The organism is Stenotrophomonas sp. STEN018 (assembly GCF_056760235.1).
Genome location: NZ_JBRREK010000001.1, coordinates 166974 through 217903 on the forward strand (window position 1 = coordinate 166974; position 50930 = coordinate 217903).

Below are 50930 nucleotides of genomic sequence, written 5' to 3' on the forward strand. Positions count from 1 at the left end.
AACTTTCAAGGCTCATGGATGATGCGCCAGTCAAAAAACGCAGGATGTAAAACCAGATGAACACCCAATAGAAAGCCCGCCATTGAGCGGGCTTTTTGTTGCCTGCAATCCAGTGCTTGTCCTGTCCCATTGTGCGGAGCAGGAGACGCTTTAAAGACCAAAAGCCGCTTATGAGAATTAAAGTCTCTATCTACTCCGTGCCAAAATAATTGCAATTACTGCGTTGACATATCTCCGACTTTTGTTTGGATGGAATAAGGCAATCACGCCTATTCAAAAAAGGAGAAGATATGAAAAAATCGGTTTTGCCAGACAGCACACAGATAAGTGTAGCAATTTTGAGTTCATCATCATTATTTTTTTGGTCAAGTGTTGCAGCGGTTCTTATTGGCCTGTTCAAGTGGAGTGTTGGTTCGTTCGCAACAGCCCTTGTCGTTGGCCTAATTTTATCATTTGGTTGGTTCGTTTTTTTTATCCTTGCCAGTTGTTTTGAGAATGCTTTTGCGATAGCAAAAAACAAGTGGTTTGTATGATCTATCAGTACAAACCACTTGTTGTGACAATGAGAACATTCGAATTTCTGGAGTATATTGCTGCAAACAATCTCTGGATGATCCGTGATGAAACGGGGTATACACCACTGCACACCGCTGTTGATATGGGACGCACCCAACTTGCTTCACTTATCATCGAAAGCAATCCCGAAACCATCAACGCCATCACATACAAAGGGGAAACGCCACTGCACATCGCCTGCATGTGCCACGATGTCGAATGCACCGATTTGTTACTTGATGCAGGGGCCAATCCACAAGCATTGTCCGTTTACAGTGAAACACCTTACCAAGCGGCAATCGCACAACACGTCAGAGAATTTCTTGATGCCATTCGAACGAAACCTGAGAGTTGGCCGTAATTAAAAAGCCCTGTTCACAGCAGGGCTTATTTGTTTGCAAAAGATATATTGACTTATGCTCAATATCTGTTTTATTGGAGGAAACAAATAATAAGGAGAACGTATATGAAATATTTGATTGCATTGTTGCTTTTGGCTCCCATTTCAGTGCTTGCACTGGACAGTAAAGACACCATTCGTGTGAACGTATCTGTTACCCATTCCTGCAAATTCATCAATGGAACGGCCACATGCACGCCCGGTTCGAAACAACCCGAACAAAAAGTGGTGGAGCGGACCACAGTTGACGACGAGGGAGTCGTTCGACCCATCACCGTTCAAGAATTCATCTATTGAGGGGAGGGTGTATGACGACACTTGCCCTCATCCAAGCCGTTAAGGCTCTCAGTCCACAAGGCATACACACGGCGTACCCCAACGCCAGTTCCAATGCGGTGCTGGTGCTTCCCACCAAAGTGGATGCGTACACCCTCAAAACAGCCTTGACCCAAGACAACGTGTTGGAGTGCTTCCAGACGCCCATCTCACACACGTACAGGACGGCGGTTGCGGTGTACCGTCCCGCATTGGCTACTGTCCTGTTTGCTCACTTCCAGCACCTTGCCCAGATGAGCAGGAAAGCACCGGAGGATCTCCAGAAGAGGCAACTGGACCTGCACAACACTATCCTTGCCCTCGCCAAACACAAGGCTCCCTTGATGGCCGTGGATGGCAACAACAGGACGTTGCTTCACCACGTGGCACAGCACTATGACTCACCTGAACTTGTCGATGCATTGTTGGCTAGTGGTGTTGACCCACAGAAGCAATCGTTCTTTGTCGAACACACTGCATTGGACGAAGCCATTGCACATGGCCACCACCGCATTGCAGAGCGATTGAAGCGGGTTTCCGGGGTGATGGTGCGGCTGCACCACGCAGACCAGAGCGGTTGTCCGTTGCTTCGCAATACAGAGCAGGATGGGCAATGAAATGGATTGATCTACGGCAACAAAGAAGCAATTTCTGAGGAATGGGCATAGGAAACACCCAGCAGAATGCGAACAATCTAGCTAATTTATGAACAACTGAAAAAAATTGAAATAAGATCAAGAAAAAGCTAGGAATTGCAAAAGAGGTGCGATAGAGTCACTTCACGCAAGCACAATTGCTTGTGACAACCAACAAACATAAGGGGTGTTCAAATGGCAACTTTGAAGGAACTGCAGGACAAGCAGAAGAAGGCTCAGGACGAACTGAAGGCTCTTGAAGACCAGATTTCCAAGGAAATGGAGAAGTCCGCAGAGAAGACCTTTGAACAAGTCGTTGCGTTGATCACCGAGTACAAGGCTCACTTCGCACTTCGCCACAAGCGCGCTATCGGCAAGTTGATCGGCATGGAAAAAGAGGTTGAAGCCAACGCTGATGGCACTCCGAAGGAAGCCACCAAGAAGACCCCTTCTGCGAAGAAGGACTACATCCTCAACGACGGCAAGAAGACCCCGTTCCAGTGGGGTGGCAAGGGCCCCAAGCCCGAAGTCGTTACCGCCTTTGAAGCAAGCGAGGCAGGCCAGAAGTTGATTGCGGCAAAAAAACCCACCTACACCCTTGTGGAAGCCCCCAAGGCTGAAACGAAGGCCGACGAGAAGGGTAAGGAACCCGCGAAGGCGTAATCCTTCAAGCACCCCAAGAAACCCGCCCAAGTGGCGGGTTTTTTTGTGCATTGACATATCTCCGGCTTCTGTTTGCATGGATGTAGGCCACAAACAGGAGAACCGATGAACGATGAAATGAAGGACTTGCACAAAGCCATAGAACAGCAGGAATGGGACAACCTCAGGGAGTTACTAAACAGTGGTGTGGATGTCGATACACCGTACAGTCTGAGCCGTTTCGCTGGCTCCACAACGATCCTCAACACGCTCATTGAGCGGCACCACAACGACCTTGCCCTGATGCTTCTGAAGGACCACGGAGCCAGCACAGAGAGCGTTGACGATATGATCAATTGCCCGCCATTGTTTGTTGCCGTCTCGACAGGCAACACAGAGATGGCCCACGCATTGCTAGACCTTGGGGCCAACGTCAACTGTTCATCCACCCTGAGCAACTACGGCATGGAACGAACGTCTGTACTGGGCGTGGCCGTTGAACAGGATTGCTTTGAGATAGCCCAACGGTTGATCGAAATGGGGGCCGACATCAACGACCCAAACCAGAAGCCCATCCTGCATCAAGCGAACAGCGTCAAGATGTGCGAATTGGTCCTATCCAATGGCGCTGCAATCAATGCGGTGAACTTGTCGGCATACAACGACCTGATGGAAACCGCGCTTCACCAGAGCGCGAGGAAGTGCAGGGATGACCTGTCCAAATGCCTCATCGATCACGGAGCAGATACGAAGCGCAAAACGTCTTATGGCAAGTCAGCGGAAGACCTGTCCGAGTTCGTGCGGTCCTATTCCGAGAAGCGAAAACTGGAGCAGGCATTGGGGGACGTGATGCAGGATGCGCCAGTTAAAAAACGCAGGATGTAAGCCAAATGGACAAACAATAGAAAGCCCGCCAGAAATGAGCGGGCTTTTTAGTGTCTGCAATCCAGTGCTTTCCCTGTCCCATTGTGCGGAGCATTGGCGCTTAAATCTCCAAAAGCCGCTTTTGAGCATTGAAGCCTATATCTACTCCGTACCAGCCAGCACCAAGCCATATTGACATATCTCCAAGTTTTGATTGACTGGTTTTAAGAACACACAATCAAGGAGAACAGAATGTCATTGCGCAACGATGTAAATATGAACAAAGATATGCTTTATGATGCGGTAAGTCACAGGGATGTTGAAACGATTGCTAACCTTATTACATTAAAATTTCCCAAGGAATTATACAGTTGGGCTTTAATAAATGCCGCACAATATGGATACAAAGAATGCGTTGAGTTGCTTATCCCTGTCAGTGATCCAAAAATAGAAGACAGTTGGGCTTTGATTAAGGCTGCGCAAAATGGGCACAAAGACATTGTAGAAATGCTTATCCCTTTCAGTGATCCGAAAGCATATGAAAGTAGGGCATTGCAAAGTGCTGCCGAAAACGGACGTGCTGAGATTGTCGAAATCCTCATCCCTTTCAGTGACCCAAAAGCAAGTTGTAATGCAGCCTTGATTTATGCAGCACAGCAGGGACACAAAGAGTGCGTCGAACTTCTGATCCCTGTAAGTGATCTAAAAGACAATAGCACTCAAGCATTGATCATGGCTGCATATAATGGACATAAAGAGTGTGTGGAACTTCTGATCCCTGTCAGTAATGTAAATCATATATTAAACAAATTGGGAGGGGTGGAAAGTATGGAATTGATACGAGATGTGTTGCAAGAAATGGAAGCAAAACATTGCAATGAACATCTCACTGCTGAACTTTTAGATGTCATCGAACAAGCCCCTGCCAAGAAACGCAGGATGTAAAACCAGATGAACACCCAATAGAAAGCCCGCCATTGAGCGGGCTTTTTGTTGCCTGCAATCCAGTGCTTGCCCTATCCCGTTGTGCGGAGCAGGAGACGCTTTAAAGACCAAAAGCCGCTTATGAGAATTAAAGTCTCTATCTACTCCGTACCTATCCACCCAAGGATTTACCCATTGACATATCTCGCTCTTTTGCTTCACTGAAATCACCACAACTGAAAGGAGAGCAAGATGCGTGAAAAAATAGAGAACGTCTTTGATCAATTGATACAGGAACGCGACTTCCTAAGACCCTTCGGGAACATTGGGCGATTGGCCGCAGCGTTAAGCGTGATGTTCTGGCTCGCAGCATTCATCACCAAGACTTACTTCCAATAAGGAGCCAGCCATGAAAATCACACAAGCGGAAATCTTCAATGTGCAACGGTACGACCTTAAACATATCTCAGGGTTTGAATTCGATGTTCGGTTCACTTGCATCAAAGAGAGCGGTGGTGCCGTTCAACACCTGAACCATGTTGTCGAGCAGGACGACTATCTGTTCATCCAGCAACACGAGGAACTGAGCGAGGAACAGATGTATCAAGCATTGGTCCTTGTCATTCCCGATGACTTCAAAAGGCACAGATGGGACATCGTAAAGAACGCAGAACTGATGGATTGGGCAAGAGACAACTATCAATCCATTCTGATACGGGACAACACGCTCATGGCCGGTCGGGAATACTTCGCACCCGAAGATCAACACCAGATGCCACCAGCAGACTCCTACATCATCGATGTGAACAACTTCAAACCCACTGTGATGAACTATCTTCCCATCACAAAGTTGTCAGAACTCATGTCGGTGCTGGACCAACCCAAACAACTGGGAGCAATGATTGAAGCCTATGTTCAAGCCATGCAAAACAGCAAGAACATCGAGACTGACAATGATGCATCAAACCTATTCTCTGATATCTAGCAGATAGCCCAATGATCACCCAATAGAAAGCCCGCCAATGAGCGGGCTTTTTCGTCCTTGACATATCTCAACTATTTGAAAGACTCAAATATGTTCAGAAATAAGGAGAAGCGCATGGGTTTGATGAACAAGGTACTGGCTCAGTTAAAGATGTTGATCAAGAATAGAACTGGGATAGATTTTGGAGTCGAAGAAACGAAAATCGTTGAATGGGACGACTTTGTAAATGCCCATCAATTATTTGAAGAAGCAGTTCGAACAGGTGATGCTGATGCAGTTAAAAAACTCTTTCCGTTCGTTGGAGATTATAAAGGTCATTACGTTAAAGATGCTGCACAGAATGGTCATAAAGACATCGTTGAGTTGCTTATTCCATACTGTATTTATGAGGATGATTGCAACTTGGCGTTACAGTATGCAGCAGACAATGGCTACATAAACATCGTTGAATTGCTGTTGCCTCATAGCAATCCAAAAGCAAATGAGAGCGTCGCATTGCAGTGGGCTGCGCAAAATGGGCACAGAGAGATTGTTGAATTGCTGTTGCCTCATAGCAATCCAAAAGCACATGACAGTCAGGCTTTGATAAAGGCTGCGCAAAATGGGCACAAAGAAATTGTTGAACTCCTGATCCCTCACTGCGATCCAAAAGCAAGAAAAAGTCAGGCATTGTTCTTTTCAGGAATTTACGGACATACCGATGTCTTTGAACTATTGCTTCCACACTGTGATTTAGAGATGGCCAGAAGTTGTGACTATCTTAATGATGTATGTATGGAATTGCTTATAGAATATGAAGCAAAAGAGTGCAAAGAACGCCTTAACGCTGAACTCTCCGACATCATCGAACAAGCCCCTACAAAGAAGCGCAGGATGTAGAAAACCATGAACAATCGATAGAAAGCCCGCCAATCAGCGGGCTTTTTTGTGTCTGCAATTCAGTGTAATCCTGATCCCTGTGAGCATTTCAGGGCTTTCCCTGTCCCGATGTGCGGAGCAGGAGACGCTTTAAAGACCAAAAGCCGCTTTTGAGAATTAACAGCCTCTTTCTACTCCGTACCTATCAACCCAAGGTTTAACCCATTGACATATCTCGCTCTTTTGCTTGGATGAAAGGAGGCAATTACGCCATTCAAAAGGAGATATCAATGACACATTCAACACCAGCCGATGACTTGCTGCTTCAAACAGTTATCCATCAAGACGCAGCAAACATGCTCATTCACGCAATTGAAGAGGGATTAAGCCCGAACTACCCGTTGAACTACTACACATCACCCCTAGTGATGGCCTGCATGCGAGAAGCCTACTTCTGCACCCAAGCACTTATCAATGCACGCGCTGATATCTTCGTTACCGATGATTTCGGTAAAAACATCCTTCACAACATCTCCTGCTTCAACGACAGAAAGATGCTCGAGTTCGTTGAATACTTTGTGGAGCAGGGTGTCAGTCTCAACGCTCAAAACCATGTAGGTGCTTCACCTTTGCACAGCGCAGCGGTGTCAGATGACCTCAATAAAGCCATTCTTTTGTTGGATATGGGCGCTGATCCAAATGCAGAAAACGCAGAGATGACAACGCCAATCTTTGAGACAACCAATCACCAGATTGTGCAGTTGATGATTGCACATGGTGCAGACCCCAATCACAAGAACGCCTATGGGGAAAACCCATTGCATCACTGTCCATCCTATCAATGCGTTAAAGCACTGGTGGAAAGCGGGGCTGATGTCAATGCGCTCAACAAAGAAGGGGTTTCTCCATTGCTTACCATGATCGATTTGGGAAGCCAAGACAGTTCTGATGCAGCCATATATCTCATCAAACATGGTGCAGAGATGAACACCAATTTGATTGATCCCAACATTGCAAACGCAAACGATTACTTCGATACCATCATGTCGTGCTACGAACGCTCACAATCTGAGAAACAACAACAACATTTGATGAATGAAATCAACAAAGATTATGAGAAAGCACACGTTAGAGCAAGAAAACTGTGAATTACCAATCAATTTTGAACATTGGTTGAAATAAAACATATATTGAGTATTGCTAAATAAATGATTTCTGTTTAACTGAATGAAAGACAACAAAAGGAGAGCGTTATGAATATCGATCAATCAATACAAAAGTTAAGAGCAAATGGGTACTACGAGTTGAACGAACACATCACATTGTGGACAAGTGTGGGTGTATTGAACGAAATGGATTTCTACTTTGAGCGTGGACGATTGGATATTTTGATGGAGCGTTGGGACTTTTGCGAAGATTTGAGCAGCCCTTTCTACTACACAACCAAAGAGCAATCCCTTACTCCCGTATCACGTGATGATGTCGAATGGATGCTTAGACAAATGAATGAGTTGCAAAAGGCTGCATAACAATGAAGACAAACAATAGAAAAGCCCCACACAGTTGGGGTTTTTTTGTGGCTGGATGAAACGTCAAAAGCAACTAATGGATATTAAAACAATTCATCAAATGCACAAATCAAAAACAAAAACTGCGAAGTAACCCGCAAATTTAAACATTGGTTGAAATAAAACATATATTGAGTATTGCTAAATAAATGTTTTCTGTTTTAATAATTACATAGACAAAGAAAAGGAGATATCAATGAACGCACTTATTAAATTCACACTTGTTTTATTGTTGGCAATCGTTGGAATAAGCACGGCTGTTTTTGCATTCACTGAACTGACAACACGTATCTATTCGCTTGAAGTGCTGGGAGACAGCGCTGACGCACGTTTTACCAAAGACCTGTACAAATAAGGAGAAAACTATGCACATCCAACCAGCCCGCTACGAACTCAAAGACAAACGTGCGGTCAAGCGATTGAAGAAACTGGCATCTATCAAGCGCAAACGGCAATACAAGTAAGACCCGAAACAAACCCTCTCAAACAACTAAGGAACGACTATGACAAACACAACAACACAAAAACTTTTCAATGCCATCATCGACTGCAACCCCTCAGAAGTTCAGTCTCTTTTGAACACGCACGCCCCATTTGAACGAACAGTCCTTGTGAACAACCGTCTTAGCCATCTGGATTTGACACCAATCTTTGTGGCTTGCGGATTGTGGCGGAAGGCTAAGACAGAGAAGAACAGTGATCTTGCTTCGAAGTACAACACCATTGTTGAAGCGTTGGTTGATGCAGGTTGTTCACTCACTACACCTGTTCAACGCAAACTCAACCGCATAACAAAATCGTTGGACAGCGCAACAGGTGTCACTTTGGCTCAGGAGTTCGGTAGAAATCTTCCACAGTGCATTGTGATCGAAATGGAACTGTCAACACGTGTTCGTCAATCAGGGAAGGATGCAGAAGCATTGATTGCTGGCATCATTGGAGAAACAGAAGAAGACTTCTATGCATAAGCGAACGGATGATATGAAAGAGCCCGCCAATGAGCGGGCTTTTTTATGTGGCTGGATGAAAGTCAAAAGAAACTATTGAAAGTTTAATAACATCATCCAAAACATAAATCAATAATAAAAACTGCGAAGTAATCCGCAAATTTGAACATTGGTTGAAATAAAACATATATTGAGTATTGCTAAATAAATGTTTTCTGTTTAAATAAACATATAGACAAACAAAAGGAGAGTTGATATGAGCATGCAAGATAAATTGGCAATATTCGAAGTCAGATCAACGCTGGTGATCAATGGTATTTCGATCATCACCGCACTCATAACAGGCTTTGCAATTCTAGCCAGCATCACCAACTGATCACAATTACAAATTAAAAAGGAACGACTATGAAAAACATCTTAAAAAAACGAAAATTCACATTGATTGGCCGCAGCCCATCCGAGTACCACATTTGGCGTGGCTTGTTCTATGCATCGGTCGGTGCATTTGTCTACGCGCTCTTCTATGTCTCATTTGTTGAAGTCAACGATCACAGTGTTTACGCATTGAGCGAGAAGGAAGAAATCTGCTGGCAGATCAAAGACAACGGTGGTCTTGTTGATGGCAAGTGCTACGACATGAAGTGAGGTGTCTATGAAAACTCTTGAACACCTTTTGACATCAATCACTATTGCCACACTCACCAATAATAGGTTCCTGCGAAACAAGGTTGTCCAGTTCGCTACGCTCTCCATTGCCGTTTCAGGGGCAACACACGCATCCATTGCGATGACCAACTCTCAGTTCACAGGCTTGTTGACCTTCACGGCGTTGTCTTGCCTGTCAATGATCTTCGCTGTATCAGCGCATGTGTTTGTCCAGAACTCCATTTGGTTTGATGAGCGGATCAACTGGGAACAATGATCAATGGAAAACACAGACTAGAAGGCCACCAATGCGGTGGCCTTTTTTGTTAGGGGAGGGATGAAATCTTCTGGAGCAAATCCAAGTAGCGGTTCAAGAAGGACTCTCTGTCCAATCCAGCCGTTCCACCAAGCAACTGATGTTCCATTGTTCGCAGTTCGTCACGCCAGCGTTGGGCTTGAACCGTCCGCCTGTAGCGTTCCCTGTTTTGGATGGTTCGTGGGTTCGTGGATAGACCTTGTTTGACAGGTTCTACCTGACCTTTTCTGTTCTTCCGTTGATGGTTGTGCGTGATGGTGTTGTACGTCAGACGCCAATCAGCCCTGTACTCATCCGTTCGCTCTTCCACAATGCTGTGTGAGTTCTTCACTTCCACAACCAATCCGTTCTCTTCAATCATCCCCCACACGACATCCAACAACTTTTCTTTGGGGAACTGGTAGAGCGTGAATGAAGGATTGCTTGTCTGGATTTCACTTCCATACGCGAAGAATTTGAGCAGCGCCTTGACCTCGCCCATGCGTTTCTCAGAGCCACAGTGACGGGACATGCCGATGAGTACACCCAACTCATTGTGTTGAACGTAGACCTTGAACCGTTCGAATTTGACGCGTTCCAGAATGGCTTTCTCAACGCGCTTGACTCTTCCGTTGGTCGGAACAGCAGTCAGATGGTGGGATGACACCAAGAAGGCCCGAAGCCGTTTCTCAAGCAATGCTTCTGTGTGAGTTGCAGAAACCGTTGAGGAATTGTTGACGATGGCGCTAAACCCGTCGCAGTTCACGTAAGCAGCACGGCACTTCCAACACACGGGGATGTTGTTTTCTTTATCACGTCTTCCACCAAGTTCCTCAGGAACAAGTTGGATAACAGCCCACGTTCGTGATTTATCAAAATCGATTGGTGTACGGCAATACGCACAACCACCACCATACAAATTGAAGACAGCAGCACGTTCGTACTTTGGAATTCTTCTCTCCCGTTTCGCATCGTACTTATTCATGACTGACAAAAACGCTTGTATCACTGTACTCATAAGACCTCCTTTTTTTTTCAGTGAAACAAAAAAGGAAGGTAAGTCAATGGCAATACTCTATTTCAGTTCTAAATACTCAAATATAAGAAACAGTGTGGTTTGGGGTTGGCTCTCTCTACTCTGTTCGTTGGTGCTGTGTGGCTGTACTCATCAAACATATATTGAGCGGTTCCGTTTTTGAAAACTCACCGTCGATCACTTTGGGCCAGTCAAAAAATGGACAGTCAAAGCGAAGGCTCGCTCATTGGATGGAAGGCAATTGGAGAACAGGACAAGAAGGACGGCGAAAGAATTTGTATCAGTTTCCGTGAAGTAGGAACAGCAAGGGCAGGGCACTGGAAGCAAAAAGGAAGCAATAGGAACAGCGGAATGTGGAGCAATGGAGCAAAAGCAGGTGAAGCAGGATCAAGAACGGAAAACAAAAACAGGAGCAAAGCCGAAAATCAGAGCAAGAGAAAGAGCGGTGAAGCGGTGAGGCGAAATCAAAACCGAAAAATCAGGAGCAACACCACAGGCCAAGGCAAAGCAGGAGCAATAAAGCAAGAGCCATGAAGCCGTTGAAGCGTTTGAAGATCAAAAGCAGAGTCAGAAGCAAAAGAAGAGCAGGAGCAAGGGCAGAGGCAGAGCAAAAGAAAAATCAAAAGAAAAAACAAAAACAGAGGCAAAGGAAAAATCAAAAGCCGAGGGGATGAAGGTTTGGGGCTCGGGTGTTTTGACGAGTAAAAGATATGCACATGTCGCACCTATGGTTTTTGTGCACGTATATACGTTTTACCTGAAAAATGCCCAAGAGCCTTGCGTGGCAATGCTTTTGACGTATTACGCTTTTGAATACGGGGTTGCTATTGAATTGGGTCAAAACCCGCACCAAATATAGGATTTTGACGTATTGACATATCTCATTGTTTTGTTTGAATGGAATTAGGCAGATAAGGAGGTGAAAATGGCAAAAACAAAAATAAGTGCAAATCTTGATTCAACTGTTTATGACAAGGTGCGAGCATTGGCGGATGAAAAAAGTATTTCCTATACCGATGTTTTGACGGCGGCGCTCACTTACTACTTTACGTTTGATGATGCAACGCATTCAATCAATAACATTGAGAAGATTGTTGGAAATTCTTTTGATGAGATTAGGAAGCAACTGGTTGATATGAGAATGCAACTTGTCTCAATGCAAAAGTGGACAGAAGAGGAAACAAAGCGACAAATTGCAAACGCGGTTGAAGATATCAAGTCAGACTCACTTGTCTTAAAGCAAGAAATCTACGAAAGCGTTAAAGCAGAAGTTGGTACGGCAGTTCAAAGACACATCAAAATTGCAACGCGCAACTTTGAATTGACACAAGCGAAGTTGGACAGCCTTGCAGGTGGTGGCATCACGCATCATGAAGTCGAAAAAAATACAAGTCCCCGAAGAGATGGCGGTGGAATTGGTGGTAACAGCAACTTGTCCATCTCGCCCAACAAATAATCCATAACAAAAGAAAGGAGTATCACATATGAAAAAAACGATTTTGAGTTTAGTAATCAGCGCAATGTTGTTATCCGTCTCGACGGTAGCCGTGGCGCAATCAGTAGAGAACGAAGAGAGAACCGCAAAATCTGGCCGCATTGGCTGTGTTGCCGGTGCTGTGCTGGGCGGTGTGCTGGGAAACAAGTTGTTCAAGGACAACAAGACAGTGGGCACAGCAGCAGGAGCAGGAATTGGATGCGCAGGCGGAAACTTCTTGGGCAAGAAGTGGAGCAAAGCACGTCAGTTGAAAGAGTTCCAAGAGGCTCAAGAGCAAGCCAAGGCCGCAGGATTGGCGGCAGAGGTCACTTCAAAGGTATCAACGGATGAAGACGGCAAGGCCACGCAAGAACTGGACGCGATGGTCATTGGATACAACCCAAATGACATGGCTCCTATCACTGCAAAAACATCTGCCGTATTCGACAAGATCGCGGAGATTTCGAAGCGGTCGAAAGTTCAGTTGACCTTTGCGTTCCACGGAACAACACACTGTGAAGTTCCAATGGCCGAGTTGGCCCGACGCAATGCATTGAGTGGTTCGGGTGTCGAACACCGTGTTGATATGCGTTGCGGTGCTGGTGAAGGAAAGATTGTTATCTCACCCATTCCAGAAGTGAAATAACCATGAGTCAATCGAAACAGGGGGCTTGGGTAAAGCCCCCATTGTTTCTCAAACTAAGGAGAAGATATGAGCCATTACGATAACGAAGATGAAATTGATGAGCGCGCATTGGAACTGCGCCGCGCTTTAAACGGCAACAAAAGAATGTCAGACGATGCACAGTTGGATGAAGCCGTTGCTAAGACTGTTGAAAAATCTAAAGAGATTGCAGACAAATCTAAGGCAATGGGTAAGTCAGCGTTTGGAAAACTGTCAGGGCTCTTTGCAAAGAGCAAGACGAAAGAGGGTGTTGTTCCAGTAAAGATCGCTTCACCAAAGATCATTGATGCACAACCTGAGTCTGCACCAGAGGTTGCTATTGCTGTTGACAATCAAACAGCAGACGAACAAGTTCAAACGATTGAACAGTCTGTTGAGCAATCAGAAGCAAACGATATCGAAGCAAAAGCGCCTGAAGTTGACTCTCCAATCGCGTCTGTAATGAAGCAAATGAAAAGCGAAGAGGATTTCATCGCTGAAATTCAGGAGAGAGTGAACGAACAAGCGTCAGTGCCCGGTGTTCCAAAGTCGTTCTATGAGTCTGTGAGTCTTGACGCAGATTGGGATGAGCCAGAGCCCAAGAGCACTGCTGCTGTTCAAACGCCATCACCAACTGCGCCCATTACGCACTCTGAGCCGTCGCCAGTCATCCAAGACATGCCAGAAGCCGAACCAGTGGAAGCAGAAGAGGAAGAGCCCATCACAGAAGGAATGGATGAATCAGAACCCGTAGCAGAAGCAAAACCTGTGCGACGTACTGGCTTGATCGTGTGTGGTGTTGTGACCGTACTTGCGTTGGTGGGTGGTGGCGTTGCATGGCACCTGTATGGATCTACAGACAGCGTTGAGCAACCCGTGATCGATGCGCCCATGCAAGAGCCTGTGACCGTTCAAACGCCATCTGTTGCGTCTTCACCGAAGGTCACGCAAGCCGTGCCAGTTGCTCCAGTGAAGCAAGAGCCTGTGAAGGGTGAAGCGATACCTGAGCCTGTGAAAGCAACACCAAAGCCAGAGCCAAAGCACGAAGTGGAAATGGTTCCAACTCCAAAAGCCGCTTCTACACCATCACCAGCAACACAGCCAAAGCAGAAAAAACCAAGCCAACAAGCACAACGGAAACCCAAAGATGAGACGAACAGTTGGCAAGACAAAGCAACGAGCGATTTGGATAAGTGGGCTGAAAAACTCTGAATAAGGAACCCGTCCTTAGTGGCGGGTTTTTTTGTCAATAATTTTAATATAGGACGTTGACATATCTCAGGCTTTTGTTTCACTTGAATAAGGCAATCACGCCTTACATATATATAAGGAGAAATAATGGAAATTCTATCTCGCTTCTTTTATCAGTATAGAAAGGATCGAACAGTCACGGTCGCAACGCGTGTTTTCAACTTCTATGGAAAGTTGCTGATCAAAACACCTTTTGAAACTGAGTTCCCCGATACGAACGCTCACATCGTTGAACAGTATTACCACGTTGAAGGCGACCGGAACACAACAAAGGAACTCACAGTCAATCAAAACAAAACAATGTTGTCGGGCGTCAAGGCAAGCATATTGCGTCGTGAAGAAAGCAAGGCGGTATCACGTGCAGTTTTCTTTTGTGCTTCTGTTATTTGCATTGCGTTGGTTGTTGCAACAGGGATCGTTATCAAGATTGGGTCATCCAATTTGATGGCCTCTTCCCCTGCTGTTCACCAGCCAGTTGCGGGAAAGGCGTCTACCACAAATCAAAAACAACAAGAACTGGCGGAATTATCAACACTGGCTCAGATGATGTCATATGAAGAGTATCAGCAGCGCAAACAACAAATCGAAGACAAATACAAATAAGGAGAGAGTATGAGATTAAATATATTTACACCCCACGATTTTGTTTCAAAGTTAATTGGGAGTTTGACGGGTAAAAAGGTAGAGACACTTCAAGCGCAGTACGTGAACGAAACAAAAGAACAGTTCATGCGTTTAACCGACTTGACAGACAAAACAATTCCATCGCGCAAATTGGCTAACGTCAGCAAGAAGATGGGCGACTGGGAAACGTTAGGAAAAATGGGAGCGCAGCAAGACGACGATGGGAACTGGTACGTTCCTGACAACGTTGAACTCACAGACGCGTTCAAGCCTTGGTTTCCAATGATCCCCAAGGATTTGGACGATGAAATGGTGATGTGCCGTTCAACGGCTGATGGATTGCCTTGGGAAAAGTTCGTCACTGCCGACGATGTGATATCTGCCGGTGACTCCACAGCAACACCAATCGTGATTGGTATGTTTCCAGTGTTCGCAGCGTTGACGCTGTTCGGAATGGCCCTGATTGCTTTTATGGGCGTTGTCGGTGCAGTGGTTGGAACCGTGTTGGTGTTGGCTTCGTGGGCAGGTGTTGCCATTCACGCATTGGCTATGTGGCGCGGTGAAGACTGGCAAGAGTCGTTTAAGATGATTGTCAAAGGATATCTAGTTCCTTTAGTCATCTCGCTCTATGTCAGTGCTATTTCCTTCGCAACAGCGGGAATGAAGGGCAGTGCATCTCAAGTTGCCAACTTCCTCCCAAGCACTGTTCCCGCGTTCGCACGTGAGTTTGTGATGTCGCTGGCTCAGGCCACAGCCTCAACAGTCATGTTCATGGTGTTTGCGGTTGCTGTGCTGTTCTTGTGGAACATCATGAAAGTGAATCCCAAACAATACGGCGGGTTCTTTGAAGCGTTCCGTCAGGACGTGATCGGAGCCTTTACAGTTGCAGGTGTTTTGTTTTTGGCGCTGATGGTTCCATTGGCCTTGGCTCCTGCGGTTGTGTTCGCATTCGTATGCCTGAGCCCTGTTTGGTACACAGAAATGAACTTCCGCTACCGCGCTCTTGTGCTTCATCAACAAGACCGGATCATTGGTGGCATCAACGACTACAGCGAGTTCAAGAAGCGTAAAGAGTTCCGCAGCCGCATGTTGGCTAATGCGATGAACGACAACACACCACGAATTCCCATTTGTATTCCACAGGGGTACATGGCGAACAAGCAATTGCGTAACTCCCCTGATGCTGGCAACACGATGTATCAAAGCATCATGGACCTGTTGAAACACACAGTTGTATTCGGGAAAACAGGTGTGGGTAAAACAAACTCCTACGCTAAGAACATCGCGTTTCAGTTAGCAAAACTCTCTGCACAAGGTCACAAGATCGGCATGTTGGCACTGTGCGGAAAAGGGGCTTTGCCGTCTGACATCGAAAAATTCTTGGATTTCAATATCAAGCCCGGCTTGCCTGTTGGTTTGTTGGAAGGCTTGTCTCCCCAAGATGTAGCGTCTGCATTGAACAGCCAACGCGCTGAAGAAGAAGTTGACTATTGGGTCATTACGTCTTCAATGGCTACGATTGTTATCTGCAACTTGGCATGGGCTTTGAACCGTCAAGCGGTGGAGATTTCTGAGCAATTCAAGAAAGACATCGAAACAGAGTTTGATTTCTTAATGACAACGAAGTTGAAATTGCGTTTGATTGAAACAAAACTGATCCCTGAGCCAAACGGTAATGAGGCATCTATCCGTGCCAACATGGCTTTGGAAGAGCAAATGGCACAATTGCGTAAAGAGATTGCGTTGTCTGAAAAGCGTGTCGCCTTTGCAACGGATTACTTAAAAGGCGGTAAGAAATGGGCGTGGACATTTGACAACTTAGAAATTGTCAAAGATGCGTTCATTAACGACATGAAGAAAGTGACTACAGCAGAAGAGGGCGACACCTACGTTCCCGTGCGCATGATGAAAGAAATCATCAACTTCTTGGGTGTGGACATCAAAGGGTATCCAGACAGCAAGTTCCCAACCTATTCTGAGTTGAAGCGTCACAACTCCGAAATCAACAAAGCGTTGGTGTATTGGAACAAGACATGGTGCCCACAAGCAGAAGACACACGGAACAGTGTTGCGGGCAACATCAATGCTCTGTTCAATCCATTGTCGCAAGCAACGAATTTGGTTGATGCGAACGGTGATACATGGTCCTCATTGGAAACAGGTGTGGATGTGTCGAAAGTGTTGGAAGGTCAGCGTATTGGATTGGCGTTGAAAGAAGAAATCTACGGAGATTGCGCAAAAGTCATTGCGTTGCTGTTGAAACAACGCGTTTACACAAATGCTAAAAAGCGCGCTATCTATGGTTCAAATTGGGCGGATCACATCCCCAATTCTGTGAATACGTTCTGTTTTATGGACGAAGCACACATTTTGCTTGGCAATGAAGAACGCAAGTTTGCATCTGTATCGCGTTCATCGGGCTTTGGGTTCTTCTTTATGGCGCAGGATTACAACTCATTCCGTTCCGCGTTCCACAACAATGAAGCAGAAACCAACAACTTCTTGGACTTGCCACAAAGCCTTGTTTGCTTCGAATGCTCATCTGCTGATACATACAAGTGGATTGAGAACCGTGTTGGTAAAGCCTACTTGTTGCGTCAAGACCCATCACAGTTTGGACTTGACTATCAGAAGGGCTTTCAGATGTACGCAACAAGTGTCTTGAACATGGACGATCATCCAACAGCATCGTTCAACAATCACTTGAAGCAATTGGGAATGACAAAGGTTGTCGCAAGATCGATGTTCAACAACAGCGATGAACCACGTGATCGCAAATGGGGCAAGATGGATGGTACTAATGTCAACTCGGCATTTGCTCCAATCCACACTGCAATCTTAGCCGGTTCACAAGGTGCAATGAAAGAAGACTTTATTGTCTCTGCAACAGAGTTGAACGAGGAATTGCGTGATGCGGGTTACACACGTGCATTCGTCCTACTCCACCGCGCAGGAGCCGCACGCATCGACTTTGCAGAACCTTTGGGAATGGACTCTAAAAAAGAGAAAGCAGCACTTGCAGAAATTGAGCGAATCACAATGAACAAACTGGTAAAAGATGCAGAGCGGTCTGCTGCAAAAATGGAGCAACAGTTAGAGCGTCAATTGGTGGAACTTCAACAAATTCAACAACAATAAGGAGTAACTATGAATAAAAACGATATGACAAATGAATTGGAAGTAGTATTGAACAACATCGACAGTGTTCACAACAGCGACGTAAAGAAAGCAGAGGAACGCTTTCGAGAGGCAAACATTGAACGATTGGATTTCATCAGTTCTACACTTGCTCCCCAGAGCAAGTTGGGACGGAAGGTCTACGACAAGAAATTAGAAGCGTTCGATCAGAAGTGTGCAGCGGCTTGGGAAGAATACGAGCAAGTGATAGGATACTTGAAAAACCCCGCAGACATTCAAGGACACATTGACTATCAAGACAAAGCACTTGGAGAGAAGATGGCGAGTGATGACCACTACGCAGACGCATTAAAGGCTAGTGGTAAGTTCTTCTCTGAAAAATTGGCAAATCACAACAAATATGTGATTGGTCAAGAAGATAGTAATAGTTTTGACATGCATGAAGCATTGATGAATTTCAGGCGCAACCGTGGCGGATACTTTGATGAAGAGAAGATGTCAATTGATCTAACAAAGGCTCTTCAAGAAGAGGGAAGCGTCAAGAAGACTATGCAAGCGCCACTGCATTACTCTCAAGAAAAAGGAAGCAACATTTGGGCTGCTGAAACATTGTCAGACGTGGAAGGCGAATTCAAACGTCTCGACAAAATCCAGAAGTCATTGCTCCAGCAAAACGGACGCTGGCCTACAAACGATCAAGTGATTGCAGAAGAAGCCCGTTTGGAACAGCAGAAGTCAAGAAAGCACGAAATCACACATATCCAGTCAAACGTTAAACAACAGAAGCAATAAAAAATGAAAGCAAGAAAGCAAGGGCCAGTTAAATACTGGCCCTTTTTTATGGCCTTTAAATCTCAAAAAGCGGCTTTTGATCTTTAACCACCTCAATGCTCCGCACTCAATACTTTAGACGTTGACATATCTCCGACTTTTGTTTGACTGAATAGAGTCCACAAAAAAGGAGAAAACATGGATACTGTTAAATCATTTGCTGCATCTTTATTACTGTGTGTTGCTGTGAGCAGTCACGCGCAATTATCACCCCAAGACCTTGTGCAAGCCAGCAACAGAACGTTGTCAATGGACGTTGCATTGAACGCAACACGTGCTGTTCGTTGCGCCAACAAGACAAAACACATCGATACCTTGCTTATTGCCGACATGAACATGTCCAGCAGCAAAGCACGTTTTTGGGTGTTCAACGTGAAAGGGAAAAAGCCTGCATTGATCACCCGTGATTACATTGCACACGGGAAGGGAAGTGACAGAAACAGAACTGGTTTTGCATCCAGTTTTTCGAACGTAGAGAACAGTGAAGCCACATCACTGGGCCTGTACCAAGTGGCCGAGAAATACAATTTCAAGGGCCAAGAGGATGTCTTCGCACACCGCTTGAACGGCCTGATGCCCGGTTGGAACGACAACGCCCGTCAGCGCGGTGTGGTTCTGCATGCACTGGCTGGGGCACGCTATGGAAGCCGTTCTTTGGGATGTCCTGCCGTTGATCCTGCGGTGTATGACCGTCTGGAAGGCATTGGGTTGAGCAGGGCAATGCTCTGGATCGACGGGAAGGACTCCGATTTGAGCCGTGCTGTTGCTTCCTGTCAGATGACCAAACCGGCGTTCAAGTTGGAAGTCATCAAAGAGGAAATCACACCCTTTGCTGCGGAACTTCCACCTGTCCCAATGCATTTTGCGCACGCATTGAGTTGCACAAACTTTGGAGCGCTTTCACGCAACCCATCGTGCAACAGTCGCATTTCCTAAGGGGCTGTTGAATGGCAAATTACGTTTACAACGCTTTCGGTAAGGTTCCCCGCTCAGTAGCCCCATCCGTTCTTGTGAGGCGTTGGGACAGCGCTTTGCTGTTGTTTGTCGCTGTGTTCGCAGTGGTGTTTGTCGGAACCCTCGCACTCACACGCGAAATTATCCCCACCCGTCATTCGTTCGCTCATGAAATGTCAGTCTGCTTTGAGGCTGGCATTCATTGGTTGACGCTTGGAACGGCCCTCAAAAGTCAGTACATCTACATGTCCGAACTGATTGAAGAGTCCACTTCCTACGCGTGGCGCTATCTGTTCGTTTGGTGCAGCACGTTGGCTGTTTCGGGTGTTGCTCTGTATGCGGGCCTAATTCCACGATCTAACGAATGGGTCATTAACGGCTCACCGTATCTTCGCAAAGGAAACGACGCCAAAAAATACGCCCAGCACATGACACAGACAATGTTCCCCAAAGGCGTAGAGAGTGAGTGGGGCTTGTGGTTCAACGACCAACTAAAACTGAGTATTGAAGCCCTGAACCAACACGTTTTGATCTACGGCGGAACAGGCGTAGGCAAGAGTATTTTGACCCGTGAACTCACCCGTCAAATCGCATTCGCTCGCAACAAAAAGATGTTCATCTACGACGTGAAAGGAGACTACACATCGTATGAAGACTTTTCTGCAGGGGAATTTGAACCGCCAGCACAAAGCCGGAAGGAGCATTGGAAGCGCAAGGTCAACAGGTGGTGGCTCATCAACTGGTCGAAAGCCAGCATCAAGAAGGTGGTCTATCCACGACCCATTATCGTCTCACCCTACGACCACAGGTCATATGTGTGGGATGTAGCCAAAGACGTATCAACGGACATCCAGATTGAAATATTTGCTTCATGCTTCATTCCCGAGGAAAGCGGTGGGAACAATGCATTCTTCACGAACTCCGGCAAGATGGTGTTCGTCGGTGCGGTGCGCTCACTAATTGCGGAGAAAGGAGACACGTGGTGTTGGGTGGACCTGTCTGAACGTTTAGCAATGACCGCTGAAGAACTCGCTCCCATCATCGAAGTGGACTACAAGAAAGCGTTCCCTCTCATCAAAGAGACAGAGAGCCAGACCACCGGCAACATCATGTCCACGGTGATGGCTTACACCAAAAACATCGACTATCTGGCGAAGATGTGGCCGAGGGTGAGCAAGCGCCGCTTCAGCGTGCGTGAGTGGTGCCAAGACACCTACAAAGGCCGGAAGCATGTCATCGTGCAGGGTGGTGGAGAACCCAGCCTGACCAACGCATACATCGGCGCAATGATGAACATTGCCATCTCCGATTTGGTCAGCCCTAAGACGCCAGACAACTTCAATCGGGGTGTGTATTTCATATTGGATGAGTTGAGTTCGTGCGGAAAGTTGCCGTTGGTTGACCTCACCGAGCGTGGCCGTTCGAAGGGTGTAGCCCTGATTGCGTGCTTGCAAAACACGACCCAGTTGGCAAAGGTCTATGGTCCAGAAACAGCCAAGATCATTCCGTCATTGATGGGAACGCAGGTGGTGTGTCAGTTGCAGATGGGCGAGACACGCGACGAAGTAGCCAAGATGTTCGGAACGAAGTTTGTGGCCTCACTGGCGCACGATCCCAACGCCAACGTGCACACAGACGGCAAGCAAATTATCCATTCCCATGAACTGACCACAGAGTTGGGTGTACGCAAAGGCAGGAAGTACGGCCCCATGAAATTTGGCATTAACGCCATTGTTCAACGGGCAGGTTTCCACCCTGTGTTGTTGAACTTCCCCGGCAAGCCAATGCCTGTGAAACGTGAGACGCAGATACAACCACGTTGGATGGAAGAACCAGCCGTTGCCAGACGTGACCCTCTTGTTCCAAAGCCAGAGCCAAAAGAAGAAGAGGAAACAGGTTCAGGTGCAGGTATCAAGCAAATGAAGGTTTCACTATCGAAAGAAGACATTGCTAGGGAATTTGATCTTTAACGCAAACGCAGGATATGAGCATTGCCTAAGAAGCCCGCCAATGAGCGGGCTTTTTCATTGCCTTGACATATCTCGCTCTTCTGTTTGTATGGAGACACCACAAATGATGGAGATATAAATGGGATTAAACAACGATTTTAAAAAAAACACAGTGTTGCTTCAAGATGCAGCAAGTGAAGGAGATGCTGAAGAGGTGAAGCGGCTTATCCATATCAGTTATCCAAAAGCATATAACTCTAGTGCATTGCTATATGCAGCATTAAATGGACACCAAGATATCGTGGAAATGCTCATTCCTCACAGTAATCTAGAAGCAGATGGCCGCGAAGCATTGCTGTTTGCGGTATCTGAAGGACACAAGGAGATTGTTGAATTGCTCATCTCTGTATGCGATCCGAAGGCATGTGATAGTTTGGCATTACAAAAAGCGGCAGAATATGGATACAAAGATATCGTTGAAATTCTGATCCCCGTTTCTGATCCTATGGCCGATGACAGTTGGGCATTAAAAGAAGCCGTTAGTAATGGTCATAAAGAGATTATTGAATTGCTCTTACCTGTCAGTGATGTTGAAGCAGCACTTCTCCAGATGAATGATGAACAAGTTCAATATATTGTTCAAATTCAAAAAGAAATGGAAGCGAAACAGTGCAAAAAACGCCTCACTGCTGAACTTTCAGATGTCATCGAACAAGCCCCTGCCAAGAAACGCAGGATGTAAAACACCATGAGTAATAACTTAAAGCCCGCTCATTGGCGGGCTTTTTCATTGCCTTGACATATCTCGCTCTTCTGTTTGCATGGTGACACCACCACAAACGAAGGAGATAGATATGGCGTTACAGCACGACTTTATAGACCACACAGAAGCATTGATTGGGGCTGCGAGGGCAGGAGATGTTGAGGCAGTGAAGAAGTACATGCCTATCAGTCATCCAACTCACTATCAAAGTATGGCCTTGCGACTGGCGGCAGAAAGAGGGCACACAGAATGTGTGGAACTCTTGATCCCTGTCAGTGATCCCAAAGCGGATAACAGTTTTGCATTGCGCGAAGCATTGGCAAACAACCACACGGACTGCGCCAAGTTGCTCATTCCTGTCAGCGACACGTATGCAATAGCGTCGTGGGCACTGCGAAAAGCAGCGGACAAAGGAAACGTTGAATGCGTTGAGTTGCTTGTTCCGGTGTCTGATGTCGAGACAGCAAAGCGAGTATTGAGGATGGACAAGTGCAACGAACAAGCAGTGGCGTTGATTGAGCGTGTCGTTGTCGAACAGGAACGAAAGACTCTTACAGAAGCCATTGGTCTGGATGCATCCATAGAACAAGCGACAGTCAAAAAACGCAGGATGTAAACCACAATGAGCAACACCTATGAAGCCCGCTGATTGGCGGGCTTTATCATGCCTGCAATCCAGTGCTTACAAATCCCTGTTGTGCGGAGCATTGGCGCTTAAATCTCCAAAAGCCGCTTTTGAGCATTAAAGCCTCTATCTACTCCGTACTTTTCCAGCATCAACATACGTTGACTTATCTCCGAGTTTTGTTTCACTGGATGAAACAAGCAAAAGGAGATGTATGAACACAATTCAACCAATTACCGACAAAGGAAGTAAGAACGGTCAAGACGTAACCGCTTATCTCTTGACGTGTCCCTCAGTCAAATATCTTGTCGATGGAACAGAGCAAGAACAATCAACCATGTGGTATGGAGGTGGGCTTTCCCATGATCTTGGGGTTCGTGGCAAAGACGTGGTGCAGGAAGACATGCAGAAGTTCTTTGCAGGCTTTGATTTGAAGGGCAACAAGATGCGGATGAACGCGGGCAACCCATCCCGAACCGTAACCCTCAAAGACATCAACGGCAATCCACGTCTGGACGACGATGGAAACGCGATGACAGATGTAACCCATGCACGCGGTGGCTTCGACATCACACACTCGGTTCCCAAGAGCGTTTCGTTGCTTTGGACCATTTCAGACGACGCCACCCGCCGCAAGATTGAGCAGGCCATCCGTGAGAGCGTTGAGTTGTCGATGAAACGCTACGAATACATGGTGGAAGTACGGACAGGTAAAGGCGGATTGGATGTCAAGCAGGACAACAAAATTCTGTACTCAGCACATATGCAATTCGGAAACCGCAACCTTGAGCCGCATTTGCACGTTCACGTGTTGACCTACAACTTTGCGGTGAACAAAGAGGATGGGAAGTCACGTGGTATGGACTCTTGTGAGTTGTTCCGCTGGAAGAAGACCAACGGAATGATGTTTGACGCAGACATTGCCTGCAAACTCAAAGAACTCGGCTTCAAAATCCATCAGACGGAAAAGACCAATCCGATGGGAGAGAAGACAGGGGAACGATACTGGGAAGTTGCAGGATTGCACGACCGCAAGTTGATTGAAGCCGTCTCATCGCGCCACATGGAAATTGCCCAAGCCAAGGGCTACGGGATGGACGACAAGCAAGCGTGGGCCAGCACTCGCAAGCACAAGGACGAACCCGAATTTCTGGAACTGGTGGACTACTTCGAAAAACTCACAGCAGGCTTGAAAGAACAGTTCCACATTCCAAGCATCGAAGAGTTGAAGCAACAGAAGGACGTGGCCTTTGATGCCACCGACAACCAAGAACTTTTGGAGCGGTTACACCGCACCAATGCCGTGTTGTCTGAGCCTGAAATCCTGCAACAAATCATGCATGAGAAGCGGGGGCACATATCCCCCGCAGAAGCCAAAAACGTCTTCAATAAGATCACGTTGAGCAACAACGTGGTTGCCATCGATCCTTTGCAGTTGCACGAAGACGACCGGGGAGCCTCATTGTCACGTGTGCATAAGGAAACACGCTACGCAGCGAAGTTCATGCTTGAGATGGAGATGAACATCGTGGGGATGGTGAAGAAGCGCGAGCAGGAAGAACGTTGGAAGTTCAACGAGGATCAAGCCAACGAAGTCATTGCAAAAATGGAAGCCAAGAAGGGCTTCAAGATCACCACCGAGCAACGCGAAGCATTGATGAACCTGACGTGCCGAACGGGTGGCATTGCGGTGATGAAAGGCTTGGCAGGAACAGGCAAGACCACTGTTGCCGAGTTCTATAAAGCCATCTTTGAGAAGAATGGAAGCACACTCTATGGCTGTGCTGTGTCCAACGAAGCGGCAGCAAAATTGCAGAGTGAAAGCGGCATGGAGTGCCGTTCAGTTGCCAAGTTGCTATCGATGCTTCGGGACAAGAAGCAACCGCTCAAGTTGAAATCCACTGACGTGATCATTGTGGACGAAGCGGGAATGATGGACGTTCCTCAGGTTCGCGCACTAAGCCACTACTGCAATCAGGCAGGGGCCAAGATGATCATCCAAGGCGACAAGCAGCAGATTGCTCCCGTAGGGCCGGGGCAGGGGATGGCGCTTATTCAAGACGTTATGGATGCCTCCCAACTCACAGAAATCAGACGCCAGAAAATCAGCGAAGACCGCGACATTGCCAAGTCGTTTTACGAGTTCGACAGCGAAGGCAAAGTCATCGATTACAAGGGCGTTCGTAGCCGCAGTGAGACAAAGAACCTCAGTGCAATCCTGTGGGCGAAGATGGTCAAACGGAACGCCATCATTGCCACGAAGGACCGAGAAGACACGATCAACAGCATTGTCAAAAACTACCTTGATGCTCCCGTTGATGAGTCGAAAAAATTCATTTTGGCGCACACCAACTCCGACATCATCGACATCAACACGAAGTTGCGTAAGCACTACAAAGAGTCAGGCGTCATCACTAATTGTGTATCGATGCGGGCAATGTCCAGCACCGACACTTTTACGCTAGAACTGGGTGTTGGTGATCGCATTCGCTTCAGTGCAAACGACAGCGATTTGGGAGTGAACAACGGTACAAAGGCCACTGTCACAGCCATCAAGAACGGACGCAAAGAAGGCTTTGATATCACCTGCATGGTTCAGCAGATCGACGGCACAGAGCGGGAAATGACCTTCAACAGTGAGCGGTACTGTGCCATCAACCACAACTACGCCAACACGATCCACGCAGCCCAAGGGCAGGGGGCGTCCCACATCTTCCACATGGCCAACGTGGGGATGTCTGACAACTCATCAATGCTTGTGGCGTACACACGATTGACTGATGGGAAGTACACGATGTTTGGGGACTACCTCACATTGGACTCAGTGAAGGAGCGTATGAAGTTCGACCGCACGAAATCCAACGTGCTTTCGTCTGGATTGCGCAACAACAACGATATTCAGCAGAAGTTTGAGCAGGCACGCTTGCGCGATAAGAACAACACCATCAAGACCAACCAATCAAGCATTCAAGAATTGGACATTGAACATTGGGTTCCTAAAGCGGGTGAGCCTTACATGCCCGATGCTCAGAAGAAGAAAGAGAAGACCAAAACCAAAACATTCACACGATAAGAAGGAGAAGATATGGAACCAACAGCAGATGAACAAATGGCAGTTGTCACAGCAGCAGCAGCAATGGAATTGCAAATGTGGGCAGAAACGAATGCTCAAACACAACGGGTGATTGAAATCCTGAGGCTGGGAACAATCCGAATTCTTGCGGAGTTGAACGAACACAGACAGCGGATGTTTGCCGCAGTTGCCTACCAGCAGGAGCAACGCGCTTTGCGGATCAAGCGACGCAGAGAACGATTGCTGGAAGAGGAAAAGGTTCAATCAAATACCCATGATAAATCACCAACCAAATACAATAAGGAAGTTGGGTTGTTAAAAGACGCATTGGAATTTGAGAGACAACGAGCGGAGGCGTACCGGAACATTGCCTTGATGCTTGCTCACCACGGCTTTATCAAGCGCCGCGAGATGATCAACATGTTGAAGGGGTTGACCACCAAAGAAGACGCATTGGAGCGGTACATGACCAATGAAGTGCGTTGCGATGAACTGATGCAAGACGAGTTGGTGTTGCAGAAGGACAGGGCTCAGGTGATGGGTATCATGGCCCAGTTCTTCAACAGTGCAATCCTGTTCCCTGAGGGGGTGATGAAGCCTGTGAATGATGATCCCGAGTCCCTTTCACGCTTCACGACACACAAGCAGTACAAAGAGAAGATGGCTCATCTCAATGAGTCAATAGCCGTCCAAAAGGAAGCCGTTCAACAAAAAAAACCACAGATAAGAGTGAATATGGAATGAAGCACGTCAAAGACAAAAGCCCCACATTGTTGGGGCTTTTTTTATGGGAAAATTTTGACTGGCTCATATCTCGATGTGCGGAGCATTGGTGCTTTAAGGACCAAAAGCGGCTTTTTAGCCTTAATGTCTCTATCAACTCCGTACTTATCCAATTCCAAGGTTTCACGCGTTGACTTATCTCAGGTATCTGCTTCAATATTCTAACCAATCAATAAGGAGGGGCAATGAATTCATCTTTGATTCAAATTGAAAACAATACACAAATATTGACCGTTGCTATTCGGCTTAAAAATTCCGATGTTGCAAAAATGTTAATACCAATATCAAATCCGAAGTATCTTGAAAGTATTGCGCTAATGTATGCGGCAGAAAATGGGCTTAAAGATGTTGTTGAAATGCTCATTCCTGTCAGCGAGCCTATGGCAAATGACAGTTGGGCATTAAAAGAAGCCGTTAGTAATGGTCACAGAGAATGCGCGGAACTTCTAATTCCTGTGAGCAATGTTGAAGTTGTTAAAAGATCTTTAAATTATGATGGGCAGAAAATGATTGAAGAGGTTCAGTCTAAACTGACAAATAAATAATAAAGGAGGGTTGATGTTGATAAGTGATTTTGAAGAAATGGATAAGCGACTCAACGACATACTACAAGCGGCTTTTAGCGGTGATGCGCAGGAGATTGCACGTTTGGTTACTGTAGACACTTCTGTTTCCTATGAAACAAATAGGGCGTTGCTTCATGCATCCGAGAATGGAATGAGAGAAATTGTCGAGTTGCTTATTCCCGTCAGTGATCCTCTTGATAATTCTAGTATGGCTCTGTATCAAGCGGCAGCGTGTGGGCATATTGAATGTGTAAAATTGTTGATCCCTCACAGCGACGTGAATAGAGTTCTGGAAAGTTTGTCGCATAATGATGAAAGTGGGGATGAGTTGATAAAAGATGCACTTGTCGAAATCGATAAAAAGAAACTCACAGAAGCCATTGGGTTAGATGCAATGATGGAACAAGCACCAGTCAAAAAACGCAGGATGTAAGCCACCATGAGCATCACCTAAGAAGCCCCACATTGATGGGGCTTTTTGTTTCCTGCAATCCAGTGCTTGCCCATGTCCCATTGTGCGGAGCATTGGCGGTTGAAGATCAAAAGCGGCTTTTTAGCCTTTATGTCTCTATCAACTCCGTACCTATCCAACTCCAAGGTTCCACCCGTTGACATATCTCGCTCTTCTGCTTCACTGAAATCACCACAACTAAAAGGAGAGTGATATGAGTCTTGATCGTGATATTGAAAATAATTCGATAAAACTAACTGAGGCGGCTGAGTACGGATGGATTGATGAGGTTGAGCGTCTTATTCCATTAAGTGATCCTAAATTTAACGATAGTGAAGCGTTGAGATTGGCTTCTGATAATTGGAATAAAGAATGCGTTGAACTCCTGATCCCTGTCAGTGATCCCAACCATGCATTACAGGCGGCGGCACGCTTCGGAATACGTGATGCAGTTGAAAGACTTATTCCTATTTGCGATCCAAAAGCCGATGACAGTAGGGCTTTAGTATGTGCTGCACAGAATGGAAACAATGACATTGTTGAATTGCTTATTCCTGTTAGCGATCCTAAGGCAAATGGCAGTTGGGCGTTGCGACTGGCTGACAATGAAGATTGCGCTAAGTTGCTTATTCCGTTTTCAGGAAATGATGCTGTGCTTGAACATTCCTCATTTTATGGGTACATAGATGAAATCAATAGATTGATACAAATCAATGATCCTGAGTTAGATTATTCTTCTGCTCTCAAATATGCAGCCTGTGAAGGCCACACTGAGGTTGTCAAATTGCTGATCCCTGTTGGTGACCCCAAGGCAAATGATAGTTGGGCTTTACAATGTGCAGCAGAGTATGGGCACGAAGACATCGTTGAATTGCTCATTCCTGTGAGCGATCCAAAAGCTGAAGGCAGTTGGGCTTTGTCAATTGCAGCAGAGAACGATAACCAAAAATGTGTTGAATTGCTCATTCCTGTGTCTGATGTCGAGTTGGCAATTGATCATTTAAGAACTAGGAATGAAGAAGAGGGATTGGGGTTAATTGAGCGTGTTGTTGCTGAAATGGAAGCCAACCACTCGAAGAAACAAATTGCAGAAGCCATCGGGCTTGATGAAAAACAAGAGCAAGCCCCAGTCAAAAAGCGCAAGATGTAATGCAATACGAAACCCAAAAAAAAGCCCCATCATCGGGGCTTTTTAGTGTCCGTCTTCCAACATTAGAAGATGAAGTTTAGTGAATACAACAACGCTGTGACAATTACGAACCCCGCAATCATCTTTAACGATGTCCAAATGATTGAGTCCGACTTGTGGAGCGGCCATTTCTTCCCTTTAGCAATACGGTGTCGGTGAACAGTCATGTGTCGGGTTGAGTCAACCAACAACTTAGGGGGCTTCCCGATGATCCGCCAGCCCTTGCGCTGTGCTGTGTAGCGCCACGCGTACTCAAAATCTTCTGCTTCCTGCCGTGTACCGTGCATGATGTCCAGTTGGATCATTTCAAAGGGTTCTTTCCAGCCACCCGAAGAACCCTTGTGTTCTTGCTTGCGTCTTTCCAAGTCAACCGTCTGCCCGACGTAGCAATGCTTGTCTTTGAAGATCAACGCATAGATGTAGCGTTTTCTATCCTGATATTTTTCCTCTTGTCCCATAGTGTCTCCTTTGTTGGATATAAAAAAGGGACGCCATGCGGCGTCCCTGTGTGTGTACCGCTCATGTTGTTTTCCTTAGGGCTTACCGGCCCAATTGGATTGCTACGCCGATACCGCCAGAAACGGGGCTACCTGATCCCAACGCAAACCCAGCACTGAACGTTGTGCGTTCTGTAACTCGGATGCGGTAGCCGATAGCCAACGCTGATTTGTTCGATTGGAACCCTACACCTGCGCTCATTTCAGCCGCACCAACTTCTAAGCCACTGCTTGCGGAAGCCATCATGGCCATTGCGGCAGATTTTGCGCCCATCGCGTTCATCCGGTCATTGATGTTTTTTTCAACACGGTCAATGCGGTTGTTCACGTCTGTCCAGCGGTCATTGAACTCCTGTTGCATCTCATAAACCTGCCCACCATTCACCGCATCTGTTGAACCGCGCTCGATGCGGCCATTGGCAACACTGGTCACGCGTTGGTTGCCAGCATCAACGCCGTTGGTTGTGACCGATGCACCGTTGGCGATGCGAACACCATCATTTGAAACAGTGGTGTTGCCCAGTGTCACAGTGTCTTTCAACGCAACCGTTTTGGACCCATCGGCGTTGTCAGTGACTTCAATGTTGTCCCCGGCAGTGATGTTCGAACCCACACCATCTTTGCCGTCTTTGCCTTTGAGTGACGCCAACCACTCAGGTTGTGTTCCTGTGTAGCCGTTGTCCTGAGCCACTTCATAAGCACTCTTTCCGTCTGCACCTGTCAAACCTGTATCGCCTTTGGCTCCGTCTGCACCTGCTAACCCAGTGTCGCCTTTGTCACCTTTGGGGCCAGCAACGCCAGTTCCACCGCTTCCATCTACCCCGTCCTTACCATCGACTCCATCTTTTCCGTCAGCGCCATTGGTTCCGTTCGTTCCGTCCTGCCCCTTCAAAGATGCAAGCCAGTCTGTTTCATTACCGGCATAACCGTTGTTGACTGCAATCTCATACGCACTCAATCCATTGGTTCCATTGGCACCTGCTGGGCCTGTTGGTCCGGGCGTTCCTGCGCCTGTTCCCGCTTGTTCTAAGGCGTAAACGCGTCCATCCAAATCGTACAGTCCATCTGCAACTGTTCTGTGTGTAACACCTGAAATGAACTGATATTGGGGAGCAACAAAACCTGTCCAGTTGAATGCAGCACCACCACCCAACGCCCCAACAACGCTGTTCAACTGAGACATGTTGACGGCATCAAAGGGATTGACACCATCGTTTACGTTGATGATGCGGCGACGTATTGTTCCTGTGCCAACAGATACCGTGTTCTGCTCTGTATCCAAGCACTCTGAACCTTGACCCAACGCAACACAGTTCATTCCTGATGCTATTGCACCACGACCAATTGCCGTTGCTGAATTCTGAGATGCAGTGGCGCTATCACCGATGGCGGTTGAACCATCGCCATTGGCATAAGTGTGTGCGCCCAACGCGGTTGAACCGTTCTTGCCAGCGAACGCAGCAAGCCCAAAAGCGGATGACATCAAACCATTTGAATACGCGCCGTAACCAACGGCCGTTGCATTGTTGTCTGCATATGCAAAGTTACCCATTGCTGTTGAATAGTTCCTTGATGTTGCGGACTCTCCAACAGACAATGAATTTCGGCCTGCTACCGCATTGTTGCCAGTAGCAACGCCTGAAAAATAACCGCCAGACCGCCAAATTGATAAGTTTGTTCCTTGATTACCCCGCGCAAAATAGAATTCAGAAGTTCCGCTTCGGTTGAAATAGATGATGTTGTCCAATTCTTCTTCTGTATAACCGTACTCATCAATGAGCCATTGCCGTTCATCCGGCAACAAATGCATATTTGTCCCAACAATTGATTGCGCTTGAACGGTCAAAGGTGCTGTAAACGCTGTCATCCCAGCCAGTACAGCAATTGCTATTAAAGTTTGTTTCATTTTCTCTCCTTTTTTGATTTGGCCGTATTGCCAGTATTTATCCAATCAAAAAAAAGAGATATGTCAAGTCCCAAATAAAAATCCCCGCAGGGGATACGGGGATTGTCCGTTTTCTTAAAGGAGATAAAAGAAAACCGACAATTTCAGACTATTTGATTTGTTGTATTTGTCAATAGGGTGTGTTGACTTATCTCGATCTTTCTTTTTAATGAAATTATATTCATTAAAAGGAGTATCTATGCGTCAACACAATAATGGTTTTGGTTTGCTTGAAATTGTTCTCTCCATAACGGTGGGAATGATCGCAATTGGATTTATTGCCAATACATTCCAAGGTGCATCGGTTCAAGCATCGGTGCGCAACGAACAAAAGCAAGTGGGCTACATCGTGGAAAACGTTGAAGCCTCCTTTCAGATGTCTCCCAACTACACCGGCATCTCAGCCAACGACATCACCTCACCGCTTGTCAAAAAAAGTGGTGGACGGATCAACAGCCAAGTGGGTCAGGGGATGACCATCACCGCTGCTGATGTTCGATATATGGATGATGCGTTCGATTTGACATACAGCGGTTTGAGCAAAAAAGAATGCGTGGGAATTGTTCCAGCACTGTCCAACCGCGCTTACAACGTTTTCATTCAACACAACTCGACAATTGTTGTGGACGGACGGTTGTTGAATGAAAGCGCGATTGTCAGCCAATGCGCAAACAACGCTACGGTCACATTCCGCTTCTATCGGGAGAAAAACAATATTGCCGCTCTCCCAATGGGCAATGAGTTCGAACAACCCGTCACTCCAGTAACACCCACAACGCCCCCTGTTGTGACCAATCCAACGGCTCCAACCCCCGTTCCAGCAACGGGCGTTGTCAGTGAGTGTGTTCCAGAAACACAAACGTCGGTGAACGCTTGTCCAGCGGGTCAGGTTGGGGCAATCCTGCAACGTCGAGAACGCAACTGCACGACTGGTTGGTCCGCATGGTCAACAGTCTCTACATCCTGTGCGCCTGCACCTGTTACACCCGTGTGTGCGATGGAAACCCAAAGGGGATTTGTTCCCTGTCCTGCAGGCCAAGGTGGGCAAGAAACACGTGAGCGTACAAGTTCTTGCAACTCCAGTGGTGCGGTGGTGTGGGGCAATTGGAAGTTGATTGCATCGACCTGTACCGCAGCATGTGTTGCCAATGGAAATTGCTGTGTTCCAACCAACCGAACCCAAACGGTTGCACAACCGTGTGCCATTGGTTCATTCGGTTCAGTGAGCGCATTGCAAAAGCAATCAAGCATTTGTTCATCCGCAACTTCAACACCAGTGTGGGGCACGCCGTGGCAGACTGTCACAACAAATGGAACGTGTTCTTCATGTCCTGCCGACTCAGTGACATATGCAACACGTTGGGTTGATGTCAGCAATGTTTGCTCTGTTGGTTCATTCGGAACAAATGCGTATCAACGCGAAGAGCGGCAACAAACTTATGTCGCGTACAACTGCAATGCTTCTGCTGGACAAACAACAGCAACACCAACAACCACTGTTTCCGGCTGGACCGTTACCGGGGCAACACGTCCTGTTTCATCCTGTTCAACGTGTCCGGCAAACACATCGGTTCAAGAAAACCAATGGGTTGCCCATAATGCGGCTTGTCAAGCAGGTCAAACCGGAACGCAGACATGGGAAGCACAACAAGTCCGCACGGTATCAACAACGTACAACTGCAATTCTGGTGGTGGTGCAACAACACCTATCCCAAACACCACTACAACCATATGGGCTGACAACGGTGCAACTCGAAATCTCAATACAAGTGGATGCGTGACCATTCCAGTGACACCACCAACACATGATTTCTCTGGCATCACCGCAAGTTGCTTAGTGAAGGGTTCGGGTGCCGGTGATTGGTCAGACAGTGATGACAAGAAAATGAAGGAAGGCTTGAAATTGACATGTGTAGCCCGGTGTTCAAATAGTGCTGCATCTGTCAATAATTGCCGGGGTGCTGGTCCAGACTCAACACATACATACAGGTTGTTGCCGTTTGATACGTCTGTGTATTCTGTTCAATGGACAAGTGATTGCGCGGGTGAAACATCAAACCGTTGTACAGTCAAAAAGACGAAATACAACGAAGACGTGGATGTTTCCTTCACAATCACCCATATTCCTACCGGGGCCAAAGCAAGTGGACAAATACACTCCGCATACGATCCAGACAGGAAGTGATCCGTTATAAGGAAAAAGGAGCCAAACGGCTCCTTTTTCTTTTATGGGTTTCGGTTCACCAGAATTTTCAAACAGTAAATACACATATCAAACAATAAAGGAATTTGATATGTGTACCAACAATTATTATATTTTAAGCAACAACACCATTAACATTGGCAACAACACAAGGTTGGAAGCAAGCATCAAGAGCAATACTGTCAAGATATCGTTCGGAAAGAAGTTTCTATGTGGGCTTCTGATTTGTCTAAGTTGTTTTGTGTTCAATGCCAATGCACCCTCACAAACAGACTTTCAGCAATTCATTCCACCGCGTTGTGAAGCGATGCGATAAGTTCTCTTGGCGCATCTCCCATTTGGCTTTTGTGTCGGGTGCTACGGCGGAAGAAGCAAACGACATGGCACCGCGTCCAAACTTTTCGTTGCATTGGTCCAAAACGTTCATCAATGCGGAACTCTTGGGGCTGGCTTGCGCAAACAAGTCCCCCTGAGCAATCGTTTCAGAAGTCAGGTCCAGCAACCCCACACCGGCTTTCTTCCACGCGTATGCATCACGGTACATAGCACGGGTGAGCCCTTCGACCATGCAAAGGATGTCTCTTGTGTCAGCCGTTGGGATCACGAACGACAACGACTTGTGGGGATGGTATTGCGGGACATCCTTAAACGGGTTCGTGTGGAAGAACACCCACACCCCACCGGCTTGAAGATTGCGACGGCGCAACTTCTCGCACGCCCGTTGAGCGAAGGTGGACGTTGCCTGCATCAAATCATTGAGGTCAGTGATTTCCTTGCCAAACGAACGGCTCACAACAATTTGCTTGCGTTGTGGCTCTTCCACTTCAAGGTCAGCGCATGGGATACCGCGCAATTCTTTCTGTGTGCGGGCAAGAACCACACCGTACCGGCTTTGCAGTGATGTTGCGTCCATTTCCGACAGATGTTGTGCGGTGGTCACGCCCTCGCTGTTCAAGCGTTTGGCGTACTTCCGACCAACACCCCACACGTCTTCCACTGGGAAGCGGCGAACCAATCCACGGGTGGCACGCAACACGCCATGTGGCGTTGTTTTTGCACTCTTGTTCGCCAACTTCGCCAGCGTCTTTGTGGGTCCAATTCCCACACAGGTGGGGATACCAACCCACTTCAAAATTCGTGCACGCGCTTCAATGCAGGTGGGTATCCAATCCGCTTCCTTGATGCCATCCAGCGCAATGAACGACTCATCGATGGAATAGACTTCCACCTGCGGGAACAAGTCTTTCAAGATCGTTGCAATGCGGCTGGAGATGTCCCCATATAATGCAAAATTCGCGCTGCGAACATTGAGGCTGCGCCGGATGTTCGACGGGATTTCATGCAGGGGTTGCCCCATCTCGATGCCCAATTGCTTGGCTTCATTGCTTCTGGCAATGGCGCATCCATCGTTGTTCGACAAGACAATGGTGGGCTTGCCACGCAACGACGGATCAAAGATGCGTTCGCAACTGACATAGAAGTTGTTGCCATCGACCAAGCCGAGCATGGTCAGACTTTGTGGAAGGTCCACGTCACCACACCCCACACATCGAGTTCCACATCTGGCGGAACCACGATGGGCTTGTGTGTGTCCGAGTTGCCCGAATGCAGTTCGAAGTGATCGGGGAAGGCTTTGAGTTGCTTGACCACGAACCCACCCTCCCACACGGCCAAAACGATGTCGTTGTGCTTGGCCGTCTTGGACCGATCGACGACGAGTGTGTCCCCCGGATGGATGTTCAGTTCGACCATTGACGTGCCACTGTCAGCCTGTACAAAGAAGGTGGCAATGGGGTTGCTCACACACAGGCTGTTGAGGTCCAGAACGTCAGATGCCCCGTAGAAGTCTTCTGCTGGGCTGGGGAAACCACAGGTGGCCCGAACAGGCATCAACGGCAGGCCCAGCGGTGCGGGGCATTCAGGGGCTTTGAGGACGTTCATGACCAGACACGGATCTACAGGCGAGGTAGGATAGCCTCACGTTGTTAGTAATGCTACTAACTCCCATTCATGGAGGCTGTATGTGCTACTCGGCAGAGGTGTGGGCAGATTTCACCCAGTACACCAAAGAGTTCGGCGCGGACATCGACATCAAAGAGTTTGTCAGGCTGTATGCCCAGCGGCAACAGTCGTTCAAGTTGAAAATTCCCAAGGGCATGGATGCCCCGTTCCGCCATCCGAAGACTCAAGAAGAGCAACGCATTGCCGCTTTCATCAAGGAGTACAACGAAGGTGTGGTGAGCAAGGCGATGGAGGATTTGCAGGCCCAAGAAGAGCGTCTTCAACTGGCTCAAAAGAAGTTGGCCGTCAAAGAGACGAAGACCGCACTGAACGACCAGCGCGTTGCCACCAACAAGATCAAGCAGTACAGGCGTTGGATACTGGACGCGCAACGCGTCACAGCGGAGCCCGAGCGCGACAACCGCATATGGCCTGACTACTACGCCCCTGTGTTGATCGTGGAGGACGGAAAGAAGGTGGTGCGCCCCATGCGCTATCACTGCCGTCCCGCTGGAATGGACCCATCCATTGACCGCACGAAAACAGGGCAGGTGAGTGGAACCTACAACGCCAGACGCGACAACCTGCGGCGGTTCTGGCGCAACCAATTTGGGCACACACATGGCGTGATGGTTGCCAATCAGTTTTATGAAATGGTTGACCGCGACGGCGAAAGCGTGGAGATGCAATTCAACCCCCGTGGTGGCGGGTTGATGTTCATTGCCTGCTTGTGGTCCAAGTGGGAAGACTCGAAGGGTATAGAGCCACCGTTGTATTCATTCGCAGCGGTGACAGACGAGCCAGAACCCGAAGTGATGGAAGCAGGGCACGACAGAACCATCATCAATCTCAAGCGGGAAAACGTTGAGCAGTGGTTGCAACCGCAGAAGTACGGATTGGAAGCTATGGATGCTGTAATGGATGACAAGCAACATCCGTATTACGAACACCGACTGGCGGCATAGGGGGAAGAATGGATATCACAAAAGAAGAGCGGAAAGCGAATACAGAATTGCTGATTGAAGCGGCAAAGAATGGGGATTGCAAGACAGTTAAGAAACTCATTCCTGTGAGTGATTTAGCCAGAAATCATTGCGCCGCTTTATATGCTGCTGCTGAAAATGGGCACAAAGAGTGTGTTGAACTCCTTATTCCGGTATCTCCAATACTGGCGGAAATCAGTTATGCATTGCAATTGGCGGCGGAAAATGGGCACAAAGAGTGTGTTGAACTCCTGATCCCAGTCAGTCATCCATCTCAAGATTTCAGTGTGGCATTACGAGTTGCTGCAGAAAAAAGCCATGCAGACATTGTGGAAATGCTCATTCCCGTGAGTGATGTGGATTCAGCAAAAATTGAGTTGGAATCGTGGGGTCAAATAAAGGAAATTCATTTTATTGAAATGGTTGAAACGGAAATGAGGTTGAATTCTTCCATTGCAGAGAACTACGCCAACGCCAGAGACGGTGACAAACGGCTGATGTAACAACAGGGGGATGTGTGGCAAAATTTGATTTCAGTGATTTGCATCCGAGTATCCAGCCGTTGTCTCAGGCCATTGATGCCATTCCAATGGAGAGCGAGCGCGAGAGGATGTTGGCAGCGGTACAACACAACTTGTGCTTGTTGCAATACACCATCTCCACCAATCTTCCCCGCGCTGAATTCCCAATCACCGAGTACGGGAAGTTGGGGTTCACCAATGAATTGGTTCACGAACAGTGGATAACGGATATCGTCAAGGCGTACAGGCAAGCCCTAGACGATTTGCCAATGGGATACGACATCTTTGGAGAACTGCACGCGTTGCACTTCAACCGAGGCAATGCACGGCTGGCCCAACACTTCACCACCAATGCATTGGCGCGTGCGGCGTTCAAATCCAGTAACGCTCACGACGAAGTGGAGCCTGAGACGGTAAAGAAAATTGCTGATCCCACGTGTGGAAGTGGGGCAATGATTTTGGCAGCGTTGAGCAAGGAACAGCCCGTTGAAATTCTGATCAACGACATTGATCCGCTGTGCACCGCTACAGCCTGTTTGCAAATCCTTGCCAACTTCGCCCACAAGAAAGCCAATGTGGTGCAGTTGACGGCGTGGAACTCTGATGTCATTGCAGAGTATCTAACCAAAGACCCAGTGTTGGTGTTCGTCTATCACAGGGATCGATATGAATAAGCCCCCAATCGGGGGCTTCTTGTTGCTGGTGTATTTCGCTCAGTCTTTGAGGCTTGCCATTGCGTTGACAGCATTGTCAATAAATGTGACTGCTTGATGGCAGTACAACGAGCGAAGGATTGTCTTGGCTGTGTAAGCGTCGCTGACAGGGATAAGCAATTCGACCACATCCCTGTGACTTCTGATGGATGCGCATTGTAAAGCGTAACTGTTCCCTGCTTTTGGTTCCGAAACAGGGATCAACAACCTCACGCATTCGGTGTGTCCATACATGGCAGCGCGGTTAAGTGCTTCACTGTTTTCCCACAGTGGATTGCTGACAGGGATAAGCAGTTCAACACAGTCTGCATTACCTCTCAGTGCGGCCCACACCAATGCGTTTGTGTTGGAAGTGATATTGGATTCAGGTATGAACTCTTTGAGCCGTCCAACATCTCCCCTAATCGCAGCATCACGTAACATGCTTACATTGTGCGTGCTTTGGTCTTCTGAGGTCATTGGTTGACCCTCACAGAGATGGCTGAATTTCGCGTGTCTTGCCCTTGTTCTGATAGAACAAGCGGCCATTGGTGCCAGCGAGATATCCCGCACCGCTCTTGCGGTCCTCATCGCTGAAATTGTTCTGTGCTTGGCCGTGTACGACGGTCAAATTCTGATGGCGTCCAGTGAAGTGCTGGCCCATGAACAACTGATCCGTTTTAGACGGGTTGAAGCGTCCTTGCTTTCCGTGGGAATGGATGGTGGCTCCAGCGTGTTGGAAGCCTTCAACGACCAGTGAGCGCGAATTGACGCAGACGACATAACCAAAGTTGGTTCCGACGATCACAGAGAACTTATCGTCCTTTTGGGCGATGACACCACACGCTTCAAACCCTGTTTCTTCTGAGTAGGCTTTGATCCGGGGAGCGATGCGGTAAGCGAATTGATCCATTGTTTCGCCCTCATTGGATTGGACAGTGAACAACCGTTGATAGTCGATGACGCCGACACCGGCAATGCTAACTTGTCGAACGGGTTCTTCTGCTTCCATTGCAGAAGCGTTTTGAATGAACAACCCCAATCCAATTAAACAAATGGCTTTTATATTCTTTCTCAATTTCATTTCGCACTCCGTGAATTAACTGATCTAATTCACAAATACGAAATAATTGAGTTATGTCAATACCGATTTATTATTGACGGAAATATAAAAGCCCCCGATTGGGGGCTTGGGTTATTGTTTGTCGTTATCCATCTTTCGTTTCATCTCAATCAATTCGCTTAATTCGCTTGGATTGAGTGTGGAGAGGATATCGAAATTCTTTTTGATCATCTCGATTTTCCGTACCTCCTTCAACTTTTGCCCAAGAATTTCAGGCGTTGGATTGAAGTAGCGTTTGAATGAGGCTAGGTCACGATGTCCAGAGATGGCGGCAACTTCACCAACACCCATCACCATACCCAACTCAGTAATCCGGGTGTGGCGCAAATCATGGATGCGAGCGGTGAGAAAAGTCTTATCGCCTGTTTTCTCTGCCAATTGCTCGCGTGTCCTGCGCCATGCTTGCGTCACCGTATCAGGCCGCAGTGATTTCCCACGAACAAGGAACACAGGGCCATTAAGTTCATTGATGGGCCGGTTGTCACGAATGGTGTTCAGGAGTTCAATGGACTCATCTTCAAGCGGGATGGTTCGTTTCCTCACTTCACCTTTCTTTGATTTCGTATCAATGAACGTTGCTTCATTCTTGTTCAAATCGACATTTGCCCATTCCAACTTGCAGGCTTCGCTTCGGCGGGCACCTGTTTGCCGAATGAACATGATGCAGGCCAGTGTGTTGGGATTTGTTCTGTTTGTTTGCAGTTGCGCATAGAACATATCCATCTCGCTTTCAGACAATGTTCTGTCCCGTCCATCGTCTTGGGGAATGTCTTTCAACGTTGCAAGAACATTCTTGAAGTCAAGTTTCCATTTCCGAATGGCGATGTTGAAGATGGAACGCAATGTGGTGAGGATGCTTCGAATTGTTGAATTCCCCGCAATTTGACCCTTTCCATTTTTCAAGCGCCAATTCAACGCAGATGTGTCATCGGCGTCATAGAACATTTCATAAGTCAATTTGTTCAATGGCGTGTTGCACAGGTCTGGAAATCCCTGTTTGTTGTGGCCGCGTTGCGCGGTTCCCAGCATGATGCGAACCGTCACCATTTCACGACGAATGCTGTTGCGGATCATTGGACGTTTGGTGATCTTTCCTTTCGCTTCCAATTCTTTGAATTGGTCAAACGTCATGATGCGGCCATTCTCCACATCGTCCTGATAGCGTTTCAGGATGTCGCCAAGAGTGTATCGATGGGCGGCATTGGACCATTCCATTGTGCCCAATTTGATCTTTTCCCATTGCTCTTCTGCATAGCGCAATGCGAACTTTTCTGCGGTTTGGATATGGGTAACGCTTCCTTTTGGAGCGCTCATATCTACTGGATAGTGAGTCACCGGCAATGAACGCTTTTCCCCATCCACTTGCCAGCGAATGCGAACTTCCCAACGCGGATTGCCGTCATCACGGAACGTCACGCCACTGGGCCGATCTCTTGTTTGCTTTGCATTCTTGCGGGGCTTTCCGGTCATGTCCTTTCCCTGATAGACTTGAAGATCAATGGCCCCGTAGTTCAGCTGGATAGAACAGCCGCCTCCTAAGCGGCAGGCCGCCCGTTCGAATCGGGCCGGGGTCGCCACTTTTGAGTTGCCCCAGCCCCGCGCTGGGGCTTTTCATTTTGAGGCTCGGGTTCTGCTTTTTGGTCTAAGTTGCCACAGCGAGTTGCCACAGAATGTTGGAACGAGGCCAAAACCTATGTGTACCAACGGTTCCGAGACTGTAGCATGTCCCCTCCTAAGGGACAGGTCGCACGTTCGAATCGTGTCGGGGTCACCATCTTTCCGCGCAGCTTGCGGTGCCCGCTGCAAGCGCCAGTCAGCCCCGGTGCGCATGCCAATGCAATGCGTTGAAACCCTCAATTTCCGTAGTTATGGCCCGGCCGGCCATGCGCACAGCCATGACCATTTGCAGCTGGTGTTGCCGCTGCGTGGGAGCCTGGAGCTGGAAATCGACGGGCGCGGCGGGTGCTTGGACACCTTGCACGGCGCCGTGATCGTCCCGGGCGCGGCTCACGTGCAGGCAGGTAATGGACACAACCGGTTTCTGATCGTTGACTGTGACAGTGCCCTGTTGGAGCGGTCACAGTTGGATCAGGGGCGGGTGCGTCCATTTCTGGGGATTTCGGCGGCGGCGCGCAGCTTGCTTGAGTTCGTGGACATCGGTGTTGGTGGCCTTCATGCGGTGGCTGAACCTGTCGCCAGGCATGTACTGCCATTGTTGCTGGGTAGCTTGTTTGCCGCCCAGCGTCCCTCATCGGTTGACAGTGTCGGCCTGCGGCGGTTGTGCGAGCAGATTCGCGCTACCCCCGGTCAGACCTGGCCGCTGGCGCGGATGGCGCAGGTAGCTGGGATGGGGCTGACCGCGCTGCATGGCGCGTTCAAGCGTCAATTCGGCCTCACACCGGGGCAATGGCTGCAGCAGCAGCGTCTGCAATGGGCGCAGCGCCAGTTGGCTGAGGGAAAGCAGCCCGTGGCGCAGATTGCCCAGCGGGCCGGTTTCTCCGACCAGAGCGCATTGACCCGGGCCATGCGCCGCTCGCAGGGGATTACCCCGGGTCGCTACCGGCGGAGTCTGGACGCGTAGTTTGGGCACAGCGTCGCGCAGCTTGGGACAATACACAGTGGGCCGGCAGTTGGATGCTGGTGTTGTGTCTGACTGTCGGGTGGCTTGATGAAAGAGCGGATGTTGTTTGGAATTGGTAACGGGGTGGCTTCGGGCGCGCTATGGGGCTTGGTGTTCCTTGCGCCAGCCGTGCTGGGTGACTTCTCGCCGCTGCAATTGGCCGCGGCGCGCTACCTGATTTATGGCCTGGTTGCGGTGATCCTGCTGGTGCCGCGCTGGTCGGCGCTGCGGGCGCATATCGGCAAGGCCGACTGGAAGGCCCTGACCTGGCTGAGCCTGCTCGGCAATCTGATCTATTTCGTACTGCTGTCCATCTGCGTGCAATGGAGCGGTGGCGGTGCTGCGGCCTTGATAGTCGGCATGGTGCCGGTGCTGGTGGCCGTGGTCGGTGCGCGTGAGCCGGGGGCAGTGCCGCTGTCACGGCTGGCACCGGCCTTGCTGTTATGTGTGGCGGGCGTGGTCCTGATGGGTTACGAGGCCATCGCCTCGACGCATGTGCAGACCACCACCACGCAGCGTTTGATCGGCCTGCTGTGCGGCGTGGGCGCGTTGGTGTCCTGGACTGCCTATTCGGTGGGCAATACTCGTTGGTTGGCCAAAGTGCCCAATGTGTCCGGACATGACTGGTCGCTGTTGACCGGCGTGGCAACCGGCGGCCTGGCCTTGTTGCTGGCGCCGCTCGCCTTTGCCGATGGCGGGGCAGGGCATTCGGGGCGTGAATGGGCGGGCTTCTGGGTGATGGCCGCGGCGGTGGCGGTGTTTGCTTCCATCCTGGGAAATGCCTGCTGGAACCGCGCAAGTCGCGCCTTGCCACTGACCTTGGGCGGGCAGATGATCGTGTTCGAGACCTTGTTCGGGCTGGTCTACGGCTTCCTGTGGCAGCAGCGCTGGCCGGTAGCGATCGAAGTTGTTGCTGCGCTGTGCTTGCTGGCTGGCGTGATCTGGAGTGCCGCAGCGCACCGGCCGAAGGCACCAGCGGCTGCATCGGCGTGAGGAATCTGCGCAGTCAGGTGGCGAAAGCCTGACTGCGGCGGTTCTTTCGATTGTCTGCGGGCGGCAGTTTGCTGTGATGGCCCCGGGGCATGCCGCGCCGCCTTGAGTCAGGTATTGCGTGCTGCTTGCCAGTTAAATGCGCGACGTTCGTGCTTGATGACATTTGCAACTTTTAGCTGCAGGTTTGGCGACGTTGCCTTTATCTGCGTTTTTGCAACGCAGCACTTGACAGTCTGATCCCGGCTGTTGTCTCTTGAAGGGCATGAACAGCCCGCAGCCCCTCGTCATCACCTCGCAGTCGCCTTTGGGCGGTCGGGTGAGCGTACCCGGGTTCGGCGGCGCCATTACCACCACCACTATTACCGTCACCATTAGCCCGGTGCGGTCCGTCGTCTTCGCGTAATTTCCGAAAACAACGGCCCCGCACCCGGATCAGGATGCGGGGGAACCCCATCCAGATGCGTGTCGGGGCCTCCAGCCGAGGTTCTTCCGATGTCGTCAGTTGCCGTTTCACCCGCCGATCCTGCCGCGAACGCTGCCGTTCGTACCGTCGTGCACAAATTTGGCGGCACTTCCGTCGCCGATGCCGAACGTTACCGTCATGTGGCGCAGCTGCTGCTGGCCCGCGACGAGACAGTGCAGGTCACCGTGGTGTCGGCGATGAAGGGTGTGACCGACGCGCTGATCGGCCTGGCCAAGGCTGCGGCTGCAGCCGATCCGGCTTGGGATGATCGCTGGCATGAGTTGCGGGCACGCCATCGTGGCGCGGCCGCCGCGTTGTTGGGCGAACAGTCCGGGGTGACCATCGAATGGCTGGACGCGCGTTTCGAGCGCCTGCGCGAGATTCTGGCGGCGCTGGCGGTCATCGGCGAGTTGCCGCAGGAAGTGCTGGACCGCGTGCAGGGACTGGGTGAAGTGTTCTCGGCCCATCTGCTTGGTCACCATCTGCAGGCCCTTGGCGAGGACGCCGACGTATTGGATGCGCGCGACGTGCTGGTGGTCAACCACGGCGAACTGGGCGTGGATGTGGATTGGAAGTCCAGTGCCGCGAGGTTGGCGTTGTGGCGCGAATCGCATCCGTCGCAGCGTTTGGTCGTAACCGGCTTCGTTGCCCGCGACCGCAAGGGCAATATCACCACGTTGGGCCGCAATGGCAGTGATTTCTCCGGCGCCATCTTCGCCGCCCTGTTCGCTGCCGATGAGTTGCATATCTGGACCGACGTCGACGGCGTGCTCTCGGCCGACCCGCGCGTGGTGGCGGAAGCGGTGCAATTGGATGCACTGAGTTACGACGAGGCCTGCGAACTGGCCTACTTCGGCGCAAAGGTGGTGCACCCGCAGACCATGTCCCCGGCCATAGAGCGTGGCTTGCCGATCATCATCCGCAATACGTTCCGTCCAGATCATCCGGGCACCCGTATCACCGCCGAAAGCTCCAGCAGCGGCCCGATCAAAGGCTTGACCTTGAGCGCGGATCTGGCCGTGTTGAACGTCGAAGGTACCGGTCTGATTGGTGTGCCAGGCACGGCTGAGCGGGTGTTTTCGGCGCTGCGCAATGCGCATGTGTCGGTGGTGATGATTTCGCAGGGTTCCTCCGAGCATTCAATCTGCTGCGTGGTGAAGCAGGCCGAAGCCGAGTTCGCCCGCGACGCGCTGACCCAAGCGTTCTCGCATGAACTGGCGGCAGGCCAGGTGCAGCGCGTGCAGCTCACCAGTGGGGTGAGCGTGCTTGCGGCGGTAGGCGACGGAATGGCCGGCCAGCCCGGTGTTGCCGCACGTTTGTTCGAGTCGCTGGGGCGCGCGCAGGTCAATATCCTGGCTATCGCGCAGGGCTCGTCCGAGCGCAATATCTCGGTCGCCATCGAAGCCTGTGATGCAACCAAGGCATTGCGTGCGGCGCATGCCGGCTTCTGGTTGTCGCCACAGACCTTCTCGGTCGGCCTGATCGGGCCGGGCAATGTCGGTGCAGCCTTGCTTGAGCAGTTGTATGCATCTGAAGCCGCGCTGTTGGCCAGGGCCAAGCTTGATCTGCGCCTGCGTGCGGTCGCTTCGCGCAATCGCATGGTGCTCGACCAGCGTGGCATGCATGGCAACTGGAAAGCCGCGTTCGATTCCGCAGCGCTGCCCAACGATCTTGATCTGTTCACCGAGCATCTGCTGTCGGCGCGTCTGCCGCATACGCTGATCATCGATTGCAGTGGCAGTGCCGAAGTGGCCGATCGCTATGCCGGCTGGTTGGCGGCCGGCATTCATGTGGTCACCCCGAATAAACAGGCAGGCTCCGGCCCGCTGGCGCGCTACCAGGCGATCCGTGAGGCGGCTGCGTCCACTGGTGCACGCTTCCGCTACGAAGCCACGGTGGGTGCGGGTTTGCCGGTGATCACCACGCTGCGCGATCTGGTTGATACCGGTGACGAAGTGACTGCGATTGCCGGAATTTTTTCAGGCACGCTAGCGTGGCTGTTCAATAAGTACGACGGCAGCGTAGCGTTCTCCGAGCTGGTCACGCAGGCGCGCGGCATGGGCTATACCGAGCCGGATCCGCGCGACGACCTGTCCGGCGTGGACGTGGCCCGCAAGCTGGTGATTCTTGCCCGCGAAGCCGGCTATGAGCTGAGCCTGGAAGATGTGGCAGTCGAAAGCCTGGTGCCTGCCGCATTGCAGAGCGCCAGCGTCGAGGACTTCATGGCGCGTCTGCACGAAGTGGATGCAAGCTTCGCGCAGCGTCTGGCCGATGCGCGCGCTCGCGGCAACGTGTTGCGTTACGTGGCCCAGTTCAAGCCCGGCCAGCAGCCCAGCGTTGGCTTGGTTGAGCTGCCGGCTGATCACGCCTTTGCCAACCTGCGTTTGACCGACAACGTAGTGCAGTTCACCACTCGCCGTTACTGCGACAACCCCCTGGTGGTGCAGGGTCCGGGCGCAGGGCCGGAAGTGACGGCAGCCGGTGTGTTTGCCGATGTGCTGCGCGTTGCAGCGGGCGAGGGGGCGCGATTGTGAGTGATGCTTTGACGGGTTCCGGAGTACGACAGGCGCGGGCGTTTTCGCCGGCGTCGGTGGCCAATGTGGCAGTCGGTTTTGATCTGCTGGGTTATGCGGTGCCGGATGTTGGCGACACGGTGACAGTGCGCCGCATCGAAGCAGCGGAAGTGCGTATCGTCGCCATTCGTGGTGCGGCGGTCGAGTTGCCGCTGGATGCGCCCAGCAATACCGCAGGAGCGGCGCTGATCGCTTTGCGTGAGGCGCTGGCGCTGCCGTTTGGCTTTGAAGTGGAAATCGACAAAGGCATACCGCTGAGCTCCGGCATGGGCGGCTCGGCTGCGTCCTGTGTGGCGGCCTTGGTCGCGGCCAATGCATTGCTGGATGTGCCATTGAGCCGCGAGCAGCTTTACAAGTATTCGTTGGAAGGCGAGGCGGTCGCCAGTGGCAGTCGCCACGGCGATAACCTGGGCCCGATGTTCCTCGGCGGTTTGGTGCTCTCCACGCTGGAGCGCTTGGTGCCGGTGCCGGTACCTGCGCATTGGCATAGCCTGCTGGTGCATCCGGATGCGTTGTTGGAAACACGTCGCGCGCGTGAAGCTCTGCAGGGCAGCTATGCATTGAAGGAATTTGTCGCGCAGAGCAGCAATCTGGCGCTGGTGCTGGCCGGTTGCCATGCGGGCGATGTGAGTCTTGTGCGGGCAGGCTTGGTCGATGTTCTGATCGAGCCGCGACGCGCGCCCTTGATTGTCGGCTTCGATGCGGCCAAGGCAGCTGCACTGGCTGCAGGCGCGATGGGCGCCAGCATCTCCGGCGCAGGTCCCAGTGTTTTTGCTTGGTTTGAAGACCGTGACACTGCATTGGCTGCCGCGTCCAATGTGCAGGCGGCGTTCGCTGCAGCGGGTTTCGATAGCCAAAGCTGGGTAAGTCCGATCAACAGCCCCGGCGCCAGACTGCTTTAGGCCTTTAAGCCCCTCTCCCATCGGGAGAGGGGGTGGGGTGAGGGCGACCCTTGCGCGGTCATTGATTCAAAAGCAGCACACCAACCATTTCGCGGATTTCCGAATGAACTTCATCTCCACCCGCAACGCTTCCCCCGTCACCACGCTGAGCCAGGCCATTGCCGCCGGTCTAGCACCCGATGGCGGCTTGTACGTACCCGAAGCGATGCCGGCACTACGCACCCTAGAGCTAGGCGATACGCTCGCCGCGACCGCCGCCGAGCTGTTGCAGCCGTTCTTCGCGGATGACGCCTTGGCAGCTGAACTGCCGACAATCTGCAGCGAAGCCTTCGACTTCCCAGCGCCGTTGCAGGCCTTGGCGACCCGCAACGATCATGTGCTTGAGCTGTTCCACGGCCCCACCGCAGCGTTCAAGGACTTTGGCGCGCGCTTCCTCGCCGCCAGCCTGTCGCGCTTGCGTGCGGGGCAGGAGCGTCCGCTGACTATCGTGGTCGCAACTTCCGGCGACACAGGCGCTGCAGTCGCCGCGGCCTTCCATAACCAACCCAATCTTCAGGTTGTAGTGCTGTACCCGGATGGGCGGGTATCGCCGCGTCAGGCGCATCAGTTGGGTTGCCTCGGTGGCAATATCCGCGCACTCCGCGTGGCCGGTTCGTTCGATGATTGCCAGGCCATGGCCAAGCAGGCACTGAGTGATACTTGCCTGCAGGCGCAGGTGCCGCTGAGTTCGGCCAACAGCATCAGCCTGGGGCGTTTGTTGCCGCAGATGAGCTACTACGCACATGCCGCGCTCATCCATCAGGCTGCGCACGGTTCGCTGCTGAATTTCGTCATCCCTACCGGAAACCTGGGTAATGCGATGGCGGCGGTGATGGCGCGCGCCTTGGGCGTGCCGTTGGGGCGCATCGTGCTGGCGACCAATGCCAACCGCGTGCTTCCGGATTACTTCAATGGTGCTGATTACGCGCCGAAGGCCAGTGTCGCTACGCTAGCCAATGCGATGGATGTGGGCGCGCCGAGTAACTTCGAGCGCTTGCGCTGGCTATACAAGGGTGATGATGCGGCGCTGCGCGATGCATTCACTTCGCAGGCGGTTGACGATTCAACCATCCGCGAGACCATTGCTCATCGCTATCGCGAGTTCGGCGAAGTGTTCTGTCCGCATACCGCCACTGCGGTGCATGTGCTGGAGCAGCTACGCGCCAGTGGCAGTGCAGCGTCGGATCAGCATTGGGCAGTGGCAGCGACCGCGCACCCAGCCAAGTTCGAGTCGGTGGTTGAGCCGCTGATCGGTCGTGAGATCGAAGTGCCGCCGGCACTGGCCGATCTGCTGAAGCGCCCGGCCCATGCCGAGCCCTGCGCACCGGAGTACACCGCGCTGCGTGAGAAGCTGCTGTGAACCAACGAGAGTCGTAGTGCCGAGCCATGCTCGGCAGAGGCTCTGCCGCTAAATCAAATTGTAGGAGCGGCGTAAGCCGCGAAGCCAGGATTGTTTCGCTGCGACCAATATCCGTGATCTGGAAATGTACGAGCTTCGCGGCTGACGCCGCTCCCACAAGCCGGTGTCGCCGGCTCATGTAGTGCCGAGCCATGCTCGGCAGGGGCTTTCCCGGCAAATCCGGTCAGGTAGTGCCGAGCCATGCTCGGCAGAGGCTTCACCGGTAACGCTTCAGCCGAGCATGGCTCGGCTCTACAGGTGAAGCCTTAGAACTCGTCGTTGGCCAGGTGCTGCAGCTCGGCGAAATCCAGGATCTCCACCACATTCAGGTGGGGCAGGGCGATCAAGCCTTGCTGGCGCAGCTTGGTGAAGGTGCGGCTCACCGTTTCCATGGTCAGGCCAAGATGGTCGGCGATATCGCCGCGACCCATCGGCAATGACACCCGGTTGCTGCTGCGCCCGTTCAAGGTCGCCTCGCGGGCGGCAAGGCGCAGCAGGAAGTCTGCCAACCGCTCCGGCGGCTGCAGGCGGGCCAGCGCAAGTGCATTGTCCTGTGCCGCATCCAGCTCCTGGCAAGCGCGCTGCAGCAGCTTGCGCTCCAGGTGGGGGTAGCGTTGGCGCAGGTCGCGCATCTGCGTGGTCGGTACCCGGCAGACCCGACTGTCGGCAATGGCTTCGATGTCATAGCGATGGTGGTCGCTGCTGCTAAGGCCCAAGTAATCACCCGGCAGTACAAAACCGTTCACCTGTCTGCGGCCATCGGCCAAGGTGCGCACCAGACGCAACGCTCCCTCGGTTACTGTATAGACATAAGTGCGCGGCTCGCTGGCGCGGGCCAGCGTGGTGCCCATTGCCACTGGCGTGGATACAGTGATTTGTTCCAGTGCGTGCACCTCATCGCAGGACAGGGCCGAACACACGGATAGGTGCCGGACCGAGCACTGCAGGCACTCGCGCGCACCATTGCCTTCGCTGGCAATGGACGAAACGGGGGATTGCTCGGAGCCTTGGGCTGGCCGGGACATGGCTAGGACAGGGGGAATAAGTGTCCTAAATTATACTTCATGCGGCCAGACGGGCGGTGTGCGGCTAGAATTAGCGACCGTTTCCCCTTTGAGTTGCAGGAGTTTTGCCCGTGATCAAGCCCCGTACCCCGCCCGGCATCATGGAATTGTTGCCGCGCGAGCAGATCGCGTTCCAGCGCATGCTGGACGTCATCCGCCGCAACTACGAGCGCTTCGGGTTCCTGCCGGTGGAAACGCCGGTGTTCGAGCTGTCCGATGTGCTGCTGACCAAGTCCGGCGGCGAGACCGAGCGCCAGGTGTATTTCGTGCAGTCCACCGGTGCGCTGGCCAATGCCGCGGAATCAGCCGACAAGGGCGGTCTGCCGGAGATGGCGCTGCGCTTCGACCTGACCGTGCCGCTGGCCCGTTATGTGGCTGAGCACGAACACGACCTGACCTTCCCGTTCCGTCGTTACCAGATGCAGCGCGTCTACCGTGGCGAACGCGCCCAGCGCGGCCGTTTCCGCGAGTTCTACCAGTGCGACGTTGACGTGATTGGCAAGGACACGTTGAGCATCCGCTACGACGCCGAAGTGCTGGCGGTGATCTATGCGGTGTTCTCGGAGCTGCGCATCGGCAATTTCGCCGTGCAGCTGAACAATCGCAAGCTGATGCGCGGTTTCTTTGAAGCGCAGGGCGTGGTGGATGCCGGGCAGCAGGCGCTGGTGCTGCGCGAGGTCGACAAGCTCGACAAGCGCGGCCCGGATTACGTGCGTGAGACCTTGGTCGGCCCGGATTTCGGCCTGCCGGTTGATGCGGTCGATCGTATTCTGTCGTTCGTTGAAGTTCGCTCCAGCTCGCATGCGGACGCACTGGCGCAGATCGATGCGGTACTGGCTGCCGCCGGCGAATCGGCCAGCGAGTCGCTGCGCACCGGCGCCGCCGAGCTGCGCGAAGTGCTGGAGCTGGTGAAGGCGCTGGGTGTGCCGGAAACCGCGTATTGCCTGAATTTCTCCATCGCCCGCGGTTTGGATTACTACACCGGCACGGTGTATGAGACCAGCTTGGTTGATCACCCGCAGATCGGTTCGATCTGCTCGGGTGGCCGCTATGAAGACCTGGCAAGCCACTACACCAAGTCCAAGCTGCCGGGCGTTGGCATCTCGATCGGCCTGACCCGCTTGTTCTGGCAGCTGCGCGAGGCCAACCTGATCGACGGCATCGCTGAAAGCAGCGTGCACGCGATGGTGGCCTTGATGGACGAAGCGGCCATGCCGCAGTCTTTGGATATCGCTCGTCGCCTGCGCGCCGGTGGCATCAATACTGAAGTGCAGATGGAGCCGAAGAAGATCGGCAAGCAGTTCCAGTACGCGGCCAAGGCCGGTATCCGTTTTGTGGTGTTGGCCGGTGAAGATGAGTTGGCGCGTGGTGTGGTTGCGGTGAAGGATCTGCTGCGTGAACAGCAGTTCGAGGTAGCCAGGGACGAACTGGCATCTACCCTTCAGGTAGAGCTGGAACAGACCCGCGCGATGGCGCGCTGATGAAAAGCCCCGCATAGCGGGGCTTTTTTTTTGCATGTAGTGCCGAGCCATGCTCGGCAGGGGCATTTCCGGGAAAGCTCCATGCCGAGCACGGCTCGGCACTACATTTCCGCCCCCTCCCTTTCGCGCAGCGAAGGGGAGGGGTTTGCCTCTCGCCAGCTGATGTGGTGCTGGCTTCGCGGCTTACGCCGCTCCCACAAAGGCGGGCCTGCCGGTAGAGCCGAGCCATGCTCGGCATGGAGCTCGTGCTCCCTCCCTTTCGCGTAGCGAAGGGGAGGGCTGGGGAGGGGTCGGCCCTTCGCCGATTGACTCAGTCGTGGCTTCGCGGGGTTAGCCCCGCCCCCCAGGGCGGGGTTTGCGGGTTTGGGGGGGGGGGGGGGGGGGGGGGGGGGGGGGGGGGGGGGGGGGGGGGGGGGCGGGGGGGGGG

At 50.6% G+C, this 50930-nt stretch carries 52 protein-coding genes and 1 tRNA gene (1 of these 53 only partly in view); 44 read left to right on the forward strand and 9 right to left on the reverse strand.

The window, feature by feature from the left end; translation table 11 throughout:
* The 16 genes from ACVOMB_RS00840 to ACVOMB_RS00915 all read left to right on the forward strand — a co-directional run.
* Window positions 1-50, forward strand: the final stretch of a protein-coding gene (locus tag ACVOMB_RS00840; protein ID WP_481529497.1) for an ankyrin repeat domain-containing protein. The gene continues 667 nt to the left of window position 1, outside the view; 50 of the gene's 717 nt are visible here — the last part of the coding sequence; its start codon lies off the left edge, out of view; it ends in the stop codon at window positions 48-50.
* A 240-nt stretch (window positions 51-290) separates the two neighbouring features.
* Window positions 291-533, forward strand: a complete 243-nt coding sequence (locus tag ACVOMB_RS00845) for a hypothetical protein (protein ID WP_481529498.1) — start codon at window positions 291-293, stop codon at window positions 531-533.
* Window positions 530-916, forward strand: a complete 387-nt coding sequence (locus tag ACVOMB_RS00850; RefSeq protein WP_481529499.1) for an ankyrin repeat domain-containing protein — start codon at window positions 530-532, stop codon at window positions 914-916. The genes ACVOMB_RS00845 and ACVOMB_RS00850 overlap by 4 nt, the downstream gene beginning before the upstream one ends.
* 105 nt (window positions 917-1021) lie before the next feature.
* Window positions 1022-1252 (forward strand): hypothetical protein, encoded by a 231-nt coding sequence (locus tag ACVOMB_RS00855; RefSeq protein ID WP_481529500.1) that lies wholly within the window; start codon window positions 1022-1024, stop codon window positions 1250-1252.
* Between the two features lie 11 nt (window positions 1253-1263).
* Entirely contained in the window at window positions 1264-1887 is a 624-nt protein-coding gene (locus ACVOMB_RS00860; protein WP_481529501.1) for a hypothetical protein, read from the forward strand.
* A gap of 222 nt (window positions 1888-2109) precedes the next feature.
* Window positions 2110-2568 (forward strand): hypothetical protein, encoded by a 459-nt coding sequence (locus tag ACVOMB_RS00865; protein WP_481529502.1) that lies wholly within the window; start codon window positions 2110-2112, stop codon window positions 2566-2568.
* A gap of 105 nt (window positions 2569-2673) precedes the next feature.
* Window positions 2674-3432 (forward strand): ankyrin repeat domain-containing protein, encoded by a 759-nt coding sequence (locus tag ACVOMB_RS00870; protein ID WP_481529503.1) that lies wholly within the window; start codon window positions 2674-2676, stop codon window positions 3430-3432.
* A gap of 231 nt (window positions 3433-3663) precedes the next feature.
* A complete protein-coding gene (locus ACVOMB_RS00875) occupies window positions 3664-4356 on the forward strand; it encodes an ankyrin repeat domain-containing protein (RefSeq protein ID WP_481529504.1) in 693 nt (230 codons plus the stop codon).
* A gap of 388 nt (window positions 4357-4744) precedes the next feature.
* Window positions 4745-5320, forward strand: a complete 576-nt coding sequence (locus ACVOMB_RS00880; protein ID WP_481529505.1) for a hypothetical protein — start codon at window positions 4745-4747, stop codon at window positions 5318-5320.
* A gap of 114 nt (window positions 5321-5434) precedes the next feature.
* A complete protein-coding gene (locus ACVOMB_RS00885; RefSeq protein WP_481529506.1) occupies window positions 5435-6199 on the forward strand; it encodes an ankyrin repeat domain-containing protein in 765 nt (254 codons plus the stop codon).
* A gap of 269 nt (window positions 6200-6468) precedes the next feature.
* A complete protein-coding gene (locus tag ACVOMB_RS00890) occupies window positions 6469-7326 on the forward strand; it encodes an ankyrin repeat domain-containing protein (RefSeq protein ID WP_481529507.1) in 858 nt (285 codons plus the stop codon).
* A 105-nt stretch (window positions 7327-7431) separates the two neighbouring features.
* Entirely contained in the window at window positions 7432-7707 is a 276-nt protein-coding gene (locus ACVOMB_RS00895; protein ID WP_481529508.1) for a hypothetical protein, read from the forward strand.
* A gap of 235 nt (window positions 7708-7942) precedes the next feature.
* On the forward strand, window positions 7943-8101 hold the full coding sequence (locus ACVOMB_RS00900; protein WP_481529509.1) for a hypothetical protein: 159 nt from the start codon (window positions 7943-7945) through the stop codon (window positions 8099-8101).
* Window positions 8102-8249: 148 nt separating this feature from the next.
* Window positions 8250-8714: a hypothetical protein gene (locus tag ACVOMB_RS00905; protein WP_481529510.1), complete on the forward strand. Its 465-nt coding sequence runs from the start codon at window positions 8250-8252 to the stop codon at window positions 8712-8714.
* Window positions 8715-9098: 384 nt separating this feature from the next.
* On the forward strand, window positions 9099-9338 hold the full coding sequence (locus ACVOMB_RS00910; protein ID WP_481529511.1) for a hypothetical protein: 240 nt from the start codon (window positions 9099-9101) through the stop codon (window positions 9336-9338).
* A gap of 7 nt (window positions 9339-9345) precedes the next feature.
* Complete coding sequence (locus ACVOMB_RS00915; RefSeq protein ID WP_481529512.1) at window positions 9346-9615, forward strand: hypothetical protein; 270 nt, start codon at window positions 9346-9348, stop codon at window positions 9613-9615.
* 49 nt (window positions 9616-9664) lie between these two features.
* On the opposite strand, the gene ACVOMB_RS00920 is transcribed toward ACVOMB_RS00915, so the two are convergent.
* On the reverse strand, window positions 9665-10651 hold the full coding sequence (locus ACVOMB_RS00920) for a hypothetical protein (RefSeq protein ID WP_481529513.1): 987 nt from the start codon (window positions 10649-10651) through the stop codon (window positions 9665-9667).
* 216 nt (window positions 10652-10867) lie between these two features.
* On the opposite strand from ACVOMB_RS00920, the gene ACVOMB_RS00925 reads away from it, so the two are divergent.
* The 17 genes from ACVOMB_RS00925 to ACVOMB_RS01005 all read left to right on the forward strand — a co-directional run bounded on the left by ACVOMB_RS00925 (window position 10868) and on the right by ACVOMB_RS01005 (window position 28965).
* Window positions 10868-11203, forward strand: coding sequence for a hypothetical protein (locus tag ACVOMB_RS00925; RefSeq protein ID WP_481529514.1), 336 nt, complete (start codon window positions 10868-10870; stop codon window positions 11201-11203).
* Window positions 11200-11343 carry a hypothetical protein gene (locus ACVOMB_RS00930; RefSeq protein WP_481529515.1) on the forward strand — a complete coding sequence of 48 codons (144 nt, stop codon included), beginning with the start codon at window positions 11200-11202 and terminating at the stop codon, window positions 11341-11343. The genes ACVOMB_RS00925 and ACVOMB_RS00930 overlap by 4 nt, the downstream gene beginning before the upstream one ends.
* 251 nt (window positions 11344-11594) lie before the next feature.
* Window positions 11595-12125: a hypothetical protein gene (locus ACVOMB_RS00935; protein WP_481529516.1), complete on the forward strand. Its 531-nt coding sequence runs from the start codon at window positions 11595-11597 to the stop codon at window positions 12123-12125.
* Between the two features lie 28 nt (window positions 12126-12153).
* Complete coding sequence (locus tag ACVOMB_RS00940; protein ID WP_481529517.1) at window positions 12154-12789, forward strand: glycine zipper 2TM domain-containing protein; 636 nt, start codon at window positions 12154-12156, stop codon at window positions 12787-12789.
* A 66-nt stretch (window positions 12790-12855) separates the two neighbouring features.
* On the forward strand, window positions 12856-14019 hold the full coding sequence (locus ACVOMB_RS00945; protein ID WP_481529518.1) for a hypothetical protein: 1164 nt from the start codon (window positions 12856-12858) through the stop codon (window positions 14017-14019).
* Between the two features lie 126 nt (window positions 14020-14145).
* On the forward strand, window positions 14146-14661 hold the full coding sequence (locus ACVOMB_RS00950) for a hypothetical protein (protein ID WP_481529519.1): 516 nt from the start codon (window positions 14146-14148) through the stop codon (window positions 14659-14661).
* A 9-nt stretch (window positions 14662-14670) separates the two neighbouring features.
* The gene (locus tag ACVOMB_RS00955) at window positions 14671-17820 is read left to right on the forward strand and encodes a TraM recognition domain-containing protein (protein ID WP_481529520.1); all 3150 of its coding nucleotides are present in this window, start codon (window positions 14671-14673) and stop codon (window positions 17818-17820) included.
* Between the two features lie 9 nt (window positions 17821-17829).
* Window positions 17830-18612: a hypothetical protein gene (locus ACVOMB_RS00960; RefSeq protein WP_481529521.1), complete on the forward strand. Its 783-nt coding sequence runs from the start codon at window positions 17830-17832 to the stop codon at window positions 18610-18612.
* 177 nt (window positions 18613-18789) lie between these two features.
* Window positions 18790-19587: a murein L,D-transpeptidase catalytic domain-containing protein gene (locus ACVOMB_RS00965; RefSeq protein ID WP_481529522.1), complete on the forward strand. Its 798-nt coding sequence runs from the start codon at window positions 18790-18792 to the stop codon at window positions 19585-19587.
* Window positions 19588-19598: 11 nt separating this feature from the next.
* Entirely contained in the window at window positions 19599-21575 is a 1977-nt protein-coding gene (locus ACVOMB_RS00970) for a type IV secretion system DNA-binding domain-containing protein (RefSeq protein WP_481529523.1), read from the forward strand.
* A gap of 118 nt (window positions 21576-21693) precedes the next feature.
* On the forward strand, window positions 21694-22296 hold the full coding sequence (locus ACVOMB_RS00975; protein WP_481529524.1) for an ankyrin repeat domain-containing protein: 603 nt from the start codon (window positions 21694-21696) through the stop codon (window positions 22294-22296).
* 112 nt (window positions 22297-22408) lie between these two features.
* Window positions 22409-22933, forward strand: coding sequence for an ankyrin repeat domain-containing protein (locus ACVOMB_RS00980; RefSeq protein WP_481529525.1), 525 nt, complete (start codon window positions 22409-22411; stop codon window positions 22931-22933).
* Window positions 22934-23156: 223 nt separating this feature from the next.
* Complete coding sequence (gene mobF, locus ACVOMB_RS00985; RefSeq protein WP_481529526.1) at window positions 23157-26015, forward strand: MobF family relaxase; 2859 nt, start codon at window positions 23157-23159, stop codon at window positions 26013-26015.
* Window positions 26016-26027: 12 nt separating this feature from the next.
* Window positions 26028-26759 (forward strand): hypothetical protein, encoded by a 732-nt coding sequence (locus tag ACVOMB_RS00990; protein WP_481529527.1) that lies wholly within the window; start codon window positions 26028-26030, stop codon window positions 26757-26759.
* A 224-nt stretch (window positions 26760-26983) separates the two neighbouring features.
* Window positions 26984-27343 (forward strand): ankyrin repeat domain-containing protein, encoded by a 360-nt coding sequence (locus ACVOMB_RS00995; RefSeq protein WP_481529528.1) that lies wholly within the window; start codon window positions 26984-26986, stop codon window positions 27341-27343.
* A gap of 13 nt (window positions 27344-27356) precedes the next feature.
* Window positions 27357-27797 carry an ankyrin repeat domain-containing protein gene (locus ACVOMB_RS01000; protein ID WP_481529529.1) on the forward strand — a complete coding sequence of 147 codons (441 nt, stop codon included), beginning with the start codon at window positions 27357-27359 and terminating at the stop codon, window positions 27795-27797.
* Window positions 27798-28029: 232 nt separating this feature from the next.
* Window positions 28030-28965, forward strand: coding sequence for an ankyrin repeat domain-containing protein (locus ACVOMB_RS01005; RefSeq protein WP_481529530.1), 936 nt, complete (start codon window positions 28030-28032; stop codon window positions 28963-28965).
* Window positions 28966-29027: 62 nt separating this feature from the next.
* Here the strand turns inward: ACVOMB_RS01005 and ACVOMB_RS01010 are convergent, their stop codons facing one another.
* Window positions 29028-29462, reverse strand: a complete 435-nt coding sequence (locus ACVOMB_RS01010; RefSeq protein WP_481529531.1) for a GIY-YIG nuclease family protein — start codon at window positions 29460-29462, stop codon at window positions 29028-29030.
* An 82-nt stretch (window positions 29463-29544) separates the two neighbouring features.
* On the reverse strand, window positions 29545-31407 hold the full coding sequence (locus ACVOMB_RS01015; RefSeq protein WP_481529532.1) for a YadA-like family protein: 1863 nt from the start codon (window positions 31405-31407) through the stop codon (window positions 29545-29547).
* Window positions 31408-31615: 208 nt separating this feature from the next.
* On the opposite strand from ACVOMB_RS01015, the gene ACVOMB_RS01020 reads away from it, so the two are divergent.
* The gene (locus ACVOMB_RS01020; protein ID WP_481529533.1) at window positions 31616-33631 is read left to right on the forward strand and encodes a hypothetical protein; all 2016 of its coding nucleotides are present in this window, start codon (window positions 31616-31618) and stop codon (window positions 33629-33631) included.
* A gap of 280 nt (window positions 33632-33911) precedes the next feature.
* On the opposite strand, the gene ACVOMB_RS01025 is transcribed toward ACVOMB_RS01020, so the two are convergent.
* Window positions 33912-35180 (reverse strand): Y-family DNA polymerase, encoded by a 1269-nt coding sequence (locus ACVOMB_RS01025; RefSeq protein ID WP_481529534.1) that lies wholly within the window; start codon window positions 35178-35180, stop codon window positions 33912-33914.
* The gene (locus tag ACVOMB_RS01030; protein ID WP_481529535.1) at window positions 35159-35590 is read right to left on the reverse strand and encodes a LexA family protein; all 432 of its coding nucleotides are present in this window, start codon (window positions 35588-35590) and stop codon (window positions 35159-35161) included. The genes ACVOMB_RS01025 and ACVOMB_RS01030 overlap by 22 nt, the downstream gene beginning before the upstream one ends.
* A gap of 80 nt (window positions 35591-35670) precedes the next feature.
* Here ACVOMB_RS01030 and ACVOMB_RS01035 point away from each other — a divergent pair, with 80 nt between their 5' ends.
* The 3 genes from ACVOMB_RS01035 to ACVOMB_RS01045 are packed head-to-tail and all read left to right on the forward strand — an operon-like array spanning window position 35671 to window position 37828.
* Window positions 35671-36615, forward strand: a complete 945-nt coding sequence (locus ACVOMB_RS01035) for an SOS response-associated peptidase family protein (RefSeq protein ID WP_481529536.1) — start codon at window positions 35671-35673, stop codon at window positions 36613-36615.
* Between the two features lie 8 nt (window positions 36616-36623).
* A complete protein-coding gene (locus tag ACVOMB_RS01040; RefSeq protein WP_481529537.1) occupies window positions 36624-37136 on the forward strand; it encodes an ankyrin repeat domain-containing protein in 513 nt (170 codons plus the stop codon).
* 14 nt (window positions 37137-37150) lie between these two features.
* On the forward strand, window positions 37151-37828 hold the full coding sequence (locus ACVOMB_RS01045; protein ID WP_481529538.1) for a hypothetical protein: 678 nt from the start codon (window positions 37151-37153) through the stop codon (window positions 37826-37828).
* Window positions 37829-37867: 39 nt separating this feature from the next.
* On the opposite strand, the gene ACVOMB_RS01050 is transcribed toward ACVOMB_RS01045, so the two are convergent.
* From ACVOMB_RS01050 to ACVOMB_RS01060, 3 genes are all read right to left on the reverse strand, one after another.
* Complete coding sequence (locus ACVOMB_RS01050; RefSeq protein WP_481529539.1) at window positions 37868-38326, reverse strand: ankyrin repeat domain-containing protein; 459 nt, start codon at window positions 38324-38326, stop codon at window positions 37868-37870.
* A 10-nt stretch (window positions 38327-38336) separates the two neighbouring features.
* A complete protein-coding gene (locus tag ACVOMB_RS01055) occupies window positions 38337-38930 on the reverse strand; it encodes a hypothetical protein (protein WP_481529540.1) in 594 nt (197 codons plus the stop codon).
* A 111-nt stretch (window positions 38931-39041) separates the two neighbouring features.
* The gene (locus ACVOMB_RS01060; RefSeq protein WP_481529541.1) at window positions 39042-40439 is read right to left on the reverse strand and encodes a tyrosine-type recombinase/integrase; all 1398 of its coding nucleotides are present in this window, start codon (window positions 40437-40439) and stop codon (window positions 39042-39044) included.
* Window positions 40440-40469: 30 nt separating this feature from the next.
* Here ACVOMB_RS01060 and ACVOMB_RS01065 point away from each other — a divergent pair.
* The 6 genes from ACVOMB_RS01065 (at window position 40470) to thrC (ending at window position 47919) form a co-directional block, all read left to right on the forward strand.
* Window positions 40470-40546, forward strand: a tRNA-Arg gene (locus tag ACVOMB_RS01065).
* A 257-nt stretch (window positions 40547-40803) separates the two neighbouring features.
* The gene (locus ACVOMB_RS01070; protein WP_481529542.1) at window positions 40804-41550 is read left to right on the forward strand and encodes an AraC family transcriptional regulator; all 747 of its coding nucleotides are present in this window, start codon (window positions 40804-40806) and stop codon (window positions 41548-41550) included.
* An 87-nt stretch (window positions 41551-41637) separates the two neighbouring features.
* A complete protein-coding gene (locus tag ACVOMB_RS01075; protein ID WP_481529543.1) occupies window positions 41638-42582 on the forward strand; it encodes a DMT family transporter in 945 nt (314 codons plus the stop codon).
* Between the two features lie 492 nt (window positions 42583-43074).
* Window positions 43075-45579 carry a bifunctional aspartate kinase/homoserine dehydrogenase I gene (thrA, locus tag ACVOMB_RS01080; protein ID WP_481529544.1) on the forward strand — a complete coding sequence of 835 codons (2505 nt, stop codon included), beginning with the start codon at window positions 43075-43077 and terminating at the stop codon, window positions 45577-45579.
* Between the two features lie 8 nt (window positions 45580-45587).
* Window positions 45588-46520 (forward strand): homoserine kinase, encoded by a 933-nt coding sequence (locus ACVOMB_RS01085; protein ID WP_481529545.1) that lies wholly within the window; start codon window positions 45588-45590, stop codon window positions 46518-46520.
* 103 nt (window positions 46521-46623) lie between these two features.
* Window positions 46624-47919, forward strand: coding sequence for a threonine synthase (thrC, locus tag ACVOMB_RS01090; RefSeq protein ID WP_481529546.1), 1296 nt, complete (start codon window positions 46624-46626; stop codon window positions 47917-47919).
* Between the two features lie 305 nt (window positions 47920-48224).
* Here the strand turns inward: thrC and ACVOMB_RS01095 are convergent, their stop codons facing one another.
* Window positions 48225-48983, reverse strand: coding sequence for a Crp/Fnr family transcriptional regulator (locus ACVOMB_RS01095; RefSeq protein ID WP_481529547.1), 759 nt, complete (start codon window positions 48981-48983; stop codon window positions 48225-48227).
* 110 nt (window positions 48984-49093) lie between these two features.
* Between ACVOMB_RS01095 and hisS the strand changes: the two genes are divergently transcribed.
* Window positions 49094-50503, forward strand: a complete 1410-nt coding sequence (gene hisS / locus ACVOMB_RS01100) for a histidine--tRNA ligase (RefSeq protein ID WP_481529548.1) — start codon at window positions 49094-49096, stop codon at window positions 50501-50503.
* The last annotated feature ends 427 nt before the right edge of the window (window positions 50504-50930 follow it).

What these genes read in the sequence shown, in the direction of transcription:
- thrC (WP_481529546.1), top strand. Translation starts at nt 46,624, where the DNA reads ATGAACTTCATCTCCACCCGCAACGCTTCCCCCGTCACCACGCTGAGC.
- ACVOMB_RS00910 (WP_481529511.1), top strand. Translation starts at nt 9,099, where the DNA reads ATGAAAAACATCTTAAAAAAACGAAAATTCACATTGATTGGCCGCAGC.
- ACVOMB_RS00945 (WP_481529518.1), top strand. Translation starts at nt 12,856, where the DNA reads ATGAGCCATTACGATAACGAAGATGAAATTGATGAGCGCGCATTGGAA.
- ACVOMB_RS01005 (WP_481529530.1), top strand. Translation starts at nt 28,030, where the DNA reads ATGAGTCTTGATCGTGATATTGAAAATAATTCGATAAAACTAACTGAG.
- ACVOMB_RS01010 (WP_481529531.1), bottom strand. Translation starts at nt 29,462, where the DNA reads ATGGGACAAGAGGAAAAATATCAGGATAGAAAACGCTACATCTATGCG.
- ACVOMB_RS00990 (WP_481529527.1), top strand. Translation starts at nt 26,028, where the DNA reads ATGGAACCAACAGCAGATGAACAAATGGCAGTTGTCACAGCAGCAGCA.
- ACVOMB_RS01055 (WP_481529540.1), bottom strand. Translation starts at nt 38,930, where the DNA reads ATGAAATTGAGAAAGAATATAAAAGCCATTTGTTTAATTGGATTGGGG.
- ACVOMB_RS00980 (WP_481529525.1), top strand. Translation starts at nt 22,409, where the DNA reads ATGGCGTTACAGCACGACTTTATAGACCACACAGAAGCATTGATTGGG.
- ACVOMB_RS01035 (WP_481529536.1), top strand. Translation starts at nt 35,671, where the DNA reads ATGTGCTACTCGGCAGAGGTGTGGGCAGATTTCACCCAGTACACCAAA.
- ACVOMB_RS00955 (WP_481529520.1), top strand. Translation starts at nt 14,671, where the DNA reads ATGAGATTAAATATATTTACACCCCACGATTTTGTTTCAAAGTTAATT.
- ACVOMB_RS01070 (WP_481529542.1), top strand. Translation starts at nt 40,804, where the DNA reads ATGCAATGCGTTGAAACCCTCAATTTCCGTAGTTATGGCCCGGCCGGC.
- ACVOMB_RS00920 (WP_481529513.1), bottom strand. Translation starts at nt 10,651, where the DNA reads ATGAGTACAGTGATACAAGCGTTTTTGTCAGTCATGAATAAGTACGAT.
- ACVOMB_RS00915 (WP_481529512.1), top strand. Translation starts at nt 9,346, where the DNA reads ATGAAAACTCTTGAACACCTTTTGACATCAATCACTATTGCCACACTC.
- ACVOMB_RS00970 (WP_481529523.1), top strand. Translation starts at nt 19,599, where the DNA reads ATGGCAAATTACGTTTACAACGCTTTCGGTAAGGTTCCCCGCTCAGTA.
- ACVOMB_RS00965 (WP_481529522.1), top strand. Translation starts at nt 18,790, where the DNA reads ATGGATACTGTTAAATCATTTGCTGCATCTTTATTACTGTGTGTTGCT.
- ACVOMB_RS00960 (WP_481529521.1), top strand. Translation starts at nt 17,830, where the DNA reads ATGAATAAAAACGATATGACAAATGAATTGGAAGTAGTATTGAACAAC.
- ACVOMB_RS00875 (WP_481529504.1), top strand. Translation starts at nt 3,664, where the DNA reads ATGTCATTGCGCAACGATGTAAATATGAACAAAGATATGCTTTATGAT.
- ACVOMB_RS01020 (WP_481529533.1), top strand. Translation starts at nt 31,616, where the DNA reads ATGAAATTATATTCATTAAAAGGAGTATCTATGCGTCAACACAATAAT.
- ACVOMB_RS01095 (WP_481529547.1), bottom strand. Translation starts at nt 48,983, where the DNA reads ATGTCCCGGCCAGCCCAAGGCTCCGAGCAATCCCCCGTTTCGTCCATT.
- mobF (WP_481529526.1), top strand. Translation starts at nt 23,157, where the DNA reads ATGAACACAATTCAACCAATTACCGACAAAGGAAGTAAGAACGGTCAA.
- ACVOMB_RS00890 (WP_481529507.1), top strand. Translation starts at nt 6,469, where the DNA reads ATGACACATTCAACACCAGCCGATGACTTGCTGCTTCAAACAGTTATC.
- ACVOMB_RS01060 (WP_481529541.1), bottom strand. Translation starts at nt 40,439, where the DNA reads ATGACCGGAAAGCCCCGCAAGAATGCAAAGCAAACAAGAGATCGGCCC.
- ACVOMB_RS01050 (WP_481529539.1), bottom strand. Translation starts at nt 38,326, where the DNA reads ATGACCTCAGAAGACCAAAGCACGCACAATGTAAGCATGTTACGTGAT.
- ACVOMB_RS00940 (WP_481529517.1), top strand. Translation starts at nt 12,154, where the DNA reads ATGAAAAAAACGATTTTGAGTTTAGTAATCAGCGCAATGTTGTTATCC.
- ACVOMB_RS00950 (WP_481529519.1), top strand. Translation starts at nt 14,146, where the DNA reads ATGGAAATTCTATCTCGCTTCTTTTATCAGTATAGAAAGGATCGAACA.
- ACVOMB_RS01075 (WP_481529543.1), top strand. Translation starts at nt 41,638, where the DNA reads ATGAAAGAGCGGATGTTGTTTGGAATTGGTAACGGGGTGGCTTCGGGC.
- ACVOMB_RS00935 (WP_481529516.1), top strand. Translation starts at nt 11,595, where the DNA reads ATGGCAAAAACAAAAATAAGTGCAAATCTTGATTCAACTGTTTATGAC.
- ACVOMB_RS00850 (WP_481529499.1), top strand. Translation starts at nt 530, where the DNA reads ATGATCTATCAGTACAAACCACTTGTTGTGACAATGAGAACATTCGAA.
- ACVOMB_RS00870 (WP_481529503.1), top strand. Translation starts at nt 2,674, where the DNA reads ATGAACGATGAAATGAAGGACTTGCACAAAGCCATAGAACAGCAGGAA.
- ACVOMB_RS00930 (WP_481529515.1), top strand. Translation starts at nt 11,200, where the DNA reads ATGAAGCCGTTGAAGCGTTTGAAGATCAAAAGCAGAGTCAGAAGCAAA.
- ACVOMB_RS00855 (WP_481529500.1), top strand. Translation starts at nt 1,022, where the DNA reads ATGAAATATTTGATTGCATTGTTGCTTTTGGCTCCCATTTCAGTGCTT.
- ACVOMB_RS00885 (WP_481529506.1), top strand. Translation starts at nt 5,435, where the DNA reads ATGGGTTTGATGAACAAGGTACTGGCTCAGTTAAAGATGTTGATCAAG.
- ACVOMB_RS01000 (WP_481529529.1), top strand. Translation starts at nt 27,357, where the DNA reads ATGTTGATAAGTGATTTTGAAGAAATGGATAAGCGACTCAACGACATA.
- ACVOMB_RS00845 (WP_481529498.1), top strand. Translation starts at nt 291, where the DNA reads ATGAAAAAATCGGTTTTGCCAGACAGCACACAGATAAGTGTAGCAATT.
- ACVOMB_RS01040 (WP_481529537.1), top strand. Translation starts at nt 36,624, where the DNA reads ATGGATATCACAAAAGAAGAGCGGAAAGCGAATACAGAATTGCTGATT.
- ACVOMB_RS00895 (WP_481529508.1), top strand. Translation starts at nt 7,432, where the DNA reads ATGAATATCGATCAATCAATACAAAAGTTAAGAGCAAATGGGTACTAC.
- thrA (WP_481529544.1), top strand. Translation starts at nt 43,075, where the DNA reads ATGTCGTCAGTTGCCGTTTCACCCGCCGATCCTGCCGCGAACGCTGCC.
- ACVOMB_RS00975 (WP_481529524.1), top strand. Translation starts at nt 21,694, where the DNA reads ATGGGATTAAACAACGATTTTAAAAAAAACACAGTGTTGCTTCAAGAT.
- ACVOMB_RS00995 (WP_481529528.1), top strand. Translation starts at nt 26,984, where the DNA reads ATGAATTCATCTTTGATTCAAATTGAAAACAATACACAAATATTGACC.
- ACVOMB_RS00860 (WP_481529501.1), top strand. Translation starts at nt 1,264, where the DNA reads ATGACGACACTTGCCCTCATCCAAGCCGTTAAGGCTCTCAGTCCACAA.
- ACVOMB_RS00905 (WP_481529510.1), top strand. Translation starts at nt 8,250, where the DNA reads ATGACAAACACAACAACACAAAAACTTTTCAATGCCATCATCGACTGC.
- ACVOMB_RS00880 (WP_481529505.1), top strand. Translation starts at nt 4,745, where the DNA reads ATGAAAATCACACAAGCGGAAATCTTCAATGTGCAACGGTACGACCTT.
- ACVOMB_RS00900 (WP_481529509.1), top strand. Translation starts at nt 7,943, where the DNA reads ATGAACGCACTTATTAAATTCACACTTGTTTTATTGTTGGCAATCGTT.
- ACVOMB_RS01030 (WP_481529535.1), bottom strand. Translation starts at nt 35,590, where the DNA reads ATGAACGTCCTCAAAGCCCCTGAATGCCCCGCACCGCTGGGCCTGCCG.
- ACVOMB_RS01015 (WP_481529532.1), bottom strand. Translation starts at nt 31,407, where the DNA reads ATGAAACAAACTTTAATAGCAATTGCTGTACTGGCTGGGATGACAGCG.
- ACVOMB_RS00925 (WP_481529514.1), top strand. Translation starts at nt 10,868, where the DNA reads ATGGACAGTCAAAGCGAAGGCTCGCTCATTGGATGGAAGGCAATTGGA.